General features: G+C 72.5%; 42 protein-coding genes and 2 pseudogenes (2 of these 44 running past the window's edge). 27 read left to right on the forward strand and 17 right to left on the reverse strand.

Going from position 1 to position 57671, the window contains the following annotated elements; all coding sequences use genetic code 11:
* Both ACIQRW_RS13650 and ACIQRW_RS13655 read left to right on the forward strand, forming a co-directional pair.
* Positions 1-277: pseudogene (locus tag ACIQRW_RS13650) on the forward strand (cation diffusion facilitator family transporter) (its annotated part extends 375 nt beyond the left edge of the window); the annotation flags it as partial.
* Positions 278-375: 98 nt separating this feature from the next.
* Positions 376-1185, forward strand: a complete 810-nt coding sequence (locus tag ACIQRW_RS13655) for a VOC family protein (RefSeq protein WP_403758715.1) — start codon at positions 376-378, stop codon at positions 1183-1185.
* A gap of 6 nt (positions 1186-1191) precedes the next feature.
* Here ACIQRW_RS13655 and ACIQRW_RS13660 read toward each other — a convergent pair whose 3' ends face one another.
* Positions 1192-1740: a DUF6328 family protein gene (locus ACIQRW_RS13660; RefSeq protein WP_403758718.1), complete on the reverse strand. Its 549-nt coding sequence runs from the start codon at positions 1738-1740 to the stop codon at positions 1192-1194.
* 202 nt (positions 1741-1942) lie between these two features.
* On the opposite strand from ACIQRW_RS13660, the gene ACIQRW_RS13665 reads away from it, so the two are divergent.
* On the forward strand, positions 1943-2323 hold the full coding sequence (locus tag ACIQRW_RS13665; RefSeq protein WP_403758720.1) for a VOC family protein: 381 nt from the start codon (positions 1943-1945) through the stop codon (positions 2321-2323).
* Positions 2324-2402: 79 nt separating this feature from the next.
* Here ACIQRW_RS13665 and ACIQRW_RS13670 read toward each other — a convergent pair whose 3' ends face one another.
* Together ACIQRW_RS13670 and ACIQRW_RS13675 are read right to left on the reverse strand one after the other, a co-directional pair.
* Positions 2403-2900 (reverse strand): GNAT family N-acetyltransferase, encoded by a 498-nt coding sequence (locus tag ACIQRW_RS13670; RefSeq protein ID WP_403758723.1) that lies wholly within the window; start codon positions 2898-2900, stop codon positions 2403-2405.
* Between the two features lie 31 nt (positions 2901-2931).
* Positions 2932-3336, reverse strand: a complete 405-nt coding sequence (locus ACIQRW_RS13675; protein ID WP_403758726.1) for a DUF1992 domain-containing protein — start codon at positions 3334-3336, stop codon at positions 2932-2934.
* A 220-nt stretch (positions 3337-3556) separates the two neighbouring features.
* Between ACIQRW_RS13675 and ACIQRW_RS13680 the strand changes: the two genes are divergently transcribed.
* Together ACIQRW_RS13680 and ACIQRW_RS13685 are read left to right on the forward strand one after the other, a co-directional pair.
* On the forward strand, positions 3557-4135 hold the full coding sequence (locus ACIQRW_RS13680) for a hypothetical protein (RefSeq protein WP_403758729.1): 579 nt from the start codon (positions 3557-3559) through the stop codon (positions 4133-4135).
* A gap of 86 nt (positions 4136-4221) precedes the next feature.
* On the forward strand, positions 4222-4662 hold the full coding sequence (locus ACIQRW_RS13685; protein WP_403758731.1) for a hypothetical protein: 441 nt from the start codon (positions 4222-4224) through the stop codon (positions 4660-4662).
* A gap of 112 nt (positions 4663-4774) precedes the next feature.
* Here the strand turns inward: ACIQRW_RS13685 and ACIQRW_RS13690 are convergent, their stop codons facing one another.
* Both ACIQRW_RS13690 and ACIQRW_RS13695 read right to left on the reverse strand, forming a co-directional pair.
* On the reverse strand, positions 4775-5572 hold the full coding sequence (locus tag ACIQRW_RS13690; protein ID WP_403758734.1) for a tyrosine-protein phosphatase: 798 nt from the start codon (positions 5570-5572) through the stop codon (positions 4775-4777).
* Positions 5573-5693: 121 nt separating this feature from the next.
* On the reverse strand, positions 5694-6212 hold the full coding sequence (locus ACIQRW_RS13695; protein ID WP_403758737.1) for a DUF6325 family protein: 519 nt from the start codon (positions 6210-6212) through the stop codon (positions 5694-5696).
* A 266-nt stretch (positions 6213-6478) separates the two neighbouring features.
* Between ACIQRW_RS13695 and ACIQRW_RS13700 the strand changes: the two genes are divergently transcribed.
* From ACIQRW_RS13700 to meaB, 3 genes are read left to right on the forward strand one after another with little or no spacing between them, the layout of a single operon-like run.
* Positions 6479-8341 (forward strand): methylmalonyl-CoA mutase family protein, encoded by a 1863-nt coding sequence (locus tag ACIQRW_RS13700; RefSeq protein WP_403758739.1) that lies wholly within the window; start codon positions 6479-6481, stop codon positions 8339-8341.
* Complete coding sequence (gene scpA, locus ACIQRW_RS13705; protein WP_403758741.1) at positions 8341-10566, forward strand: methylmalonyl-CoA mutase; 2226 nt, start codon at positions 8341-8343, stop codon at positions 10564-10566. Before ACIQRW_RS13700 ends, scpA begins: the two co-directional genes overlap by 1 nt.
* 12 nt (positions 10567-10578) lie before the next feature.
* Positions 10579-11616 (forward strand): methylmalonyl Co-A mutase-associated GTPase MeaB, encoded by a 1038-nt coding sequence (gene meaB, locus ACIQRW_RS13710; RefSeq protein WP_403758744.1) that lies wholly within the window; start codon positions 10579-10581, stop codon positions 11614-11616.
* Positions 11617-11740: 124 nt separating this feature from the next.
* Here meaB and ACIQRW_RS13715 read toward each other — a convergent pair whose 3' ends face one another.
* Positions 11741-12400: an MSMEG_1061 family FMN-dependent PPOX-type flavoprotein gene (locus ACIQRW_RS13715; protein ID WP_403758746.1), complete on the reverse strand. Its 660-nt coding sequence runs from the start codon at positions 12398-12400 to the stop codon at positions 11741-11743.
* Between the two features lie 90 nt (positions 12401-12490).
* Here ACIQRW_RS13715 and ACIQRW_RS13720 point away from each other — a divergent pair, with 90 nt between their 5' ends.
* On the forward strand, positions 12491-12979 hold the full coding sequence (locus ACIQRW_RS13720; RefSeq protein ID WP_403758749.1) for a MarR family winged helix-turn-helix transcriptional regulator: 489 nt from the start codon (positions 12491-12493) through the stop codon (positions 12977-12979).
* The gene (locus ACIQRW_RS13725; protein ID WP_403758752.1) at positions 12976-14271 is read left to right on the forward strand and encodes an MFS transporter; all 1296 of its coding nucleotides are present in this window, start codon (positions 12976-12978) and stop codon (positions 14269-14271) included. Before ACIQRW_RS13720 ends, ACIQRW_RS13725 begins: the two co-directional genes overlap by 4 nt.
* A gap of 6 nt (positions 14272-14277) precedes the next feature.
* Here ACIQRW_RS13725 and ACIQRW_RS13730 read toward each other — a convergent pair whose 3' ends face one another.
* Positions 14278-15069 (reverse strand): ABC transporter ATP-binding protein, encoded by a 792-nt coding sequence (locus ACIQRW_RS13730; RefSeq protein ID WP_403758754.1) that lies wholly within the window; start codon positions 15067-15069, stop codon positions 14278-14280.
* Positions 15070-15218: 149 nt separating this feature from the next.
* Between ACIQRW_RS13730 and ACIQRW_RS13735 the strand changes: the two genes are divergently transcribed.
* Positions 15219-16226: an ABC transporter substrate-binding protein gene (locus ACIQRW_RS13735; RefSeq protein ID WP_403758757.1), complete on the forward strand. Its 1008-nt coding sequence runs from the start codon at positions 15219-15221 to the stop codon at positions 16224-16226.
* A gap of 85 nt (positions 16227-16311) precedes the next feature.
* Here ACIQRW_RS13735 and ACIQRW_RS13740 read toward each other — a convergent pair whose 3' ends face one another.
* Entirely contained in the window at positions 16312-17523 is a 1212-nt protein-coding gene (locus ACIQRW_RS13740; RefSeq protein ID WP_403758760.1) for a M20 family metallopeptidase, read from the reverse strand.
* Positions 17524-17660: 137 nt separating this feature from the next.
* Between ACIQRW_RS13740 and ACIQRW_RS13745 the strand changes: the two genes are divergently transcribed.
* The 3 genes from ACIQRW_RS13745 to ACIQRW_RS13755 are packed head-to-tail and all read left to right on the forward strand — an operon-like array spanning position 17661 to position 26736.
* The gene (locus tag ACIQRW_RS13745) at positions 17661-25067 is read left to right on the forward strand and encodes an amino acid adenylation domain-containing protein (RefSeq protein ID WP_403758763.1); all 7407 of its coding nucleotides are present in this window, start codon (positions 17661-17663) and stop codon (positions 25065-25067) included.
* Between the two features lie 5 nt (positions 25068-25072).
* Complete coding sequence (locus tag ACIQRW_RS13750; RefSeq protein ID WP_397924714.1) at positions 25073-25276, forward strand: MbtH family protein; 204 nt, start codon at positions 25073-25075, stop codon at positions 25274-25276.
* Positions 25273-26736 carry a DHA2 family efflux MFS transporter permease subunit gene (locus ACIQRW_RS13755; RefSeq protein WP_403758766.1) on the forward strand — a complete coding sequence of 488 codons (1464 nt, stop codon included), beginning with the start codon at positions 25273-25275 and terminating at the stop codon, positions 26734-26736. Before ACIQRW_RS13750 ends, ACIQRW_RS13755 begins: the two co-directional genes overlap by 4 nt.
* A 78-nt stretch (positions 26737-26814) precedes the next feature.
* Here ACIQRW_RS13755 and ACIQRW_RS13760 read toward each other — a convergent pair whose 3' ends face one another.
* Entirely contained in the window at positions 26815-27591 is a 777-nt protein-coding gene (locus tag ACIQRW_RS13760; RefSeq protein ID WP_403758769.1) for a MerR family transcriptional regulator, read from the reverse strand.
* A 286-nt stretch (positions 27592-27877) separates the two neighbouring features.
* On the opposite strand from ACIQRW_RS13760, the gene ACIQRW_RS13765 reads away from it, so the two are divergent.
* Positions 27878-29104 carry a serine hydrolase domain-containing protein gene (locus ACIQRW_RS13765; RefSeq protein ID WP_403758772.1) on the forward strand — a complete coding sequence of 409 codons (1227 nt, stop codon included), beginning with the start codon at positions 27878-27880 and terminating at the stop codon, positions 29102-29104.
* Here ACIQRW_RS13765 and fes read toward each other — a convergent pair.
* Together fes and fhuB are read right to left on the reverse strand one after the other, a co-directional pair.
* Positions 29086-30417 (reverse strand): enterochelin esterase, encoded by a 1332-nt coding sequence (gene fes, locus ACIQRW_RS13770; RefSeq protein WP_403758775.1) that lies wholly within the window; start codon positions 30415-30417, stop codon positions 29086-29088. The two genes, ACIQRW_RS13765 and fes, sit on opposite strands and share 19 nt — an antisense overlap.
* 14 nt (positions 30418-30431) lie before the next feature.
* Positions 30432-32816 (reverse strand): Fe(3+)-hydroxamate ABC transporter permease FhuB, encoded by a 2385-nt coding sequence (gene fhuB / locus ACIQRW_RS13775; protein WP_403758778.1) that lies wholly within the window; start codon positions 32814-32816, stop codon positions 30432-30434.
* A 98-nt stretch (positions 32817-32914) separates the two neighbouring features.
* On the opposite strand from fhuB, the gene ACIQRW_RS13780 reads away from it, so the two are divergent.
* The 6 genes from ACIQRW_RS13780 (at position 32915) to rho (ending at position 39098) form a co-directional block, all read left to right on the forward strand.
* Positions 32915-33745 (forward strand): 2,3-dihydro-2,3-dihydroxybenzoate dehydrogenase, encoded by an 831-nt coding sequence (locus ACIQRW_RS13780; protein WP_403758781.1) that lies wholly within the window; start codon positions 32915-32917, stop codon positions 33743-33745.
* 85 nt (positions 33746-33830) lie between these two features.
* Positions 33831-35036 (forward strand): isochorismate synthase DhbC, encoded by a 1206-nt coding sequence (dhbC, locus tag ACIQRW_RS13785; RefSeq protein WP_403758784.1) that lies wholly within the window; start codon positions 33831-33833, stop codon positions 35034-35036.
* Entirely contained in the window at positions 35033-36670 is a 1638-nt protein-coding gene (locus ACIQRW_RS13790; RefSeq protein ID WP_403758787.1) for a (2,3-dihydroxybenzoyl)adenylate synthase, read from the forward strand. Before dhbC ends, ACIQRW_RS13790 begins: the two co-directional genes overlap by 4 nt.
* Positions 36671-36698: 28 nt before the next feature.
* On the forward strand, positions 36699-37331 hold the full coding sequence (locus ACIQRW_RS13795; protein ID WP_403758790.1) for an isochorismatase family protein: 633 nt from the start codon (positions 36699-36701) through the stop codon (positions 37329-37331).
* A gap of 5 nt (positions 37332-37336) precedes the next feature.
* A complete protein-coding gene (locus ACIQRW_RS13800) occupies positions 37337-37567 on the forward strand; it encodes a phosphopantetheine-binding protein (protein WP_403758793.1) in 231 nt (76 codons plus the stop codon).
* Between the two features lie 391 nt (positions 37568-37958).
* A complete protein-coding gene (rho, locus tag ACIQRW_RS13805; protein WP_403758796.1) occupies positions 37959-39098 on the forward strand; it encodes a transcription termination factor Rho in 1140 nt (379 codons plus the stop codon).
* 41 nt (positions 39099-39139) lie between these two features.
* Here rho and pgm read toward each other — a convergent pair whose 3' ends face one another.
* Entirely contained in the window at positions 39140-40783 is a 1644-nt protein-coding gene (gene pgm, locus ACIQRW_RS13810; RefSeq protein ID WP_403758798.1) for a phosphoglucomutase (alpha-D-glucose-1,6-bisphosphate-dependent), read from the reverse strand.
* A gap of 216 nt (positions 40784-40999) precedes the next feature.
* Complete coding sequence (locus ACIQRW_RS13815; RefSeq protein WP_403758800.1) at positions 41000-42067, reverse strand: chitinase; 1068 nt, start codon at positions 42065-42067, stop codon at positions 41000-41002.
* A gap of 285 nt (positions 42068-42352) precedes the next feature.
* Here ACIQRW_RS13815 and ACIQRW_RS13820 point away from each other — a divergent pair, with 285 nt between their 5' ends.
* Positions 42353-42901, forward strand: coding sequence for a CchlQ (locus tag ACIQRW_RS13820; protein WP_403758803.1), 549 nt, complete (start codon positions 42353-42355; stop codon positions 42899-42901).
* Between the two features lie 10 nt (positions 42902-42911).
* Here the strand turns inward: ACIQRW_RS13820 and ACIQRW_RS13825 are convergent, their stop codons facing one another.
* Positions 42912-43355, reverse strand: coding sequence for a hypothetical protein (locus ACIQRW_RS13825; protein ID WP_403758806.1), 444 nt, complete (start codon positions 43353-43355; stop codon positions 42912-42914).
* Between the two features lie 312 nt (positions 43356-43667).
* On the opposite strand from ACIQRW_RS13825, the gene ACIQRW_RS13830 reads away from it, so the two are divergent.
* Both ACIQRW_RS13830 and ACIQRW_RS13835 read left to right on the forward strand, forming a co-directional pair.
* Positions 43668-44624 carry a DUF3048 domain-containing protein gene (locus ACIQRW_RS13830; RefSeq protein ID WP_403758809.1) on the forward strand — a complete coding sequence of 319 codons (957 nt, stop codon included), beginning with the start codon at positions 43668-43670 and terminating at the stop codon, positions 44622-44624.
* A 16-nt stretch (positions 44625-44640) separates the two neighbouring features.
* Positions 44641-45726, forward strand: a pseudogene (locus tag ACIQRW_RS13835) (coagulation factor 5/8 type domain-containing protein); the annotation flags it as partial.
* A gap of 168 nt (positions 45727-45894) precedes the next feature.
* On the opposite strand, the gene eno reads toward ACIQRW_RS13835, so the two are convergent.
* Complete coding sequence (gene eno, locus ACIQRW_RS13840) at positions 45895-47199, reverse strand: phosphopyruvate hydratase (protein ID WP_403758812.1); 1305 nt, start codon at positions 47197-47199, stop codon at positions 45895-45897.
* Between the two features lie 225 nt (positions 47200-47424).
* Between eno and ACIQRW_RS13845 the strand changes: the two genes are divergently transcribed.
* The 3 genes from ACIQRW_RS13845 (at position 47425) to ACIQRW_RS13855 (ending at position 49695) form a co-directional block, all read left to right on the forward strand.
* Positions 47425-47847: a MarR family winged helix-turn-helix transcriptional regulator gene (locus ACIQRW_RS13845; RefSeq protein ID WP_403758815.1), complete on the forward strand. Its 423-nt coding sequence runs from the start codon at positions 47425-47427 to the stop codon at positions 47845-47847.
* A 98-nt stretch (positions 47848-47945) separates the two neighbouring features.
* A complete protein-coding gene (locus ACIQRW_RS13850) occupies positions 47946-48473 on the forward strand; it encodes a DinB family protein (protein ID WP_403758818.1) in 528 nt (175 codons plus the stop codon).
* 112 nt (positions 48474-48585) lie between these two features.
* Entirely contained in the window at positions 48586-49695 is a 1110-nt protein-coding gene (locus ACIQRW_RS13855; RefSeq protein WP_403758820.1) for an alpha/beta hydrolase-fold protein, read from the forward strand.
* 48 nt (positions 49696-49743) lie between these two features.
* Here ACIQRW_RS13855 and ACIQRW_RS13860 read toward each other — a convergent pair whose 3' ends face one another.
* Together ACIQRW_RS13860 and ACIQRW_RS13865 are read right to left on the reverse strand one after the other, a co-directional pair.
* The gene (locus ACIQRW_RS13860; protein ID WP_403758823.1) at positions 49744-51444 is read right to left on the reverse strand and encodes an ABC transporter transmembrane domain-containing protein; all 1701 of its coding nucleotides are present in this window, start codon (positions 51442-51444) and stop codon (positions 49744-49746) included.
* Between the two features lie 5 nt (positions 51445-51449).
* Positions 51450-57671 carry the 3' portion of an amino acid adenylation domain-containing protein gene (locus ACIQRW_RS13865; protein WP_403758825.1) on the reverse strand. Its footprint extends 4704 nt past the window's final position, so the window shows 6222 of its 10926 coding nt (coding positions 4705-10926); the start codon falls outside the window, past its right edge — the gene reads right to left on this strand; the stop codon is at positions 51450-51452.

Below are 57671 nucleotides of genomic sequence, written 5' to 3' on the forward strand. Positions count from 1 at the left end.
CACCGGGAGTGTGGTCTGGGAGGCGGCGGCCTCGCTGGGTATCGGGCTGCTGCTGGTCTACGTGGCCTTCCGGCTCGGACGCGACGCCCGCGACCAGTTGATCGGCGAGGCCGTCGATCCCCTGGTCGCCGCCCGTATCGACCTCGCCCCCGGCATCGACAGCGAGCGGGTGGAGGAGGTCTCGATGCGCATCAGGGAGGCGATGGCCGACCGGTGGCCGCAGGCCGACCAGGTCTTCCTCGACATCACGAATGCCCCGCCGCGCGCCGGACGGTGACCCGGGCCCGCGTTGCGGGACCGGGCGGGCCGGTCGAGGCTGGTTGCTGGACCGCAGCGGCAGGGCAGGACGCCGCTCCCCGACGAAGGCAGTGGACCATGACCGGAAGCGATCCCCGTACGGCCTCGGCAGCACCACTCACGGGGCCGGCCGCACCGTGCTGGGTCACCCTCATGACCCGGAACCTGGAGACCGCCGAGCGGTTCTACGCGCAGGTGCTGGGCTGGTCGTTCCGCCCCGGGCGGCTCGGGGCCGACTACTCCGTGGCCTACCGCGGCGAGGTGCCGGTGGCCGGCGTCTTCGCCGTCTCCTCGGCGTACCGGGTCGCGGTGGCCTGGACGCCGTACTTCGCGGTGGAGGACGCGGACGTGGCCGCCGCCCGGGTCCGCGAACGCAGCGGGACCGTGGCGGTGGGACCGCTGACGCTCGGCAAGGGGCGCGGGGTGCTGGCGTCGGACCGGGACGGAGCGTCCTTCGGCCTCTGGGAGCGCACCGAGGACTCCGCCTCGCCGCCGGCCCCGGCCGACCACGCGCACGCCTGGCTGCGGCTGCGGACCCGTGATGCCTTCGACGCGGCGATCTTCTACGGCGAGGTGCTCGACTGGGCGAGCGGGCGGCCCGGGTGCTGCGATGTCGCCTACGAGGGCGACGAGGTCATCGTGCGGTGCGCGGGGCATCCGCTGGCCCGGATCAGCTCCGGGGCCGTGGAGTCGGACGTCGACCCGATGGTGCGCCCGCACTGGCAGGTCCAGTTCCCGGTGGCGGACCTCGCGGCGACGGTCTCCGCGGCCGAGCGGCACGGCGGCGCCCTCGTCGAGGAGCGCACCGGCTTCGGGGGCACCGAGGTCACCCTGCGGGATACGGACGGCGCGCTGTTCGCGGTGACCGATGTGCGCAGCCCGGCCTGACCCGCCTCAGGTGGCGTGGCTCCCCCGGTCGGACGACTCGTCCACGCCCCCGTCCCTCTCCTCGTCATCGGTATCCCGTCCGCCGGAGCGCCCCCGGGCCAGGGCCCACACCGGGAAGACGAACCAGCAGGCGACGAACCAGAGGGCCATCGCTCCGACGAGCCACAGGGCCAGCTGGTTGTGCAGGGCGACGCGCAGGATCAGCAGGAGCACCGAGCACATCGTGCAGAACAGCAGCACCAGGCCGAGCACGGTCATCCGGGAGGCCCAGATGACCGTCTCGGGCTTCATCCGACGGCCGGTGAGGAGCCGGTGGTACGACACGGGGCCGATGAGCGCCGCCGCGGTCGCCGAGCCGAGCATCACCGTGACGACGTAGATGTTCCGGTCGGTGTCGCCCAGGTCCTCGAACCGCGACTGGAAGACCACCGCGAGCAGGAAACCGAAAAGGATCTGCACCCCGGTCTGGGCGACGCGCAGCTCCTGGAGCAGTTCGGACCACTGCCGGTCCGCCCGCTCCTCCTGGGTCTCCTGACGGCCTCTGCTGGATGTCACGTGGCCTCCCTTTCTCCTCGACAGCCTCGGCGGGAACGGCGTGCCGATGGCCGGATCTCACAGGTTCCCCGCAGGCAGGGGCGTAATCCCGTGGACCGGTGTGCGCGGCCCGCCTATGGTCACGGCAGGGCATCGCGCGTCGGTCACCGGCCGGGTGAGGCGTGGAGGTAGCCCGTGAGATGCCCGTTGGAGGCATTCCACCGTGTCAGTCGAGTTGAACCACACCATCGTTCATTGCCGGGACAACCGCGAGTCCGCCGAATTCCTGGCGGATCTGCTGGGCCTGACGGTCGGAGAAGAGTGGGGACCGTTCATTCCGGTCGTTCTCGCGAACAGCGTCACGCTGGATTTCGCGACGATTCCCGCCGCTTCGATCACCCCGCAGCACTACGCCTTCCTCATTTCGGAGGCGGAGTTCGACACCGCGTTCGCGAGGATCCAGGCTCTGGGGATCGACTTCTTCGCCGATCCCCATCAGAAGATTCCCGGCGAGATCAACCACAACGACGGCGGACGGGGCGTGTACTTCCCCGATCCGAGCGGTCATGGAATGGAGTTGATCACCCGCCCGTACGGCGGCTGAATCAGCTTCTGAAGCACCCCGTCCCGGAGCCCGGCCGCGCACTGCGGCCGGGCTGCGGTCGTTCCCGGCAGGGCGCGCCTCAGCCGATGCGGAGCAGGAGTTCGGGGCGGTCCCACATGACCGCCGGCGGGTCGGCCCGCACCGTGCCGACGGATTCGGCGCCGATGCTCCGGTAGAAGCCCTCGGCGGGCGGGTGGGAGACGATCCGGACGCCCGTGAGTCCGGCGCTCCGGGCCTCCTCGCGCAGATGGGCGGCGAGCTGTCGGCCGACGCCGAGTCCCTGGGCGGAGTCGGCGACGAACATCAGGTCCAGTTCCGGCGGGTCGAGGAGCAGCGCGTAGAAGCCGAGGATCCGGCCCGTACCGCGGTCCGCGGCGACGAAGACCCGGTGCGCCTCGATGTAGTCCGGCCCGACTCGGTAGCCCTCCACCATCGGGGCGTACGGGCCCTCGTAGGCGCCTGATGTGCGGACGAGCCGGGTCAGCCGGCCGGCGTCGCCCGCCGAGGCCCGGCGGACCGTCACGTCGGCACGCTGTGGGGCGCGCCCGCGCCGCCGCCCTGCCCTGCCCGATTCCATACGGCGAGTATGCGGCACCGTGGTGGCGGCTTCAGGCCGGGTGGCGTTCCTCGCGCCAGCGGCGGACGGTCCCGTCCACGTCGAAGGGGACCAGCCGCAGCGGCGGGCCCTCGGGAGGCATGCGGATCGCCCGCTCGATCTTCTCGTTCACCTCGGTCAGGATGCGCCGCACCTCGGCCTCGGTGCGGGCCGCGGACACCGCGCGGGGTACGTCCTCCGCCTCTTTGCGCAGGGCCAGCGCGGGCGGCAGCATCGACACGCCCTCCTTCTGCATCTTCTGCTTGATCCACCAGGCCTCGTCGTACGGGCGTTCCAGGCCGGCGATCGGCTTGCCGAAGCCCGGGAGCGCGGAGAAGTCGCCGCGTTGTTCCGCCTCGTGGATCTGCCGGTCGACCCAGGACTCGAAACTGACTCCCGGTGGTTTGCGCTCCGTCATCGCGTGTCCCTCCGACCTGCCGCCGATCCGACGTTTTCACCCTACACAGAGCGTTCCGCTGAGCCCTCCGGCGGAGGGCCGCTGCCTCGAACGGGGATCCGGGGGTACACGAACCTTTGCACCTCGCCCGGCGGTTGCCGCCGGGCTCGGACCGAAAGGGGTTGACCACTGTGCGACAGCAGAGCTACGTACCGGCCGATGAACGTCGGGGGCGGTAGCCATGACGACAGCGATCATCATCATCGCCGTGGTGGCCGTGGCGGCCATCGCCGCGTTCTTCCTTCTCCGTGGACGTCCGGCCGGCGGCAGGGGGCTGCGTGGCCGCTTCGGGCCGGAGTACGACCGTGTGGTCGCCCGGCACGGCGGGGACACCGCGGCGGCCGAGCAGGAGCTCGGTGACCGCGTGAAGCGGCACGGGCACCTCGACGAGCGCCCGCTGACCGAGGAGGCGCGCGCCCGGTACGCCGCCCGCTGGGCGAGCGCCCAGGAGCTGTTCGTGGAATCGCCGGAGCGGTCGCTCACCGAAGCCGACGCGCTGCTGGCCGATCTGTCGCGCGAGCGCGGCTTCCCGGACGGTGAGGACTTCGAGGACCGTACGGACGCGCTCTCCGTCCACCACGCCGCGCACGTCGACGGCTACCGCCGGGTGCACGCGGCTCGTCGCGGGGATGTGAGCACCGAGGAGATGCGTGAGGCCCTGATCGAGGCCCGCGGGCTCTTCGACGGCCTGCTCGCGGGCGGTCCGTCGGGGCGTGAGCACGGCAACAGGCATCTGGTGAAGGGACGCGGTACATCATGACGCGGACACCGAACGGAAAGACTGGTCTGCCCGAGGGCGCAGGCCCCATCGACACGGGTACACCCGTGAGGGGCCCGGGCACGCCCGTGACGGCTCCGAGGACGGTCACGGGCGAGGAGCCGGCCGGCCGTATCGGGGCGGACCCCCGTACCGCCCCCGGCCCCACGGTCTCCGAAACCCCGGTTCACACGGTCGCCCAAGCCGGACCGGACGCCGCCCGGGGGACGGCCGAGGGCGGCCCGCACCCCGGCAGGCCGCTGTTCGCCCCCGAGGAGCAGGAGGCGTTCGCCGCCCGGATCCAGCAGGCGGTGACCGGCTTCGTGGAGGACCCGCACCGGGCGGTGCGGGAGGCCGACGCCACCTTCGACGAGGTCGTCGCGAGCCTCGGAGCCGCCCTGGAGGAGCGCGGGCGGCGCCTGCGCGCGGGGAAGGACGGGAGCGACCCTGCCACCGGGGCGGAGACCGAGGATCTGCGGATCGCCCTCCAGCACTACCGCGACCTGACGGAACGCCTCGTACGCCTGTAGCCGGGGCCGCTCCAGCACGTCGAAAGGTGGCCGGTCCGGCCGGGAATCTCCCGGCCGGACCGGCCACCTTTCCGCGTCCCCGCCCTTGCGTCGGCGCCGGACTCCGGCCGGTTCAGCCCCGGATCACCAGGCCGTGGCGCAGCCGCTCCAGTACGGCGTCGGGTACGCGCAGCCCGTTGCGCACGTAGCCGTCGAGGCCGCCCCAGCGTTCGTCCATGGCGTCGAGCGCCACATCCAGGTAGCGGGGGCGGACCTCGATGATCGCCGCGGCGACGGCGGGATCGCCGCCACCGTCCAGGAACTTCGCCACGTACGGGGCGAAGGCGGCCCGTACGGCGGGATTGACCGCGAGGAAGTCCGACCGCACCGTCGCGCGGGCCGCCCCCAGGAGCATCAGCAGGACGGCTGCCGCCCAGCCGGTACGGTCCTTGCCCGCCGTGCAGTGGAAGAGCACCGGGCGCGCACCGGGGTCGGCGGCCGTCTCCAGAAAGGCCCGGTAGGCGGCTGCGGCACCCGGTGAGAGGACCATCTTCCGGTAGGTCTCGGCGAACAGTTCCTCGGCCCGGCCGCCCCCCAGCGTCCGTTCCGCCTCGACCGGGTCGGCGAGCAGGGACCGCAGCCGGGCGGGCGCCACCCCCGGGTGGTCGCCCAGTACATCGGCGACGAAGAGCCTGGCCCGGTCCGGCAGCCGGTCCGGGGCCCACTGGCGTTCGTCGGCGGTGCGCAGGTCCACGACGGTGCGGATGCCGAGCGCGGACACCGCCCGGTCGCTCGCCGGGTCGAGTTCGCTCAGCTGACCCGAGCGGAACAGGACGCCCTGCCGCACCCGGCGGTCACGGCCCAGAGCGATGCCGCCCAGGTCGCGCAGATTGACAACGGTGGCGGCCGGAACGGTCCGGGCGGTCTGCACGATGAACTGCCTCTTTCCCCGATGAATTCCAGGAATTCCACATATCAGGATCAATGTCGTATGCAGTAAGGAAAGCATCACCGGAGAACGCCGGGCGGCACCCCGGGGCGTCGGCCGGACATCAGTCCGACAGGAGCTTCGTCTTCTGCTCCACGAACTCGGCGTCGGTGAGGACGTCCCGCCTCCACAGTTCGGCGAGCCGCTCCAGCCGGGTGATGATGTCGTCCCCCGCGACCTCCTGGTCACCGGAATCACCGGCCCCGAGGCGCTCGTGCGCGACGAACGTGCCGCCGACCTCGCGGGCCGCGCGGGCGAGCCGCGTGGTCCACAGGTCCTCCCGGACGACGATCGCCACGACATCGCCCGCGGGCACTCCCCGGTCGAGCCTTTCGACGTCCTCCGCGCCCAGGACCGCCGCCGCCCCGCCCTCCGCCGCATCGGCGGGAACCACTCCCTCGGGGTCCAGCTCCCGCAGTTCCACCGGGGTCAGCGCGCCACCCTCGACCCTGCGTACGAAGGCCAGGTCGCCCGCCCGTACGGCTCCGGACGACACGGCGTCGGCGAGCGCGGGGGCGACCGCCCCGGTGAAACGACTGCCGGGGAAGGCGATGACGAGGTACTCCACAGGTCCGACGGCCACGGTCGCGTCCTCTCCGTATCCCGGCGGCCACAGGGGCGCAGGGATGGATACGGCATTCCAGGGATGACATAAAAATCAGGAAACTTCGCACATAATATGTATCACTGTCCCGATTCATCCCGATGTCGAGAACCGTCGTGTTGCCGCTGCCCGCCCGCCACGCCGACTATGCGACCGTATGTAACGGATCATGTACCCGATCGAGAGGGCAAGGTCACAGCATGTGCCCCTGCTGCTGGTTCGGCGCACTGCCCTAGCATCTGACCATGACGGTCCAGCCTGCTGACGGGCTCTCTCCCACCGCCGCGTTCCCCGACCCTTCCCACGACCAGTGGCAGACCCTCGTAGAGGGCGTACTGCGCAAGTCGGGCAAGGAAGTCTCGGGCTCGGCCGCCGAGGAAGCGCTGTCCACCACACTGGAGGACGGGCTCATCACCCGCCCCCTCTACACCGCGCAAGACGAGACGCCGGACACCGGCTTTCCCGGCTTCGCCCCGTTCACCCGGGGCAGCAGGGCCGAGGGGAACGCGGCAGGCGGGTGGGATGTGCGCCAACGCCACACCCTGACCGACCCCGTCCGGCTCAACGAGGCCGTGCTCGGCGATCTGGAGAACGGCGTCACCTCCCTCTGGCTCACCGTGGGAGGCCCGGTGGGCGTCCCCGTCGACGGGCTCGCCCGGGCGCTGGAAGGCGTGTACCTCGACCTCGCGCCCATCGCCCTCGACGCCCCGGCCGACCTGGACGCCGCGGCGACGGAGCTGCTGCGGCTGTACGAGGAACGCGGCGTCGCGAAGAGCGAGGCACGCGGCACGCTGGGGGCCGACCCGCTCGGCCACGAGGCCCGGACGGGCGTCGAGGCGGACCTCACCGCCGCCGTGCGCTGGGCGCGGGTGTGCGACGCGGAGCACCCGGGAATCCGGGCCATCGCCGTGGACGCGCTCCCCTACCACGAGGCCGGCGGTTCGGCCGGCGAGGAGCTGGGGCTCTCCCTGGCCGCCGGCGTCGCGTATCTGCGGGCCCTGACCGGTGCCGGGATGAGCGTGGAAGCGGCCTGCGGGCAGCTGGAGTTCCGCTACGCGGCCACCGCCGACCAGTTCCTGACCATCGCCAAGCTGCGCGCGGCACGCCGGCTGTGGGCGCGGGTCGCCGAGGCCTCCGGAGCCCCCGCCGCCGGATCCCAGCGGCAGCACGCCGTCAGCTCGCCGGTGATGATGACGCGCCGCGACCCGTGGGTGAACATGCTGCGCACCACGTTGGCCACGCTGGGCGCGGGGGTGGGCGGCGCGGACTCGGTGACCGTGCTGCCGTTCGATCACGCACTGGGCCTGCCCGACGCGTTCGCGCGGCGGATCGCCCGTAACACCTCGACGATCCTCATGGAGGAGTCGCACCTGGCACGGGTCATCGACCCGGCGGGCGGCTCCTGGTACGTGGAGCGACTGACCGACGAACTCGCCTCGGCCGCCTGGGCGTTCTTCCAGGAGACCGAGCGGGCGGGCGGTCTGCCCGCCGCCCTGCGCTCCGGGATGGTCGCGGAGCGGCTCGCCGCCACCTGGGCCGCGCGCAGTGCGAAGCTGGCCCGTCGCAAGGAGCCGATCACCGGGGTGAGCGAGTTCCCGCAGCCGGGCGAGCGCCCGGTGGAGCGCGAGCCCGCGCCCGACGCGTACGCGGATGCTCCGGGCGGGTTGCCCCGGGTCCGGCGCGACGAGGCGTTCGAGGCGCTGCGCGCCCGCTCCGACGCACACCTCGCGGCGACCGGGAGCCGCCCGAAGGTGTTCGTCGCCGCGCTCGGTCCGGCCGCCGCGCACACCGCGCGGGTCTCCTTCGCCGTCAACCTCTTCGGGGCGGGCGGGATCGAGGCGGTCCACGATCCGGTGTCGGTGGAAGCGGACACCGCCGCCGGCGCGCTGACCGCCTCCGGGGCGACGGTCGCCGTTCTGTGCTCGTCGGACGCGCTCTACGCCGAGCAGGCGGAGCAGGTGGCCGGTGTGCTGAAGTCGGCAGGAGCGGCGCGGGTGTTCCTCGCGGGACGCCCCGGCGAATATGCCGATGTCGACGCCTATGTCTTCGCCGGCTGCGACGCGGTCGCCGTTCTCACCTCCGTACTCGACCGCATGGGAGTGGCGTGATGCCGACATCGCCCACGGATCAGAAATCCTCCGTTCCCGACTTCTCCGACGTGCCGCTCACGGCGGCCGCGCCGCCCGCCGGTTCCGCCGAGGAGTGGCAGGCGGCCGTGACGAAGGCCGCCGACGGCTCCGAGGCCCCGCTCTGGGAGACGCCCGAGGGCATCACGGTCAAGCCGCTCTACACCGGTGAGGATCTGGAGGGCCTGGACGCGCTGCACTCGTATCCGGGGATCGCCCCGTATCTGCGTGGGCCCTACCCGACGATGTACGTCAACCAGCCCTGGACGATCCGTCAGTACGCCGGTTTCTCCACGGCCGAGGAGTCCAACGCCTTCTACCGGCGCAACCTCGCGGCCGGCCAGAAGGGTCTGTCGGTCGCCTTCGACCTGCCCACCCACCGGGGCTACGACAGCGACCACCCGCGGGTCACCGGCGACGTCGGCATGGCGGGGGTGGCGATCGACTCGATCTACGACATGCGCCAGTTGTTCGACGGCATTCCGCTGGACCGGATGTCGGTGTCGATGACGATGAACGGCGCGGTGCTCCCCGTGCTGGCGCTGTACATCGTGGCCGCCGAGGAACAGGGCGTACCGCCCGAGAAGCTGGCCGGAACCATTCAGAACGACATTCTGAAGGAGTTCATGGTCCGCAACACCTACATCTACCCGCCGTCGCCCTCGATGCGGATCATCTCCGACATCTTCGCGTTCACCTCGAGGAAGATGCCGCGCTACAACTCCATCTCGATCTCCGGCTACCACATCCAGGAGGCCGGCGCCACGGCCGACCTGGAGCTGGCGTACACGCTGGCCGACGGGGTGGAGTATCTGCGCGCCGGACGTGAGGCCGGGCTGGACGTCGACGCGTTCGCACCGCGACTCTCGTTCTTCTGGGCGATCGGCATGAACTTCTTCATGGAGGTCGCGAAGTTGCGGGCGGCCCGGCTCCTGTGGGCGCGTCTGGTGCGGGAGTTCGACCCGAAGAACCCCAAGTCCCTCTCCCTGCGCACCCATTCGCAGACATCCGGCTGGTCGCTGACCGCACAGGACGTGTTCAACAACGTGACGCGTACGTGCGTGGAGGCGATGGCCGCGACGCAGGGGCACACCCAGTCGCTGCACACCAACGCGCTGGACGAGGCGTTGGCGCTGCCCACCGACTTCTCCGCCCGCATCGCCCGTAACACGCAGCTCCTGCTCCAGCAGGAGTCCGGCACCTGCCGGGTCATCGACCCGTGGGGCGGCAGCGCGTACGTGGAGAAGCTGACGCGGGACCTGGCGGACCGGGCCTGGCAGCACATCGAGGAGGTCGAGGCGGCCGGCGGCATGGCGAAGGCCATCGACGCGGGCATCCCCAAGCTCCGGGTGGAGGAGGCCGCCGCGCGCACGCAGGCGCGGATCGACTCCGGGCGACAGCCGGTGATCGGGGTGAACAAGTACCGGGTGGAGACCGACGAGAAGATCGACGTCCTCAAGGTCGACAACTCCTCGGTGCGCACCCAGCAGATCGAGAAGCTGCGCCGGCTGCGCGAGGAGCGCGACGAGGTGGCGTGCCAGGAGGCGCTGCGCGCGCTGACGGCCGCCGCCGAGCGTGACCCGGGCCCTGGCCTGGAGGGCAACCTGCTGGCGCTCGCCGTCGACGCGGCGCGGGCGATGGCCACGGTCGGGGAGATCTCGGACGCGCTGGAGAAGGTGTACGGGCGGCACGCCGGGCAGATCCGTACGATCTCCGGTGTGTACCGCAAAGAGGCAGGAGAGTCCCCTTCGGTGGACCGCACCCGCGCACTGGTCGAGGCCTTCGAGGAGGCGGAGGGCCGCCGTCCGCGCATCCTCGTCGCCAAGATGGGGCAGGACGGGCACGACCGGGGCCAGAAGGTGATCGCCACGGCCTTCGCCGACCTGGGCTTCGACGTGGACGTCGGCCCGCTGTTCCAGACGCCCGGTGAGGTGGCGCGGCAGGCCGTCGAGGCCGACGTGCACATCGTGGGCGTCTCCTCGCTGGCGGCCGGACACCTCACGCTCGTGCCCGCGCTGCGCGAGGAGCTGGCCGCCGAGGGGCGTGAGGACATCATGATCGTGGTGGGCGGGGTGATTCCGCCGCAGGACATCGATGTGCTGCACGAGGCGGGCGCCGCCTCGGTCTTCCCGCCGGGGACGGTGATCCCGGACGCGGCCCACGACCTGGTGACGCGGCTCGGCGCCGCGCTCGGCCACGAGCTGTGAGCCGCTGACCGGATGGCTGTGAAGATCGACATCGACGGTTATGTGCGGGGAGTGCTCGACGGGAAGCGGGCGTTCGTGGCGCGCGCGATCACGCTCGTCGAGTCGACGCGCGCCGAACACCGGGTGCTGGCCCAGCAGTTGCTGAGCCGGCTGCTGCCGCACGCGGGGGCGGCCCGGCGGATCGGGATCAGTGGGGTGCCGGGCGTGGGCAAGTCCACGTTCATCGACGCGCTCGGCACGATGCTCACGGGGCTCGGGCACCGGGTGGCGGTGCTGGCGGTCGACCCGTCCTCCAGCCGTACGGGCGGCTCCATCCTGGGCGACAAGACCCGGATGGAACGCCTCGCGGTGGACCCGGCCGCCTTCGTCCGCCCCTCCCCCACGGCGGGCACGCTGGGCGGGGTGGCCAAGGCGACCCGGGAGTCCATCGTGGTGATGGAGGCGGCGGGTTACGACGTGGTGCTGGTGGAGACGGTGGGCGTCGGGCAGTCGGAGACGGCGGTGGCCAACATGGTCGACACCTTCCTGCTGCTGACGCTGGCCCGTACCGGCGACCAGTTGCAGGGCATCAAAAAGGGCGTCCTGGAGCTGGCGGACGCCATCGCGGTCAACAAGGCCGACGGCCCGCACGAGCGTGACGCCCGCTCGGCCGCGCGCGAACTGGCGGGCGCGCTACGGCTGATGCATCCGGCGGACGCGGCCTGGACGCCCCCGGTGCTCACGTGCAGCGCGCGCGAGTCGAGCGGTCTCGACACCCTGTGGGAGCGGCTGGAGCAGCACCGGACGCTTCTGGAGTCGACCGGCCGGCTGGCGGCCAAGCGCCGCGACCAGCAGGTGGACTGGGCGTGGACGATGGTCCGCGACGAGTTGCTGGACAGTCTGCACAGCCACCCGGCGGTGCGGAAGCTCACGCCGGAGCTCGAACAGCGAGTCCGGGAGGGCACGTTGACGGCGACGCTGGCCGCCGAGGAGATCCTCGCGGTGTTCCGCGGGGGCGAGTTCCGTGAGGCCGGAGCGCGCCGCGAGGGCGGCGCGGAGGAGTCCGGCTGAGGGCGTCGCCGTCGCCCGCCGGGGCGGGTGCGCGCCGAGGGCCCTGTGGCGGACGCCAGGGGGCCCTCGGCGTTTCGGATGCCGGCGGGCGAGGGGCCCGGCACCGCTGCGGCCGGCCGGTCTCCTACTCGTACCGGTACTTCAGCGACTCCGCCTCGTTCTGCTCGATGTCGGCGATCGTCAGCTGCGGCATCCGCAGTTGGGCCAGCGTCACCTCGGCCGAGGTCGGCTGGGCGTCCGCCGGCAGCCACTGTTCCGGTTTCCAGGCCCCGCTGCGCATCAGCGACTTGGGGCAGTGCGGGTAGACCTCCTCGATGCCCACCACCAGCGCGCTGACCGGCGGTTTTCCCACGGCGGTCAGCTGGGACAGGAGCTCCGGGCGGGTGGAGACGCAGGCCCGGCCGTTCACCCTGAGCGTCGTCGTCCGCCCCGGGATGAGGAACAGCAGCCCGGCCCGTCCGGTGGCGATGACGTTCTGCAGGGTGTCCAGGCGCTTGTTGCCGGTCGCGTCCGGAATCGCCACCGTCCGGGAGTCCAGGACGCTGACGAATCCGGTGGGGCCGCCGCGCGGGGAGACGTCGCAGTTTCCCTCTCCATCCGCGCTGGAGATCAGGACCAGTGACGAGCAGCCGATCAACCGCCGGGCCTGATCGGTGAGTTCGGTCATCTGCTTGCGTATGGCCGCGTCGCTGGGGAGCGCGTACGCCCGGCGCAACGCCTCCTGGTCCGAAACCGCGTCGGAGCGGAGCGAGTCGAAGGCGCTGCCGGCCGGTGATGTCGTCATACCCCCGACCCTAGCGACCCGGCCCGCGGTCGCTACCGGCCGGTGGACAGGAGGGCACGAACATTGTCGCAGCGCTGTTATATTAGCGCTGTGACACATTCCGATCCCACCGCGCGCCCCGACCCCTGGCACTCCCTCCACGAACTTCTGGCAGCTATGGACGCCGAGATCGAGCAGGTCTACATCGAGCGGGGCATCGAGGGCGTACGGCCCCGCTTCACCTATCCGTTGATCCGGCTCGCACACACCGGACCGCTGACCATCCGCGAGCTCGCGGAGTCCCTGGGGCGCTCGCACTCCGCGATCAGCCAGACCGTCGCCGCCATGCGCAACGCGGGGCTCGTCACCTCCGAGCCCGGGCCCGACGCCCGCACCCGGCGCGTCGACCTCACCGACCGCGGCCGATCGCTGGTGCCGTTCCTGGAGGCGGAGTGGCGCGCCACCCACAGCACGGTCGCCGAGCTGGACAGCGAGATCCCTTACGCGATGACCGCCGTCGTCGAGGAGGTGCGGCGGGCCCTGGAGCGCAGGTCGATGCGGCAGCGGATTCTCCACCACCTGACCGAGCCACCCCGATGAAACGGCGTGTCGGCGGCCCGTTCCTCGACATCCGCCCACTCCGGGGCAATCAGCCGTTCCGCGACCTGTGGATCGGCACCTCCGCCTCCCAACTCGGCGGCCAGACAGCCAACGTGGCGGTGCTGGCCCAGGTCTGGGAGTTGACCGGCAGCCCGGTGGGAACGGGTGCCATCGGGCTCGCCACCGGTCTGCCGATGGTGCTGTTCGGCCTGCTCGGCGGGTCCCTGGCCGACGCCTACGACCGCCGTACGGTGGTACGGGCCACCACCGCGGGACAGGTACTGGCCGCGGCGGGGCTGTGCGCCCAGGCCCTGGCGGACAACCGCAGCGTACTGCTGCTGCTCGCCCTGGTTGCCGTGGGAACGAGTTGCGGCGCTCTCGGAGCACCCGCCCGGCGCACCTTCCCGGTCCGGCTCCTGCCGGGCGACCAGGTGGCGGCCGGGCTCGCGCTGACCAACGTCTCCTTCCAGACGGCGATGCTGGCCGGTCCCGCGCTGGCGGGGCTGATCATCGCCGGCTGGGGCTTCCCCGCCGCGTACGCGGCCCAGGCCGTGGCCGTGACGGTCGCACTGTTCGCGGTGGTCCGCCTGCCCGCCATGCGCCCCGAAGGCACCGGCGCGGCAGGCGGCGGGCCTCGGACGGAGCGTGGCGGCTGGCTGATCGTGCTGCGCCGCCCGACGCTGTGGGGCTCGATGGCCACCGACCTGTCCGCGACACTGCTGGCCATGCCCATCGCGCTCTTTCCCCTGGTCAACGAGATCCGCTTCGGCGGAGACCCGCGGACCCTCGGCCTGTTCCTCTCCGCCGTCGCGGTCGGAGGAATCACGGCCGGCCTGCTCTCCGGCACGGTGACGCGCCGGCGCCGCGCCGGTCTCGTGCAGCTGTACGCGGCAGGGATCTGGGGTCTGGCACTGGCCTGTTTCGGCCTGGCGGGGCCTTTGTGGCTGGCGCTCGGCTGTCTGGCGGTGGCGGGCGCCGCCGACACCGTTTCCGTCGTCACCCGCAGTGCGCTGATCCAGCTTGAGACCCCGGACGCCTGTCGGGGGCGGGTCTCCTCGGTGGAGCACGTCATCGGCGTCGCGGGCCCCGAACTCGGCAACTTCCGCGGCGGCCTGGTGGCGTCGGCCACCTCGGCCTCCTTCTCGCTGATCTCCGGAGGGCTGTCCGCCGTCCTGGCGATCGCCGCCGTGTACGCGACCAACGCGCCCCTGCGCGCCTACCGCACGCCGACCGCCCCCGAGAAGCCGTCCGCCCCCAAGGTCCTCGCCCCGGCGGAAGCGACAAGCGATTAGGCCGGCTCAGACGCCGACCGCCGGCACGCGGACCGCCGGTACGACGACGGGCGCCCCGTCGGAGGTCGCGGTGAGGATTTCCGCCTCGATGCCGTACAGCTCCTGGACCAGTGCGGTGTCCACGGTCTCGCGGGGCGGCCCCGAGGCGACGATCCGCCCGTCGCGCATGGCGACCAGGGTGTCGGCGTACCGTGCGGCGGCGGCGAGGTCGTGGAGCACCATGACGATGGTGCGGCCCTGCGCGGCGACTTCGCGGACCAGGTCCAGGACCTCCACGGCGTGGCCGATGTCGAGGGCGCTGGTGGGCTCGTCGAGCAGGACGACGGGCGTCTCCTGGGCGAGGGACATGGCGAGCCAGCAGCGCTGACGCTGGCCGCCGGAGAGCTGGTCGAGCCGCCGGCCGGCCAGGGCGGCCGTACCGGTGGCCTCCAGGGCACGCGCGACCGCGCTCTCGTCCTCCTGCGACCACTGGCGGAACAGCCCCTGGTGCGGGTGGCGTCCGTACCGTACGAGTCCGGCGACGGTGACCGCCTCCGGTGCCTGCGGTGCCTGGGGAAGCAGGGCGATGCGGTGGGCGGCGTCGCGCTGGCGCAGCTGCCAGACGTCGGCGTCGCCGACGAACACCCGGCCGGAGCGGGGCTGGTGAAGGCGGGCCATGGAGCGCAGGAGGGTCGATTTGCCACAGCCGTTGGGGCCGACGATCGCCACGACCTGCCCGGAGGGAACCGTCAGGTCGACCTGGTCCACGGCGGTATGACCGGCGTATCCAGCGATGAGCTGTTCGACACGGATGTCCACGAGGACCGGCCTTTCCGAAGGACAGGGGCATCACCTTGCCCGATGCCGATAAAGTAAGGCTAACCTTAGCTCGCTCACGAGCCGACGGCCGCATCCACGTGACCGTGCGGCCGTCACCGCTTCATGTCCCGTTGAACCCGGAGCCCTTGATGATCCTGCACCACCGCCCCACCCGCACCGCCGCCCGAAGAGCGGCGCGCGCCGTCGCCACGCTCGGCGCCGCCGCCCTGCTCCTGACGGCCTGTGGAACGGACTCCGACTCGGGCACGTCCTCCGGGGACAAGGCCGGCAAGGCGGACACCGCTTCCTCCGCGACCCGCACGGTCAAGGACGCCACCGGCAAGGCGGTGGAGATACCGGCGGAGCCGAAGCGCATCGTCACCCTGACCCAGGAAGACCTGGACGCGGTGCTGGCGTTGGACATCAAGCCGGTCGGCATCACCAATGGGCAGGGCCTCGACAAGCCGCCGGCCTACCTCGCCGACAAGGTCGAGGGCATCGACGTCGTGGGCAACCTGCTCCAGCCGGTCATGGACAAGGTCGTCGCCGCCAAGCCCGACCTGATCCTCGCCGGTGACATGCAGGACGAACAGGTGCTCAAGCAGCTGCGGGAGATCACCCCGGCCACGCTCGTGACGATGGCGCCGACCGACGACTGGAAACTGTTCTTCCGGGGTGTCGGCAACGCCGTCAACAAGCTGGACGACGCCAACAAGTTCATCACCGGCCACGAGACCGCCGCCAAGGCCGCCGGGGACAAGCTCGGGGCGAACAAGGGCGCCGAGGTCTCGATCGTCCGCTGGAACCCGGACGGGCCGAGCTGGATGGAGAGCAAGCAGTTCGCCAGCGGCGTCGCCCTGGAGATGGGGCTGAAGCGGCCCGCGTCCCAGAACAAGGACGGCAACGCGCACACGCCGTCGCTGAGCCTGGAGAAGATCAACGAGATCGACGGCGACTGGCTGTTCCTGTCGACGCTCACCTCGGACGGCGCGAAGGCGCTGAAGGACGTCCAGTCCAAGCCTGCCTACAAGGAGTTGGGCGCCGTCAGAGACGGCCACGCGGTGACCGTCGACGGCTCGGTGTGGTCCACCCGGGGTGGCCCGCTCGCGGCGGACGTCGTCCTCGACGACTACGTCAAGGCGCTCTCGGCCAAGTGACCTCCGGGTGACTTCCACGCCGTGCGGCCCGGACCGGGAACTGCCGGTCCGGGCCGCACGCCTGCCGGGGCCCCGGCCCGCCTCGTCAGGCGGACGGCCGGCCCGCGACCCTGGAGGCCGCGAAGTCGGCGGCGGTCCATGCCATGCCCACCGCCCCGTCGAGCAGGGCCTGTTCGGCCGCCGGGGAGACCGCCGCCTCGGCGAACGCCGCCTCGTGCGGGCCGCAGACTCCCCCGCTGATGTCGAGCACCGGGTGGATGGACGGCACCACGTGCGAGACGTTGCCCATGTCGGTGCAGGCGAACGGCGGGCGCTCGACCGGTTCGGCGCGGCCCAGCTCGCGGGCGTTGGCGGTCCAGAGCCGGATCAGCTCCGGGTCGCCCCGGAAGTCGAGATAGTCGGGCTCGGGCCGCTCCAGGGTCACTTCGCAGCCGGTGGCGAGCGCCCCGGCACGGAAGCAGTCCTCGACCCGCTGCCGCAGTTCGCGCAGGTCCTCGGCGGCCAGCGCCCGTATCTCGTACGTGGCGGTGGCCCGGTCGGGTATCGCGTTGGGCGCGGTTCCGGCCGCGGTGGTGATGCCGTGCACCCGCCACTGCGGGGGCAGTTGCTGGCGCAGGAGGCCCAGGGCGACCTGGGCGACGGTCAACGCGTCGGCGGCGTTGCGGCCCTCGTGCGGATTGAGGCTGGGGTGTGCGGCGCGGCCGGTGTAGACGACGTCGAGGGTGCCGAGCGCGAAGGAGCGGAAGTCGGCCATCTCGAAGGGGCAGGGGTGCACCATCATCGCGGCGTCGACCCCGTCGAACGCGCCGGCCTCCAGCAGCAGCGCCTTGCCCGCGCCCCGCTCCTCGGCGGGAGTGCCGATGACCCGGACGGTCAGGCCGAGTTCGTCCGCGTACGGAGCGAGGCCGAGGGCCGCGCCGACCCCGGCCGCGGCGATGAGGTTGTGCCCGCAGGCGTGTCCCAGCCCCGGCAGGGCGTCGTACTCGCAGGCGATGGCCACGGTGACGGGACCGGAGCCGATCGTGGCGCGGAACGCCGTGTCCAGACCGTGGGCGGGTGCGGTGACCTCGAAGCCGTGCGCGGCGAGGAGTTCATGGCAGAGCACGGCGGCCTTGTGCTCCTCGAACGCGGTCTCGGGTTCGGCGTGCAGACGCCGGCTCAGGTCGAGCAGGGCCGGGGCGCTGCCGCCGACCGTCTCCCGCACGGCGGTCCTGAGAGCACGGATCCGCTCCTCGGCCGTCTCGTCGGCCCGTGTCCCGGGGCGCGTCTCGGGGCGTGGGGCTGCGGGGACGGTCATGGGCTCTCCTTGCGTTCCGGACCGCCGCGGGGCGGTCGCCTGCACTGTCGGAAATAGGTTAACTTAGCCTTACCTAAGTGTGCGCCGAGAGCCCGTTGGCCCGGTGTCCGTTGTCCTTCAGGGGAGTCGTCACACACATGCATGAGCGTCCGAACCGCCCGACCAGCTCTTCGGCAGCGCACTCCGGCGGCGCGCCCTCCCCCGGACTCCCCCTCCTGACCGCCCAGTCGGGCATCTACTACGCGCACCGGCTGGCCCCTCGCGGCACCGAGCTGAACACGGCGGACTGTGTGGAGATCGACGGGCCGCTGGACGCGGACCTGTTCGTGGAGGCGCTGGGACGGACGGTGGGTGAGGCGGAGACCCTGGCCCTGCGCGTGTCCGAGGCCGACGGCGTACCGGTGCAGCGGATCGCACCCGCCGCCCGACCCGTGGTGCACCGACTGGAGTTGACGGAGGACCGGGCCGAGGCGTGGATGCGGGAGGACCTGGCCCGGCCGGTGGACCTCGCCGCCGACGGCGCGCTGATGACGCAGGCCCTGATCCGGGTCGGCGAGGGGCGCCACCGGTGGTACCAGCGCGTGCACCACATAGCCGTCGACGCCTACGCGCTGTCCCTCATCGGGCAGCGCGTCGCCGAGCTCTACCGGGCTCTGGTGGCCGGACAGCCGCTGCCCGAGGGCCGGTTCGCGCCGCTGAGCGAGCTGACCGAGCAGGAGGCCGCCTATCTGGCCGGGGAGGAGTACGCGGCGGACCGGGCCTTCTGGGCCGCGCGCACGGCGGGCTCCTCCGTCACCGCACCCCACCGCTCCCCCACCCCCTCGGACACACCGGGTGACGGCCCGCTCCATCGGACCACCGACCTCCCCGCCGAGACCCTTCAGCGGCTGTCCGGGGCGGCGCGCGTGGCGAAGGCGACCTGGGCCGAGCTGGTGGTGGCCGCGACCGCCGGTCATCTGCACCGGCTCACCGGCGCCGAGGACGTCGTGCTGGGCCTGCCGTTGACCAACCGGCGGGGGCCCTCGGCGCTGCGGACCCCGGCCATGACCGTGAACGTGCTGCCGCTGCGGATCGGCGTGCGCCCGGGCGACACCGGAGCCGAACTGCTGCGCCGCGTGGTGCTGGAGATCCGCGAGGTCCGCCGCCACCAGCGCTATCCGCAGGCCGACCTGCGCCGCGACCTGGCCCTGGAGTCGGCCGACGTCCCGCTGACCGGCCCGATGGTCAACGTCAGGCCGTTCGACGGCGAGCTGGACTTCGGCGGGGCCACGGGCACCGTGCGCAATCTCGCCGCCGGACCGGTGGAAGGCCTCGCGGTCGGCGCGGCCCCCAACCCGGGCGGCGGCCTGCGGCTCACCCTGGACGCCGACCCCGCGGCGTACGGACCGGAGGACCTCGCCGCCCACGAGGACACCTGGCTGCACTATCTGGACGGCCTGACCGAACTGCTGCTGACCGACCCGGAACGCCCGATCGGCACCCTGGACCTGCTCACCGGCGACCAGGTGCGCGAGGCCGTGACGTACGGCCGCTCCGAGCCCGCCACCCCGCTCACCCTTCCCCGGTCGTTCACCACGCGGGCGGCCCGGACACCGGACGCCGTCGCCGTGCGCTCCACGGTGGCGGGCACCTTCCGGGGGGCGACGTCCGATACGGACACACCTGCGGGCACGGATGCGGCCGCCGCCGAGCCCGGGGCCCGGCTCACCTTCGCCGAGCTGGACGCCGCCTCCGACCGACTGGCCCACCTGCTGGCCGGCGTCGGCGCTCCCGCCGCGCGCGAAGGCAGCCGCGGCACGGTGGCGCTGGCGCTGCCCCGGACCGCCGACATGGTCGTCGCGCTGCTGGCCGTCCTCAAGGCGGGCCTGGTCTGCCAGCCGCTGGACCTCGGCCACCCAGCCGCCCGGACCCTGGCCGTCCTGGAGGACGCGCGGCCGCTGTGCGTGATCGGCACGGCCGCGACGCTGGCCTCGCTGCCCGGCCACGGGTTGCCCGACGTCGCGCTCGACGCTCCCGCCACGGCCGACGCCCTCGCCTCCTGCCCCGACGGACCGCTGCCCACCGGGCCGTCGCTCGCGGACCCCGCCTACCTCATCCACACCTCCGGTTCCACGGGCCGCCCCAAGGGCGTCCTGGTCGGTCACGCCTCGCTCGCCAACCTCTGCGCCGGGCACGGCACGGACCACATCGCCCCGGCCGTCGCCCGGACGGGCCGGGAACGCCTCCGGGTCGCGCACAGCGCCTCGTTCGCCTTCGACGCGTCCTGGGATCCGCTGCTGTGGATGGTCCACGGGCACGAGCTGCACCTGCTGGACGACGCCGCCTACCGGGACCCCGCGGCGCTCACCGCCTACGTCGGCACCCACCTGGTCGACTATCTCGACGTCACCCCCTCCTACGCCGAAGCGCTCATCGCCGAGGGCCTGCTGGACGAGGGGCGCCACCACCCGGCCCATCTGGTGGTCGGCGGGGAGGCCGTACCCGCGCCCCTGTGGGAGCGGCTGACCGAGGCCACAGCCGTGCACCCGGTCAACCTCTACGGGCCGACCGAGACCACGGTCGACGCCTACTACTGGGTGCCCGGGGCCTCGGCCGCCCGGCCCGACGGACGCCCCGTGCGCGGCTCACGCGTCTACGTCCTGGACTCCTCCCTCCGTCCCGTGCCCGCCGGTGTGACGGGTGAGCTGTACGTCGCGGGGGCCTGCCTGGCCCTGGGCTATCCGGGCCGCCCCGACCTGACGGCCGAGCGGTTCGTCGCGGACCCGTTCGGCGCGCCGAACGGCGCTCCCGGGGGCCGGATGTACCGCACCGGGGACCTGGTGCGCCGCCGCGAGGACCACACCCTGGAGTTCCTCGGGCGCAGCGACGACCAGGTCAAGATCCGGGGCTTCCGGATCGAACTGGGCGAGATCCAGGCCCTGCTGGCCGCCCACCCGCGGGTCGCGGCGGCCGCGGTCATCGCTCGCGACACCGGTCACGGCAAGCGGCTGCTGGCCTACGCGGTCCCGGTGAAGGAGGGGAACGTCCTTCCGGTGCGGTCCGAGGGCGCCGCCCGGCCCGCCGACACCGCGCCGCCCACCCCCGCCGAACTCCGCGACCACCTGGCCGCCGCCCTGCCCGAGCACATGGTCCCGGCGACCGTGACGCTCCTGGAGGCGCTGCCCCGTACCGCCAACGACAAGCTCGACCACCGCGCCCTGCCCGACCCCGAACCGCTCTCCATCGCCGGAGTCGGCCCGGACAGCGCCGCCGGCGGGCCGCACACCGAGATCGTGCGCGGGCTCTTCGCCGACGTGCTCGGTATCGCCGAACCCCCGGCCGCCGACGCGGGCTTCCTCGACGTCGGCGGGCATTCCCTGCTCGCGGCCCGGCTGGCCGCCCGGATCCGGGAACACTTCGGCGTGCCGATGGGCATCGCCGACGTCTTCCGCCACACCACGCCCGCCGCCCTGGCGGCACTGGTCCGCACCCGCGGCGGCTCGGCCATCGCGTCCGTCCCGCTCTCCCCCGTACCGCGCACCGGTCCCCTCCCCCTGTCCCCGGCCCAGCAGCGGCTGTGGTTCCTCCACCGCCTCGAAGGCCCCAGCCCCACCTACAACATCCCGCTCGTCCTGAACATCAACGGCCCGGTCGACCGCGACGCGCTCCAGCTCGCCCTGTACGACCTGGCGGAGCGTCACGAGACACTACGGACGGTATACCCGCCCACTGACAACGCCCCCGACGGCACCGCCCACGGCGAGGGCGCGGGCGCCTCGGACGACCTCCCCCACCAGCGGATCCTCGCCCCCGACGACCCGGCCGCCCGCCCGGTGCTGCACCTGGCGGAGCCGGGCAGCGATCTCACCGAGGCCGTGCGCCACTGCTTCGACCTCGCCACCGAACCCCCGCTGCGCACGGTCCTGTTCAGCGAGTCGCCCGACCACCACACCCTGCTTCTCCTGCTGCACCACATAGCGGGCGACGGGGCCTCCACCACTCCCCTCGCGCAGGACCTGGCCACCGCCTACACCGCCCGCACCGAGGGCCGCGCACCGGACTTCACCCCGCTGAGCGGCCAGTACGTGGACCACGCGGCCCGGCTCCAGCGGCTCCTCGGCACCCCCTCCGAGCCGACCCCGCTCGCCGAGGCCCAGCTCGCGCACTGGCGCGACACGCTCGCCGGGCTGCCGGACCAGCTGGAGCTGCCCGCCGACCGGCCCCGGCCGCCCGTGGCCACCTCGGCGGGCGACACCGTGCCGTTCGCCCTGGACGCCACCGCGCACGAGGCGCTGCGCCGGCTCGCACGGGCGCACGGGGCGACCGTGTTCATGACCGTGCAGGCCGGACTCGCGGCCCTGCTGACCCGGCACGGCTGTGGCACGGACATCCCCATCGGCACCCCCGTGGCGGGCCGCGATGACGATGCCACGGCCGGGCTGGTCGGCTTCTTCACCAACACCGTCGTGCTGCGCACCGACACCTCCGGCGACCCCGCCTTCGGTGATCTGCTGGACCGGGTGCGGGCGGCCACGCTCGCCGCGTACGAGCACGACGCGCTGCCCTTCGACCACCTCGTCGAGGCGCTGAACCCGCCGCGTTCACTGGCCCGGCATCCGCTGTTCCAAACCATGCTGGCCTGGCAGTCCCTCGCGGACGGGCCCGTCTCCCTCGGCCCCGACACCACCGCGCGGCTGACCGCCGTCCCGTCCGGCACCGCGAAGTTCGACCTGACCCTGAACGCGGGCGAACTTCCCGGCGGCGGGATCGGGGGCTTTCTGGAGTTCCGCACCGACCTCTTCGACCGGTCGACCGCCCAGGCCCTCGCGGACCGGCTGTCCCGGCTCCTCACCGCGGCGGCCGAGCGGCCCGGGACCCCGGTCGGCCTGCTGCCGGTCCTCGGCGAGGCCGAGGTCCACCGTGCCGTGGTCGAGGCCAACGGCGTCGACCACGACCGGCCGGTGCCGCTCACGCTCGCGGAGGTCTACGAGGTGGCGGCGCGCCGCCACCCGGACCGAACGGCGGTGAGCTGCGGGAAGGCGTCGCTGACGTACGCCGAACTGTCCTCCCGGGCCCGGGCCCTGGCACGGCTGCTGGCCGGCCGGGGGATCGGTCCCGGTTCGATCGTGGCGCTCGCGCTGCCGCGCTCCACGGACCTGGTGGCCGGGCTGCTCGCGGTGTCGCTGGCGGGGGCCGCGTATCTGCCGATGGACCCGGACTACCCGGCGGACCGGCTCGCGTACATGCTGGACGACGCCCGTCCGGCGGCGCTGATCACCGACGCCTCGACGGCCGGGCTGCTGCCCGCGCACGGCCTGCCGCTGATCACGGTCGACGAGGCCGCCGGTCTCCCGGACGGGCCCCTCGGCCAGGCGGACCGCACCCGGCCGCTGAGCCCCGGGGACCCGGCGTACGTCATCTACACCTCGGGGTCCACCGGCCGCCCGAAGGGGGTCGTGGTCACCCAGCACAACGTGACCCGGTTGCTGACGGCGACCGAGCACTGGTTCTCGTTCGGGCCGGACGACGTGTGGACGCTGTTCCACTCCTACGCGTTCGACTTCTCGGTGTGGGAGCTGTGGGGCGCGCTGCTGTACGGCGGCCGGGTCGTCGTCGTGCCGTACGCGACCAGCCGTGACCCGCACGCGTTCCTGCGGCTGCTGGCGGACGAGCGGGTGACCGTCCTCAACCAGACGCCGTCCGCCTTCTACCAGCTGGCCGCCGCCGACCGGGAGGCTCCGGGACACGATCTGGCGTTGCGGTACGTGGTGTTCGGCGGCGAGGCGCTGGAGCTGGGGCGGCTCGCGGACTGGTACACGCGCCACCCGGAGAACGCGCCGACGCTGGTCAACATGTACGGCATCACCGAGACGACGGTCCATGTCTCGTATCTGGCGCTGGACCGGGCGACGGCCGCCTCCGCGATCTCCAGCACCATCGGCGTGAACATTCCCGACCTGCGCGTCTATGTGCTGGACGACCGGCTGCAACCAGTGCCGCCGGGTGTGACCGGCGAGATGTACGTCGCCGGTGAGGGGGTGGCGCTCGGCTATCTGGGCCGCCCGGACCTGACGGCGGGGCGCTTCGTCGCCGACCCGTTCGCGCGTCTCTTCGGGGAGAGCGGCAGGCGGATGTACCGGTCGGGCGACCTTGCCCGGCGGCGCGTGGACGGCACGCTGGAGTACTTCGGCCGGGGCGACCAACAGGTCAAGATCCGCGGATTCCGGATCGAACTCGGCGAGATCGAGGCGGTGTTGGCCGCGCATCCGGAGGTAGCGGATGTGGCGGTCGTGGTCCGCGAGGACATGCCCGGCGACAAGCGGCTGGTCGGCTACGTCGTCCCCGCGCCCGGCGCCGACCCGGCCCCGGTGGCCCTGCGCGAGCACGCAGCCGCCACGCTGCCGGTGCACATGGTGCCCGCGGCGGTGGTGGTGCTGGAGCGGCTGCCGCTGACCGGCAACGGCAAGCTGGACCGCAAGGTGCTGCCCGCGCCGGGCGCTCCGGTGAGCGCCGGTGGACGCGCGCCGCGCACGGTCCGCGAGGAGCAGCTCTGCGCGGTCTTCGCGGAGGTGCTGGGGCTGCCGTCCGCCGGTGTGGAGGACAACTTCTTCGACCTGGGCGGCCATTCGCTGCTCGCGGTGCGCCTCGCCGGGCGGATCAGGTCGGCGTTCGGCATCGAGGTGTCGATCGGCACGGTGTTCCAGGCCCCGACGCCCGCCGCGCTGGACGCGGCGCTGGACGTCTCGCGCGAGGAGGACCCGCTCGATGTGCTGCTGCCGCTGCGGCCCGCCCGTCCCGGCGACCGCGCCCCGGTCCACTGTGTGCACCCGGCGGGCGGTCTGAGCTGGTGCTACGCCGGTTTGATCCGCCACCTGCCGGCCGATGTGCCGATCTACGGGCTCCAGGCCCAGGGTGTCGGCGGGGCGACGGCGGACGAGCCGCTGCCGACCACGCTGGAGGAGCTGGCCGCGCACTACGCCTCCCGGATCCGCGAGGTGCAGCCGGAGGGTCCCTACCGGCTGCTCGGCTGGTCGACCGGCGGCATCATCGCGCACGCGATCGCGGCGGTCCTCCAAGAAGCGGGCCAGGAGGTGGAGTTGCTGGCGATCCTGGACGCGTACCCCGCCGAGGGCTTCCGCGGCCTGCCGGTTCCCGACCGGGCCGAGGCGCTCGAATCACTGCTCACCATGGGCGGTTACGGCCCCGAGAGCCTCGGCGACAAGGAGCTGAACACGGCGAACGTCGTGGAGGTGCTGCGCCGCGAGGGCTCCCCGCTGGCCACGCTGTCCGCAGCGAGGATCGAGGCGCTCGGCGAGGTGTACCTCAACACCAACGACCTCGTACGGGCCTACGACCACCGGGTGTTCCGGGGCGATGTGCTGTTCTTCCGGGCCACGGTGGACACCATCGACGACACCCTGACGCCGGACACCTGGGCCCCGTACGTGAGCGGGCGCATCGACAACACGAACGTCGCCTGCTCGCACAAGGACATGACCCTGCCCGAGCCGATCGCGCACATCGCGCGCGTGGTGGCCGACCGACTGACCGAGCTGGAGAAGTGACACCGATGAGCGACGCATCCGCCAACCCCTTCGACGCGGACGGGGAGTTCCTCGTCCTCACCAACGCGGAGGGGCAGCACTCCCTGTGGCCGCTGTTCGCCGCGGTGCCGGAGGGCTGGTCGACGGCTCACGGCCCGTGCGCCCGCCAGGACGCGCTGGACTGGATCACCGCGCACTGGGCCGGTCCCGTCCCCGTCTCCGCCCGGTGAGCGGGCTGCTGATCCGGCCCCGGATACGTCCCCGGGTCGCGGTCGTCCTCGTCTACACGGCCGCGATGTGCATGAACGGCCTGGACTCGACGATCGTGAACCCGGCGCTCTACACGATCGCGGGCGACTTCGGGCGTCCGCTGTCGGCGGCGAACACCGTGGAGACGGCCTTCCTGGTCGCGCTCGCGGTGGGGCTGCCGGTGGCGGGGTGGCTGGGCGACCGGTTCGGGACGAAGCGGGTGTTCCTCGGCGCGCTGACCGCGTTCACGATCGCTTCGGCCGTCTGCGGTCTGGCCCCCGATCTGACGACGCTGGTGGTGGCGCGGGCCGTACAGGGCCTGGCGGGCGGGTTGTTGACGCCGGTCGGGATGACGCTACTGTTCCGGGCGTTCCCGCCGCACGAGCGGATGAAGCTGGCCAAGGTGCTGATCGTGCCGACGGCTCTGATGCCGGCGCTCGGTCCGCCACTGGGCGGCCTCCTCACCGAACACCTCTCCTGGCACTGGCTGTTCTTCGTGAACGTGCCGGTCGGGGCGGCCGCCGTACTGCTGGGCGTCTTCGGTCTGCGTGAACATGTGGAGGGCCCGGACGGTGCGTTCGACACGGTGGGCTTCTGGCTGGCCACTCCGGCACTGGGGCTGCTGACGTACGCGCTCGGCTTTGGCCCCTCGCAGGGCTGGGCCCGGCCGGCCGTCGCCGTGAGCGCGGCCCTGGGGTCCGTCCTGTTGGTGGCCGCCGTCCTGCACCAGGTGCGTGCGGGCACGCCGTTGCTGAGACTGCGGCTGCTCGCCGACCGCGTGTACGGGTCGGCCTCCGCGCTGGCCGGGGTGACGGCCGCCGGGCTGATGGGCGTGCTGTTCGTCTTCCCGCTGCTCTACCAGGCGAGCCTGGGGGCGTCGGCGCTGGACGCCGGGCTGAGCGTGTTCCCGGAGGCCGTCGGGCTGATGCTCGCCTCGCAGGTGGTGGACCGGCTGCTGCCGCGGTTCGGCCCCCGGCTGCTGACCGTGCCGGCGCTGCTGGTCGCCGCCGCGGTCTTCGCGACCCTCGCCGTGCCCGGCGTGGCGGAGAACGCGTGGAGCGTGCGCGGGCTGATGTTCCTGATCGGCCTGGTGCTCGGCACGGCGGTGCTGACCGTGCAGATCTCCGGGTTCGAGTCGATCGCGCCGTCCGACATGGGTCAGGCGATGGGCTTGTTCCAGATCGTCCGCACGCTGGGCGGCGCGGTGGGCATCGCCGCCTGTGCGGCGGTGATCGGCGGCGGTCATACGGCGGAGGCCGCCGATCCCGGACCGTACCGCACGGCGGTCTGGGTGACGGCGGCGCTCGTCGCGGCCGGGGCGCTGATCGCTCTGCGGCTGCCGCGCGAGGCCCCGCAGCCGCCGCCGTTCGACGACGAGGACGGGCCGCCCGCCCCCGGCGGGGTCCTGGCGGCGGACGAGGCTCCGGCCGTCAAGGGCTGAGCGCGCGAAGGAGGGGCGGGGCCCGGTGCGCGCGGGCCGCTGACTGCGGCTGAGGCGGAGGACCGGTACGGGCGGCCGTCACTGATGCGGTACGGCGATGCCGGCCGCGCGCAGGTTCGCCTCGATCAGCCTGTTCAGCCGGGCGATGGACGGTGACTGGTCCTCCCGGTGGTGGTTGACCATTCCGTACCGGGAGGCGGCGTCGGACCGGCTCCGGAACCCGCTCGGCATCTCCAGCAGCGCGCGGTCGGTCAGCAGCCTGTCGGTCAGTGCCGACGCCAGTTCCTCGATCCGCGGGTCGTCCGGGTCCCAGGCCCTCGCATCCCAACCGCGCTTGGTCAGCTCGACGGACTCGGGATCACCGAGCGAATGTTCGAGCCGGGTGAGGAAGGTGTCGAAGATCTCCGGAACCAATGCCCGGGCCAGCACCAGAGCCTCCCGCTGACCGATCACGTAATCCGGATCGAATCCGAGTTCGGCGAGTCGGTCCAGGATCGCGCAGGCCCGGTCCGGCAGCAGGGCCCGGTCGCCGTGGTCGAGACGGTGCAGCCTGTCGCGGCGCGCGATCAGGTCTTCGATCCGTTCGGTGAGCTGGTCATGGACGTTGTCCAGGGTGGCGGCGAACGTCCGGCGATCGGCGTCGAGCAGATCGCCGATCTCGGCGAGCGGCACGCCGGCCGCGGCCAGAGTCCGGACCTGGACCAGCCGGAACAGCTCACCCGATCGGTAACGGCGGTAGCCGGAACCGTCGCGATCCGGCTCGGCGACCAGGCCGAGCCGGTGATAGTGCCGCACGGTCTTGATCGTGACACCGACGAACGCCGCCGCCTGACCGATCGTGAGCCCGTCTGCCATCGGCTCGGCGCACCTCCGGATCCTGGATGGCCGCGGTCTCGCGAACCGCGTCGGCCGGGAAGTCCGGACGGTCACAGAGGCGAGGATAGCGCGCACCGCTCCAGCCCCTCCCCCTGCCGCCGGAGGGACCGGGACACCTGCGATCGGCGCCTGTCACCCCGTGATCGCGACCAGGGGTTGACCTTGACCTTGGGTCAAGGGCGAAGGCTCTCCCCATGGCCGCTCGAAGGGCCGGGCGGCCACCAGGGCCGCTGTGGGAACCGACGACGTGAACGGGAGAATCATCATGGGAACAAGCGACAGCGGCTTCTCCGCCGCAGGGCTGCGCCGACTGCGCGAGGTGCTGGCCGGGCACGTCGAGTCCAAGAAGATCCCCGGCCTGGTCGCCCTGGTCAGCCGCAACGGCCGGACGCACGTCGAAGCGATCGGGACGATGCGTCATGACGGCGGCTCGCCGATGCGCCGGGACACGATCTTCCGGATGGCGTCCGCGTCCAAACCGGTCACGATGGCGGCGGCGATGATCCTGCTCGACGAGTGTCGGCTGCGGCTGGACGACCCGGTGGATCAGTGGCTGCCCGAACTCGCTGACCGGCAGGTGCTGAAGCGGCCCGACGGACCGCTGGACGACACCGTGCCGGCACAGCGGCCGATCACCGTAAGGGACCTGCTGACCTCCACGTTCGGGCTCGGGGTGGACTTCGAGTCGATGGCTTCCCCGATCAGGGCCGCGACCTTCGAGCGTCTCGACTACAGCGTGGCATCCGGGCCGGCGCCCGAGCCGGACGAGTGGATGCGCCGCCTGGGCGAGCTGCCGTTGCAGTACCAGCCCGGAGTGCGGTGGCAGTACGACCTCAGCAACGAGGTGGTCGGGGTGCTTGTCTCCAGGGTCACGGGTCAGTCGTTGGAGAATTTCCTGCGGACACGCGTCCTCGATCCACTGGGGATGAAGGACACCGCCTTCCACGTGCCCGCGGACAGGATCGACCGGCTCCCGCCCCTGTACGGGCCCGACCCGCGGACCGGTGAGTTCGCCGTGTGGGACGAGGCGGCAGGGGGGAGGTCGAGCCGGCCTCCCGCGTTTCAGGGCGCCGGCGGCGGGCTGGTCTCCACCGCCGCCGACTACCACGCCTACTTCCAGATGCTGCTGAACCACGGAATGCACGGGAGTGAACGGATCCTGTCGCGGGCCGCCGTCGAGCTGATGACCACCAACCGTCTCTCGCCCGGGCAACTGGTCGCCCGGGACACCATGTTCGGCAACGTCGCCCACCTGTCGTCCGGCCAGGGGATGAACGGCGGCTGGGGCTTCGGGATGGCGGTGCGCACCTATCGCGGGGACTACGCGCCCATCGGCCAGTTCGGCTGGTTCGGCGGCACCGGCACCACCGCCTACGCGGACAGGACCAACCAGCTCACCGGAGTCCTGCTCACGCAGGTCGGACTGTCCACCCCGGACTCGCCGCGTGCCATGAACGACTTCTGGACCACGCTCTACCAGGCCATCGACTGACAACGAGCCCTGCCGCTGCTTCGCGGCCGAGGTCGTCCGCCGAGCAGTTCCGCCAGGCCGTCGGCGAGGCCGCCGCGCCAGCAGGCGTAGTCGTGGCCGCCGTTGAACTCCCGGTAGCGGACGTCGTATCCGCGGGCGCGCAGCACATTGCGGAGTCTGCGGTTCTCCGCGAGGAGCATCCATTCCTGGAGGCCGACCTCCAGGTGGAGCGTCACCGGCCTGCGTTCCGCCCGGGCGTACTCCCCGGTGAGCCATTCGCTGCCGCGTTCGTCGTCGGGCCACCAGAAGGAACCGGACTGGGAGAGGGCGAGGCCGAAGCGGTCGGGTCGCCGGAAGGCGGCGAAAGCGGCGGTGAGGCCGCCCGCGCTCTGTCCGGCGACGACGGTCCGTGCGGCGTCGGCCCCGGCCCCGTACTCCCGTCCGGCCCAGGGCAGCAGGGTGTCGGCCAGCCAGTCGACGAACGGCGCGCTGCAGGCCAGGTCCTCCATGCGCCGGCCCATGGTGTCGACCAGGACCGCCACGGTGGGGGGCAGGTCCCCGTCGGCGTGCAGGTTGTCGAGGATGTCGCCGACGCCGAGGACCGGGCCCCACATCTCGCCGTCGAGGAGCACGGCGAGCGCGTACGGGCCGCCGTCCGGGCGGTGGCCGGGCGGAAGGTGGACCGTGATCCGGCGGTCGTCCACCTCGGCGTCGAGCGTCCGCCCCCGGTCCACTTCGTCGCGCCGCCGGGTACGTGACTGGGCCGGGGCTTCGGGGAGTTCGAGTACGGAGGCGGGGTTGCGGCCGTCCCGGGAGGGCAGTGGTGGGCGGTCGTTGAGCGGGTCGGGCTCGGCGTGGTCGAGGACCTGGAGCCAGGCGGCCCGGTCGGCGCGCAGGGCGTTCTCGCGGGTTCCGTCGGTGGCGTGGAACTGGTACGAGGCACGGTGGTCGGCCCGCAGCCGGTGGCTGATCGCCCAGACGCCGGTGCCGTCGACGCGTTCCATCAGGTGCGGGGCGAGGTCGCCCGCGTGCCGGTCCTTGTCGGTGACCGTGTGGACGAGGGCCAGGACGTGGGTGGCGGGGCGCTCGGGGTCCTCACGGCGGACGAAGGTGACGAGCCGGTGGCCGGGGTCGCCCTCGGGGTCGGGCTCGACGAGCGGGGCCCCGGTGGCACTCACGTACCGCCAGAACGCCTCCTCGGCGTCGGGGCTGCCCACGGTCATGTTCTCGATGAGCGTGCGCAGGAGGGGGCTTCGCACGGTGTGCGCCTCGGTTCCGGTCGGTCCCGCGGGTGCGGGAGGGGCGGGCGGGTTGCGGTGCTGTGAGCTGGTCATGTGCGGGCCGGCTTTCAGACGCGGGTGGCGGCGGAGCGGCCGAGCAGCACCCACAGCAGGAACGGGCCACCCAGGACGGTGGTGACGATGCCGACGGGGAGTTCGACGCCGTCGAGTGCGATGCGGCCGAGGGTGTCGGCGGCGACCACGAGGACGGCTCCGGTGAGCATCGAGCCGACGAGCGGTACGCGCAGGGGGCCGGCGAGCCGGGAGGCGATGACCGGGGAGGCCAGCGCCACGAAGCCGACGGGGCCGCAGATACCGACGGCGAGGCCCGCGAGGGCGACGGCCAGGAGCAGGGAGAGGGCCCGGACCCGGCCGGGGGCGGAGCCGAGCGAGGAGGCGGTCGCGTCGTCGAAGCGCAGGACACCCAGGTGGCGGGCGACGACGAGGGCGACCGGGACCAGGAGCGCGAGGCCGATGAGGACGGGGACGGCGACGGAGTAGCTGCGTCCGTTGAGGCTGCCGGAGGTCCATACGTACAGCGAACTCGCCGAGGAGAGGGACCTGCGGGACAGGACGACCTGGGTGATCGCGGAGGCCAGCGCGGACATGGCGAGGCCGACGACGAGGACGCGGTAGCCGCGTTGGCCGAGTCCGCCGGAGACGGTGGTGACGACGATGACGGCGGCGAGCGCGCCGAGCGGTCCGGCCCACCAGGCGCCGAAGGAGCCGGTGGCGCTGAGGGTGACGGAGAGCAGGACGGCGGCGGTGGCCCCGTCGTTGACGCCGAGGAGTTCGGGGGTGGCCAGGCGGTTGCGGGCCAGGGTCTGGGTGAGGCAGCCCGCGAGGCCCAGGGCGGCGCCCGCGGTGAGTCCGGCGAGGATGCGGCCGAGCCGGAATTTCTGCACGAGCAGGACGTCGAAGCGGTCGCCCTGGCCGAGCACCGCGCGGAAGGTGCGGCCGACGCCCATGTCGCTCTGGCCCGCGTACGCGGAGAGGACGACGGCGAGCAGGAGGGCCCCGGTGAGGGCGAGGGCGGCGAGCGCGGCGCGCCGGGTGACGAGCAGGGAGAGCGGGCCGCGCCGCAGGACGAGGGTGTCGGCCGGGCGGACCCGGAGCGTCTTGGTCTTCGGCGTGCGGCGGGAGGGGCGGGGCAGGGTGATCCGGAAACGGCGGGGGCGGTCGGGGGCGCGCTCCTCGGTGGCCGGTTCCGTCATGCCCATCGAGGCCAGTTGCTCGGAGCGGACGATGGCGATGAGGACGGGGGCTCCGATGAGGGCGACGATGACGGAGACGGGCGCCTCGAAGGGCCGGGAGACCACGCGGGCGGCGATGTCGGAGACCGTGAGGACGCAGGCGCCGATGAGCCCGGCGAGCAGCAGCCGGGCCGCGAGCCGGGTGCCGGCCAGGGCGCGGGCGAGGAATCCGGCGAGCAGGCCGAGGAAGGAGATGGGACCGGCGAGCGCCACGGCGGCGGCGGTCAGGAGGGTGACGCCGACGGCGACGACCGTACGGATCACGGGTGGCCGGTGGCCGAGGCTGCGGGCCAGGTCGTCGCCGAGGGCGAGGGCGGAGAGCGGGCGGGCGACCAGGAGGGCGATGAGGAAGCCGAGGGCGAGCACCGGGGCGAGGCGGCCGAGTTCGCCGAAGCCCTCGACCCCGGCGAGGGAGCCGAGGACCCAGAAGCGGAATCTGTCGTAGGTCTCCGCGGAGTTGACGACGATGACGCTGGTGAGCCCGCCGAAGGTAGCGCCGAGGGCCGCTCCGGCGAGGACCAGACGCATGGGAGAGCCGCCACCGCGTCTTCCGGAGATGAGGAGGACGAGGCCGCTGGCGACCACCGCGCCGACGAACGCGCAGACGAGGTAGGCGTAACCGGAATCGAAGCCGAGGAGTGCGATGCCGGCGACGACCCCGAGTGAGGCGCCCGCGTTGACGCCGAGCAGTCCGGTCTCGGCCAGCGGGTTGCGGGTGACCGCCTGGAGGAGGCACCCGGCGACTCCGAGGGCGGCTCCGACGAGCAGCGCGGTGAAGGTGCGCGGGAGGCGCAGGTCGCCGACGACGAGGGAGAGCCGGGCGTTGTCGCGCGCGCCGTCCCGGCCCAGCAGGTAGTCCAGGACGCCGCCGGGGCCGACCTCGCCCGCGCCGATCGAGAGGGAGAGGGCCGTCAACAGTAGGACGGCGAGGGCCAGTCCGGCGAGGGCCGCCGCCACGGTCCGTCCTCGCGGGTCGGCTGTGGAGCGGGGATCCCCGGTCACGGCGGTGGGCTGTCCGGTTTCCGGAGTTGTTCCGTTCTGGCTCTCCGAGGTTGTTCCGCTCTCGGTTCCCCGGGATGCTTCCTCGCCTCCGGCGGGCACGGTCTCCACCGTCCGGCCGACTTCGCCTCCATCCAACTGAACGGTCGAGGAGTCATGTTCGGGAGCCGAGGCCGTGGTCCCCGTGTGCGGCGTTTGCATAAGGTGAGGCTAGCCTAAGTAGATATCGACGGCCCGACACCTTCCGGGCGGTCGACTTATTTAGGTTACCCTTACCTAACACCCGGAGGAGGTTGCTCATGCCTGAGCACATACCGGGCAGAAGCGGCGAGTTCATCGGCCGCGCTGCTCTGGTCACCGGTGCCGCACAAGGCATCGGCGCGGCAGTCGCCGACCTGCTCGCCACCCTGGGCGCCCGCGTGGCCGCCACCGATCGCGCCCGGCCGGGCGTCGAGGCGCTGGCCGCCGAGTGGGCCCTGACGCAGGAGGGACTGCCCGACGGCGAACGCTCGGGAGGCAGCCTGACCCCGTACGTGATGGACGTCACCGACCGCCGTTCGGTGGAGAGCACCGTGGCCCGGGTCGAGCGCCAACTCGGCCCGGTCGACGTCCTGGTGAACGTGGCGGGCATCCTGCGTACCGGCCCGGCGGCGGTGCTCTCCGCGCAGGACTGGGCGGAGACGTTCGCGGTGAACGCCACCGGCGTCTTCCACGTCTCCCAGGCCGTCGCCCCGCTCATGGCGGCCCGCGGATCCGGCGCGGTCGTCACCGTCGGCTCCAACGCCGCCGGCATCCCCCGCACCGGCATGGCCGCCTACGCCGCTTCCAAGGCGGCCGCCGCCATGTTCACCAAGTGCCTGGGGCTCGAACTCGCCCGCAGCGGCGTTCGCTGCAACGTCGTCGCACCCGGCTCCACCGACACGCCGATGCAACGCGCGCTGTGGACCGGTCCGGGCGCCGAACAGCGCGTCATCGACGGGGACCCCTCGACCTACCGCACCGGCATCCCGCTCGGCCGGATCGCCGACCCCGGGGACATCGCGGAGACGGTGGCGTTCCTCGCCTCGGACCGTGCCCGCCACATCACCATGCAGGAGCTGTACGTCGACGGCGGCGCGACCCTGCGCTGACCGGCCCGACCGCACCTCCCCCTTTCCCTCACCTCCCATCCAGCCCCCCGCACCCGCTGACGAGACCATCGAGAATGGAGTCACCGTGTCGACGGCATCCCAGGTCGCCACGCACACCGCCCCGGCCGATCCGGCCCACCCGGCCGTAGGAGCGGCCACTTCGCTGCTGGACGCCTACACACCGGGCGACCACTTTCTCGCCACCCCCGGACGCACGCTGCTCGCACGGGGCCCGGGACTCCATGTCCCGCATGACGAGAGACCGTTGACCGCGCGGGTGGGCGCCACGCTCGCCGCAGCGGTCGCCGCAGGCCAGGAGTCGCCGGTGGTCATGGGCGCCATCCCCTTCGACCACACCGCCCCGGCCGCCCTGAGCGTCCCGGACGCGGTGCGCTGCGCGCCGCCGCTCGCCTCCGACCCGCTCATCGCGCTGCCCGCGAGCGCGCCCTCCGCGGGGAGCTGGCAGATACGCCCGGTGCCCGAACCCGACATCTACGGCAAGGGCGTCGCATCCGCCGTGGCGCGCATGTGGCGCGGCGAGTTCAGCAAGGTCGTGCTGGCCCGCACCCTCGAACTCACCTCCGAGGTCCCGCTCGACCTGCCCGCGATGCTCCAGCGCCTCGCCCGCCGCGACCCCTCCGGCTACACCTTCGCGCTGCCGACCGGCCCCGGGCGCACCCTCATCGGCGCCAGCCCCGAACTGCTCGTCTCCCGCCACGGGAAGCAGGTCGTCGCCAATCCGCTCGCCGGGTCGACCCCCCGCAGCGCCGACCTCGCCGAGGACGTGCGCCGGGCGGCCACCCTGCTGGAATCCGTCAAGGACCTCCACGAGCACGCCGTCGTCGTCGACGCCGTCCACCAGGCGCTCGCGCCGTACTGCACGGACCTGACCGTCCCGGCCCGTCCGACGCTCATCCGCACCGCCACCATGTGGCACCTGTCCACCACGGTCACCGGCACCCTCGCCTCCCCCGACGCCTCGGCGCTGGAGCTGGCCTGCGCGCTGCACCCGACGCCCGCCGTGTGCGGCACACCGGCGTCGACGGCTCGTCAGGTCATCGCGGAGACCGAGCCGTTCGACCGCGGGTTCTTCACCGGCGTGGTCGGCTGGGGCAACGCCGAGGGCGACGGCGAATGGGTCGTCACGATCCGCTGCGCCGACGCCGAGGAGCGCACGCTGCGCCTGTACGCGGGAGCGGGCATCGTCGCCGCCTCCGAGCCCGAGGCGGAGACCGCCGAGACCGCGGCCAAGTTCCGCACCTTCCTGAGCGCCGTGGGAGCCGAGCTGTGAGTACGGACGTGGCGCCCACCTGGCCCGCCGAGTTCGCGGAGAAGTACCGGGCGGCCGGCTGGTGGCGCGGGGAGACCTTCGGGGAGATGCTGCGGCAGCGCGCCGAGGACCACCCGGACCGGGTCGCCATCGTCGATCCGGTGGCGGGAAGCCGGTGGACGTACGCCGATCTCGACCGGCGCGCCGACCGGCTGGCGGCGGGGTTCCTCGCCCGCGACATCGCCAAGGGCGACAAGGTGGTGGTGCAACTCCCCAACATCGCCGAGTTCTTCGAGGTGATCTTCGCGCTGTTCCGGATCGGCGCGCTGCCCGTCTTCGCGCTGCCCGCGCACCGCGAGAGCGAGATCACCTACTTCTGCGAGTTCACCGGGGCGGTGGCGTTCGTCATCGCGGCCGAGCACGGCGGCTACGACTACCGTGAACTGGCGTCGAAGACCCGCGCCAACGTGGGCACCCTGCGCCATGTGTTCGTCGCCCAGGGGGATCCCGGCGAGTTCGAGGCGCTGGCCGAGGTCGCCGAGGAGCCGGTCGGCTACGGCGGCCCGCGCCCGGACGACCTGGCCTTCCTTCAGCTCTCCGGCGGCAGCACCGGCGTACCGAAGCTGATCCCGCGCACCCACGACGACTACATCTACTCGCTGTGGGGATCCAACGAGATCTGCGCCGTCGACGAGAGGAGCGTGTACTTGTGCGTCCTGCCGGCGGCCCACAACTTCCCGCTCTCCTCCCCCGGTTCGCTCGGCACGCTGTACGCCGGCGGCCGTGTGGTGCTGTGCCCGGCGCCCTCGCCCGAGGTGGCGTTCCCGCTGATCGAGCGTGAGGGCGTCACCATCACCGGGCTCGTGCCGCCGCTGGCCCTGCTGTGGACGGAGGCCGCGCCGGGCACCGCGCACGACATCGGCAGCCTGGACGTCCTGCTCGTGGGGGGTGCCAAGTTCAGCGAGGAGGCGGCCCGCCGGGTCCGTCCCGCTCTCGGCTGCACGCTCCAGCAGGTCTTCGGCATGGCCGAGGGGCTGGTCAACTACACCCGGCTGGACGACCCCGTAGAGACCATCGTCACCACGCAGGGGCGGCCCATCTCGCCCGACGACGAGATCCTGGTCGTCGACGACGACGGCCAGGAGGTGGCCCCGGGCGGGACCGGCCATCTGCTGACCCGGGGCCCGTACACCATCCGCGGCTACTGGAACGCCCCCGAGCACAACGCCCGTTCCTTCACCGAGGACGGCTTCTACCGCACCGGCGACATCGTGCGGGTCACCGACACCGGGCACATCGTCGTCGAGGGGCGCGCCAAGGACCAGATCAACCGGGGCGGCGAGAAGATCGCCGCCGAGGAGGTCGAGAACCACATCCTCGCCCACCCGGCCGTGCACGACGCCAACGTGGTGGCCGAGCCAGACCCGTATCTGGGCGAACGCGTCTGCGCCTACGTGATCCTGCGCTCGGGCGCGGGTCCGCTCAAGGCGGTGGCCGTCAAGCGGTTCGTACGCGAACGGGGCCTGGCCGCCTACAAGGTGCCGGACCGGGTCGAGTTCGTCGACGCCTTTCCGCAGACCGGCGTGGGCAAGGTCTCCAAGAAGGACCTGCGCAACGCCGCGGCCCGCACCACTTCTCCCTCCCCGTCCCGCTGAACGACTCCCGAACGGAACCCTCTCCACCATGGCTCTGCCCGCCATCGCCCCCTACCCCATGCCGGCCGCCGGTGAGCTGCCCGCCAACCGGGTCGACTGGACCGTCGACCCAGCGCGTGCGGTGCTCCTGGTCCACGACCTGCAGAACCACTTCCTGTCGGCGTACGACCGCCGGGCCGAACCGGTGCCCGAACTCCTGGCCCGTGTGGCCGAGTTGAAGAAGGACGCGACACGGCTCGGCGTGCCGGTCCTCTACACCGCGCAGCCCGGCGGCCAGAGCGCGGAGGAGCGCGGTCTCCAGCAGGACTTCTGGGGCCCCGGACTCCCGGCCGACGAGCACCTGGCGGCCATCGCGGACGAGGTCGCACCCGACGCGGGCGACACCGTGCTCACCAAGTGGAAGTACAGCGGGTTCGTCCGCACCGATCTGCTGGAGCGCCTGCGCGAGCAGGGGCGCGACCAGATCGTCATCACCGGCGTCTACGCCCACATCGGTGTGCTCATGACCGCGTGCGACGCCTGGATGCAGGACATCCAGGCGTTCGTGGTGGCCGACGCGGTGGCGGACTTCTCGGCCGAGGACCATGCGATGGCGCTGCGCTGGGCCGCGGGCAAGTGCGCCGTCGTCACGACCGCCCGGACCGTCTTCGAAGGGAAGTGACCGCTGTGGCGCTCACGCTCGAACAGCTCCGTGCCGATGTCGCCGACGTCCTGGGCGAGGACCCGGAGGAGATCCCCCTCGACGAGAACCTCGTCGACTACGGCCTCGACTCCGTCCGCCTGATGTCGCTGGCCGCCGCCTGGCGCCGCGACCACGGCATCGAGGTGGCCTTCGCCGACCTCGCCGAGCAGCCCGCGCTGGAGTCCTGGGCCCCGCTGCTGGGTGTGACCGGCTGACGCTGCGGCCCTGCCGCTGCCACCGAGGGTGGTGGGAACTCGAACATCGGAGCTCCCACCGCCCTCGACGCGTGTCGGGCGCTTGCAGGACACGCGTCCGACGGACGTTCCGACGGACGTTCCGATGTACCGACCGATGTTCCGTTGCGCTCCCGGCGCACAGTGGTACAGTGCGATGAGCACGTGTGTATGCCCCTTCTCATCGGGCACCGGTGCTGATTCCTCTCCACCGCTGTCGCGCCCGTCCTTTCCGACCGGCGATCCAGCTTCTTCCCAGCGTTTTCGCTGTCTCTCCGGCTCAGGGCTTCCGTGCCCCGGTGCGTGGCGTGATTTCCACCGCCCCTCCGTACGCCGGTCCCCTCATTCGCCTGTCCGCGAAAGGACCCCTTCCATGACCACCACACTCGAACGCCCCGTGACCGGGAAGCAGCGCCCCGTCCGGGTCGCCGGCCTCCTCGACACCGCCGACGACGGCCACGGCATGCTCCGTGTCCGCGGCGGCCACCCCTCCCCCTACGACATCCAGGTGTCGTCCGCCCTGATCCGCCGCCTCGGGCTGCGCACGGGCGACGCCGTCGAGGGCGGCTGCGACCGGCCCCGCGTCCTGTCCTCGGTCGACCGTGTGAACGGACTCGCCCCGGAAGACCTGCGGGGCCGTGCCCGCTTCCGCGACCTGACGCCGGTCCACCCCCGCGAGCGGCTGCGCCTGGAAACGCCGCACGGCGGGCCCGCACCGCGCATCGTCGATCTCGTCTCCCCCGTCGGCAAGGGCCAGCGCGGCCTCATCGTCGCACCGCCCCGGACGGGGAAGACCGTGCTGCTGCAGCAGTTGGCCGCCGCCGTCGCCACCAACCACCCCGAGGCGCACCTGATGGTGGTGCTGCTCGACGAACGGCCCGAGGAGGTCACGGACATGCTCCGCTCCGTACGCGGCGAGGTGTACGCGTCGACCTTCGACCGGCCCGCCCGGGAGCACATCGCCCTGGCCGAACTCGCCGTCGAGCGCGGCCGGCGCCTCGTCGAGCAGGGCCGGGACGTGGTGATCCTGCTGGACTCCCTCACCCGGCTGTGCCGGGCCCACAACAACGCGGCCCGCGCGGGCGGCCGGACGCTCAGCGGTGGCATCGACGCGGCGGCCCTGTCCGGCCCCAAGAAGCTGTTCGGCGCGGCCCGTTGCGCCGAGGAGGGCGGTTCGCTGACCATCCTGGCGACGGCCCTCGTGGAGACGGGTTCGCGGGCCGACGACTTCTTCTTCGAGGAGCTGAAGGGCACCGGCAACATGGAGCTGCGCCTGGACCGCTCCGCCGCCGAGGCGCGGATCTTCCCGGCCGTCGACGTCACCCGCTCCGGCACCCGTCGCGAGGAACTCCTATTCGGTCAGGGCGAGTTGACGGCCGTGAGGGCCCTGCGCCGTGCCCTGGGCACGCGGGACGGCCAGGGCGCCCTTCAGGTGCTGCTCGACAAGGTCCGGCGCACCCCGGACAACGCGGCCTTCCTGCGGCAGGTGCGGCCGACGGTGCCGGGCGCCTGAGCGCCGGCACCGGTCGGCGTGCCGGATGCCGACGACAGGACTCAGGCGTCGCCGAGTGCTTCGGAGACCAGCGCCCGGGCCTCCTCCTGGACCCGGGCGAGGTGGCCGGGGCCCTGGAAGCTCTCCGCGTACACCTTGTAGACGTCCTCGGTGCCCGAGGGACGGGCGGCGAACCAGGCGCTGTCGGTGCAGACCTTGAGGCCGCCGATCGGCGCTCCGTTGCCCGGGGCCTCGGTGAGGACGGCGGTGACGGGCTCTCCGGCCAGGGTGTCGGCCTTGACCTGCTGCGGGGAGAGCCGGGCCAGGACGGCCTTCTCCTCGCGGGTGGCGGGTGCGTCGACGCGGGCGTACGCCGGGTCGCCGAAGCGGCCGGTGAGCCGCGCGTAGTGCTGGGAGGGGGTGGAGCCGGTGACGGCGGTGATCTCGGAGGCGAGGAGGGCCAGCAGGATGCCGTCCTTGTCCGTGGTCCAGACCCGGCCGTCGCGGCGCAGGAACGAGGCCCCCGCAGACTCCTCGCCGCCGAAGCCGAGGCTGCCGTCGTAGAGGCCGTCGACGAACCACTTGAAGCCGACCGGGACCTCCACCAGGGTGCGGCCGAGGTCGTGGGCGACCCGGTCGATCATGGACGACGAGACCAGGGTCTTGCCGATGCCGGTCCCGGCGGCCCAGCCGTCGCGGTGGGTGTAGAGGTAGTCGATGGCGACGGCCAGGTAGTGGTTGGGGTTCATCAGGCCGCCGTCGGGGGTGACGATGCCGTGCCGGTCGGCGTCGGCGTCGTTCCCGGTGGCGATGGCGTACGCGTCGCGCTGGGCGATCAGCGAGGCCATGGCGTGCGGGGACGAGCAGTCCATGCGGATCCTGCCGTCCCAGTCCAGCGTCATGAACCGCCAGGTGGGGTCGGCGAGCGGGTTGACGACGGTGAGGTCGATCCGGTGGCGTTCCGCGATCCGCCCCCAGTAGGCGACGGACGCGCCGCCGAGGGGGTCGGCTCCGATGCGGATTCCCGCGTCCCGTACGGCGTCGAGGTCGAGGGCGGAGGGCAGGTCGTCGACGTACGCGGTCAGGAAGTCGTACCGGTGGGTGGTGTCGGCGGCCAGGGCCTGGGCGTACGGCATCCGGCGGACCACTCCGAGTCCGGCCTCGATCAGGGCGTTGGCCCGGTCCTGGATCCACGATGTGGCGTCGGAGGCGGCAGGCCCCCCGTTCGGCGGGTTGTACTTGAAGCCGCCGTCGGCGGGCGGGTTGTGCGAGGGGGTGACCACGATGCCGTCGGCCAGGTGCTCGGTGCGGCCCTGGTTGTACGTGAGGATGGCGTGCGAGACGGCGGGGGTCGGGGTGTAGCCGTCCTCGCTGTCGATGAGGACGGTGGCCCCGTTGGCGGCGAGCACCTCCAGGGCGGTGACCCGGGCGGGTTCGGACAGCGCGTGGGTGTCCGCGCCGAGGAACAGGGGTCCGTCGGTGCCCTGGCGGGATCGGTAGTCGCAGATCGCCTGGGTGGTCGCGGCGATGTGGTCCTCGTTGAACGCGGCGGCGAACGCGGAGCCGCGGTGGCCGGAGGTGCCGAAGGCCACCCGCTGGGCGGGCTCGGCGGGATCGGGGTGGAGGGCGTAATAGGCCGTCACCAGCCGTGCCACGTCGACCAGGTCTGCGGACTGCGCCGGGTGACCGGCCCGTTCGTGCACCATCGGGGCTCCTCGTACGTCTTCGTCGTCGGCCGGCCCGTGGGGAGACGGGCCCGGCGCACCGGGGAAACGATCACCCCGGTCCGTACCCGATTCTGCTCTCCCGGCCGCCCCGGTGCGCGACCGGTTCACGCCTTCCTCGTGTCGCTCCCCGGCCGGAGCAGCGCCGCGCCCCCGGTCCGGAGCGGACCGGGGGCGCGGAAACGTACGGGCGGGGGCTCAACGGCCCTGGAGGGAACTCACGTTGTCGCCGAAGGTCCAGCCCCTGGAGCCGTCCCAGTTCAGGGACCAGGTCATCAGCCCCTTGAGGGAGCCGTTGTAGTGGTTCCAGGCCTGCGAGACGAGGCCGGTGGACATGTGGCCGCCGCCGGCGCCGGGCTGGGCGGGGAGGCCGGGGACCTGCTTGTCGTAGGGCACCTTGATGGTGGTGCCCTGGATGACCAGCCCCTTGTTCAGGCAGTCGGTCTGGGCGGTGAAGCCCGCGACGGTGCCGGCGGAGTAGGAGTCGCCGGAGCAGCCGTACATGCTGCCGTTGTAGTACTGCATGTTCAGCCACCACAGGCGGCCGTTGTCGGCGTACTTCTTGATGATGGGGAGGTACGAGCCCCAGATCGAGCCGTAGACGACACTGCCGCCGGTGACGTACGCCGTCTCGGGGGCCATGGTGAGACCGAAGTTCGGCGGCATCGCGGCGAGGACGCCGTCGATGATGCGGATGAGGTTGGACTGCGACGCGGACAGCTGGTTGATGTTGCCGCTGCCGACGAGGCCGGTCTCGATGTCGATGTCGATGCCGTCGAAGTTGTACTTCTTCAGGATCGGGACGATCGTCTGGACGAACCGGTCGGCCACCGCGCTGGAGCTGAGGTCGATCCCCGCCGCGGCTCCGCCGATCGACATGAGGGTGGTGAGGCCGGAGGCCTTGGCCTGACACATCTCGGCGGGAGTGGCGACCTTGACGGTGTTGTCCATGCCGTCCTCCCAGAGGACGGTGCCGTCGGAGCGGATGACGGGGAAGGCCGCGTTGATGACGTTGTAGCCGTGCTGGGTGATGCGGGAGTCGGTGATCGGGATCCAGCCGAGCGGCGGGTGCACGCCGTTGGCCGCCCCGTCCCAGTTCTCCCAGTACCCCTGGAGCACTTTGCCCGTGGGCTTCGACTTGACCGCGCAGGTCTCGGCGGCCGCGATGTTCGTCTCCGCGGACTTCGGCGGCGCGGCTCCGACCAGCATCGGTACGACGAGTGCCGCGGCCAGGCCGAGGCCCAGCAGTCGTGATGTACGCCCCATGATCCGTATGTCCTTCCAGCCCGGGTCCGCCGCCGGCGGGACGAAAGGTTCGACCCGCCCCGCCCTGTGTCGTGACCCTGCCAAACCGTAGAATGGTCCAGACCTTCGGTCAAGAGCGCCCGCCGGGGCGAACGCGCTCGTCGCGGCGGCCAGGGCGTCGCCGAGGGTGGTGGTCGTGCGGTCGGGGTGTCCGCCGGCCTCGCTTCCCGGAAACCCGGTGGCCAGGCTCCGGCGGGGATAGATTCGGGGCCGTAGGGACCGTGATCGTTTCCGGGGGGAAGAACCATGGACTGGGGCACGCTCGTCGCGACGGTGAGCGGCGGTTTCATCGCCATATCGGGCACCGTGCTGGCCGACCGCCTACGCCAACGCCATGAGAAGGACCGCGGGGCGGAGGAGCGGCGGCGCGCGGTCTACATCGAGTTCATCGCCGCCGTCGGGAGATGCCACACCCGGCTGCGCGGCATAGCCCAGGCGCAGGATCCGGCGGTCGACCCGGACCTGGCCGCCCGAGCGGCACTCGACGAAGCGGCCGTCCACGAGGTCCGCGAGCGGTTCTTCATCGACGCCTCCGCCGACGTGGCCGGCGCCGGACAGGCGATGTTCCAGCAGCTGCGCGCCGTCCAGCGCGTCGTGGGCACGGGCGCCACGCACACCTCGTCGGACTTCCACGACGCCTACCACCCCTACCTCGACATGGTGTGGGCCTACCGGGTGGCGGTGCGCGGCGAACTGAAGGACCGGACGTTCTCGCCCGCGTCCTTCGGCTGGGACGCCTGGGACGGCAAGGAGCGGTGCCCGGTGTGCCGGGGGGAGCTCACTACGGGAGCGTGACCCGCTGCCGTCACCTGGCACCCGGTTCCTGGCGGGGCACCGTGCGCACACCGTCGTGGATCGAATGGGCCATGATCACGGGTCCGTTGTAGGTGCCGTCGTTGATGGTGTTGTGGTTGATCGACACGGTGGTACCGGCGGGCCGCCGGGGCACCAGCTCGTCGAGCAGGCCGCGCAGCTCCTCCGCGGCCCCGGGGTTGTCGCGCAGGGCCCGGCGGAGCCTGATCCGCCACTCGGCGGCGACGTCCGCGGCACCGTCCTCGTCGCCGTTCCGGTGTGCCGCGATCAGTTCCTCGCGGGACTCCTCCAGCTCCGCGTCGATCACGTCGACGTCCTCGCCACGCGCCAGGAACCGGGCCACCCGCCCGCGCGCCTGCGTCCAGGCCTCCGTCACCATCAGCCCCACGAAGGCCGTCGCCCCCGATGCCGCCAGTGCCGTCAACTCCGCTTCCACCGGACCCCCCTCTGCCTCACCTGTCGTGCCGTTCCGGGCGTACTGCCCGTCGCTGCTGCAACCGTAGAGAGCGAACCGCCCCCGCGGAAGCGGAATCAGGGGCGCGGCACGGGGCATTTCCGGCCGGGTCGGCCGGTCCCTGCGGGGGCGCGTATGCGCTGCGCCGTCGTTCGGGGCCGTTCGGGGCGGTTTCCGCTCGGGACCGGCGGCGCGCAACCATGCCGACGCCGGATGCGTGATGATGGATGAGGGGCCGCGACACGACGGCGTTGCGCCGACACCGCCGGCCGACGCCCCGGAAGGGCGGTCGCCATGTCCGCAGCCGGAATCAGGACCTCGGCCGCAGTACCGTTCACCGCGCTCGTGCTGGCCGTCACGGCCGCGTGCACGGGCGGGGACGGTTCCTCACCCTCGCCCCGCAGCAGCTCTCCGTCCGGGGCGGGCCGGGCCGCAGTACTCGCCGTGAAGATCGACAATGTGGCGCCCGCACGCCCCCACACCGGTCTGGAGCGGGCCGACATCGTCTACGTCGAGCAGGTGGAGGCCGGCCTGAGCCGGATCCTCGCCGTGTACTCCTCCGCCCTGCCGCCGGTCATCGGCCCGGTGCGCAGCGCGCGGGAGACCGATCTTGAGCTGCTGCGGCAGTTCGACCGGCCGGCGCTGGCCTTCTCGGGGGCCCAGAGCAGGCTGCTGCCGGTCATCGACCGAGCGCCGCTGGACCCCGTGCCGCCCTCGAAGGCGCCGGGTGCGTACTTCCGGGGTCCGGACCGGCCCGCGCCGCACAATCTCTATCTGCGGCCGCAGCGGATCCCGTTCGAGGCCTCCGGGGTGAACGCCGTCGGGGAACTGGGGCTGGAGGTCGGCGCGCCGCCCCCCGGCGGGGAGCGGGAGGACAGCCGCACGGTTCGCTATCCGTCCGCGTCCGTGACGTTCACCTGGTCCGCCGAACGCGAGCGGTGGCTCGTCTCCCTGGACGGCTCCCCCGCCCGCACCACCGAGGACGACCGGCTCGGAGCCGGGACGGTCGTCGTCCAGGACGTGACGGTGCGGCCCTCGGACTTCCGCGACCGGTCCGGGAACACCAGCCCGTTCACCGAGACCGTGGGCTCGGGAGACGCGGTCGTCCTGCGGGACGGCCGGGCGTACGAAGCCCGGTGGACGCGGAGCGCCGCCGACGCGGACACCGTGTACACCACCCCCGACGGACAGCGCGTCGATCTCGCCGAAGGGCCGCTGTGGATCCTGTACGCGCCGCGCGGGGGCGCCTGATCGACGGCTCGCCGAAGCGCCCGCAGGGCACCCGAACCCGCCGTACACCACCCTGGACACCACGCCCATCTCCCGCGAGAAGCCGTTCCTCTACCTCGACGGCAACGACTACAAGGTCTTCGTCCCCGCGAAGCGCGTCAACGCGCGCGGCGTCTCGTGGGACGGCGGCGCCCAACAGGGCGAGTCCATTCCGCTGAACCGCTTCTACGTCGTCAAGCAGGGCGCCACGGCCGCGACGATCAACGCCGCGCTCGCCCAGGGGCTGAACCTGCTGTTCACGCCCGGCGTCTACCACATCGACCAGACCATCAACGTGAACCGGGCCGACACGGTCGTGCTCGGCCTCGGGCTGGCCACGATCATCCCGGACAACGGCGTCACCGCGATGAAGGTCGCCGACGTCGACGGGGTGAAGCTCGCGGGCTTCCTCATCGACGCGGGCCCCGTCAACTCGCCGACGCTGCTGGAGGTCGGGCCGCAGGGCGCGTCCGCCGATCACTCGGCGAACCCGACCTCGCTGCAGGACGTGTTCGTGCGGATCGGCGGGGCGGGCCCCGGCAAGGCGACCACGAGCATCGTCGTGAACAGCGACGACACGATCATCGACCACACCTGGGTCTGGCGTGCCGACCACGGTGAGGGCTGGGGCTGGGAGACCAACCGGGCCGACTACGGCGTCCGCGTCAACGGCGACGACGTCCTGGCCACCGGCCTGTTCGTCGAGCACTTCAACAAGTACGACGTGGAATGGTACGGCGAGCGCGGCCGCACGATCTTCTTCCAGAACGAGAAGGCGTACGACGCCCCGAACCAGGAGGCGATCCAGAACGGCGACACGAAGGGCTACGCCGCCTACCGCGTCGACGACTCGGTCGAACAGTACGAGGGCTGGGGCATGGGCAGCTACTGCTACTACAACGTCGACCCGACGATCATCCAGGAACACGGTTTCAAGGCGCCGGTGAAACCCGGCGTGAAGTTCCACAACCTGCTCGTCGTCTCACTCGGCGGCAACGGCCAGTACGAGCACGTGATCAACAACGTCGGTTCCCCCACCTCGGGAACGTCGACGGTCCCTTCGACCGTCGTCAACTTCCCCTGACCCGGGCCTCTTCGGCCCGGCCCCGGTGACCCGGGAGCGGGGGGCGGCCCGGTGTCCGGCGGCCCGGACCGGACCCCCGCGAACGGAGGGCGGCCCCGGTGGACGCAACTGTCCGCCGGGGCCGCCCGTTCCGTGCGGGGACGGCCGTGCCGGGGTCTCCCCACCCGGCTATCGGGAGCGGGACAGCAGCGCCCCGCCCGCGTACTGCGCAGACTGCCCCAACTCCTCCTCGATCCTGATGAGTTGGTTGTACTTGGCCGTGCGGTCGGAGCGGGACAGCGAGCCGGTCTTGATCTGGCCACAGCCGGTCGCGACCGCCAGGTCCGCGATCGTGGTGTCCTCCGTCTCGCCGGAGCGGTGGGACATCACGGCGCTCCAGCCCGCACGGCGGGCGGTGGCGACCGTGGCGAGGGCTTCGGTCAGGGTGCCGATCTGGTTGACCTTCACCAGCACCGAGTTGCCGACGCCGGTCCGGATTCCCTCGCGTACCTGCGCCTCGTCGGTGCAGAACACGTCGTCGCCGGTGAGCTGGCAGCGGTCGCCGACGCGGGTGGTCAGCTCGCGCCAGCCGTCCATGTCGTCCTCGGCCATCGGGTCCTCGATGGAGACGATCGGGTACGCGTCGATCAGCTCGACCAGGTAGTCGACCTGTTCGGAGGGGGCGCGGCGCACGCCCTCGCCCGCGTACACGTACGCGCCGTCGCGGAAGAACTCCGACGAGGCCGGGTCCATGATCAGGCCGATGTCCGCGCCGGGACGGTAGCCGGTGCGCTCGACGGCGCTCATCACGAAGTCGAGCGCCTCCTCCGCCGTGCGCAGTGCGGGCGCGAAGCCGCCTTCGTCGCCGACGCCGGTGGCATGTCCGGCGGCGAGCAGGTCGCGTCGCAGGGTGTGGAAGATCTCGGAGCCCATACGGACGGCTTCCGCGAAGGTCTGCGCGCCCACCGGCGCGATCATGAACTCCTGGAAGTCCAGCGGATTGTCGGCGTGCGCGCCGCCGTTGATGATGTTCATCATCGGCAGCGGGAGAAGACGGGCGTCGGCGCCGCCGAGGTAGCGGTAGAGCGGCTGACGGTGGGAGGCCGCGGCGGCCTTCGCGGCGGCGAGGGAGACCCCGAGGATCGCGTTCGCTCCGAGCCGGGACTTGTCGGGTGTGCCGTCGAGCGCGACGAGGGCGGCGTCCAGGCCGGCCTGGTCGTCCGCGTCGCGGCCCACGACCGCGGCGGCGATCTCCTCGTTGACGTGGGCGACCGCACGGTCGACGCCCTTGCCGTGCCACTGCCCGGCATCGCCGTCGCGCAGTTCCACGGCCTCCCGCGCGCCGGTGGAAGCGCCGGACGGGACCGCGGCGCGGCCGAGGGACCCGTCGGCGAGGCGGACGTCGGCCTCGACGGTGGGGTTGCCCCGGCTGTCGATGATCCGGCGGGCGGTGACGGACTGGATGACGGTGGGCTCAACTGCCTTGGGGGCCATGCGAGGTCCTTCCGAAGTCACACGCCGCGGCACTCTTGCGACAACACCGGCGCGAGCCGCGACGACGCAACTCTACAGCAAGCCTGTTCAGATGTGCTGTTCAGATGTGCTGTGCAGCTCTGCTGCCCAGGTTGGCTGTTTAGTTTTGCTGTTCCGTTGTGCTGGCCGTTCCGCTCCGCAGGCCACCCGCGGGGATCCGCTGCCGATCACGGGTTAAAGTGCCCTATGCCGACCCCGGAACCCGCCACCGTCGCCGCCGATCTGCGCGTCGCCATGGGCAAACTCGCGCGGCGCGTGAAGCAGGAGGACCGGATCCCGCACGGTCAGGTCGCCGTTCTGGGCGTCCTCGACCGGGACGGGGCCATGACCACCAGCGACCTCGCGGCGGACCAGCGCGTGCGCCCCCAGTCGATGGCCCGCGCCGTCGGACTCCTCATGGAGCAGGGCCTCGTCGTCCGCCGGGCGCACCCGACGGACGGTCGCAAGTTCCTCGTCGACCTCTCCGACGTGGGGCGGGCGGCGCTGGAGGCGGAGCGCGACCGCCGTGCCGACTGGCTCGCCCGGGCCATCGACCTCGAACTCGACGAGGACGAGCAGGAGGCGCTCGCTCGCGGCGCCGCCCTGATGGAACGGCTCGCCGCGTACTAGAAGCAGGTCTCGCCGCCCGCCGTCCTGGCCCGGACGGCGGGCCCGGACGGCGGGAAAAGCGCGTTGCCGGGGGCGTACGGGTATGTCAGGGTCGCCCGGTGAACGCTTCGCGATGTGACCTTCTGCGCCGCCAGTTCGATCTGACCTGGTCACTGTTCGAGTACCACCTGGAGCGGCTCGACACCGAGGACTTCCTCTGGCAGCCGACGCCGTTGTGCTGGACGGTGCACCAGCGGGCCGACGGCCGGTGGATGCCGGACTGGGCGGAGACGGAGCCCGACCCCGTTCCGGTGCCGACGATCGGCTGGCTCAGCTGGCACATCGGCTGGTGGTGGAGCACGACGATCGAGCACTCCCTGGGCCGCGAGCCACGGGACCGCGAGGACGTCGCGTGGCCGGGCGACGCCGAGGGGGCGATCGGCTGGCTGCGTGAGCTCCGGGAGGCATGGCTGGGGGTGCTGGACTCCCTTGACGACGCGGCTCTCGACGCCGCCGCCCCGTCTCCCTGGGGGCAGGGACCGGCCCACACGGTCGCCCACACGGCCGCGTGGGTGAACGCCGAGCTGATGAAGAACGTGGCGGAGATCGGGCAGCTCCGGATGTTGCGCGCGGCCTCCTCGGTCTGACCGACAGCCTTCGGGGGTCGGATCGCCAACACCCCTTCGGGACCGCTAGGTTAGGCTCGCCTAATACGGGGGAGCCCAGCCTCGCCTCTTCCTCTCTCACAAGGGAACGCTCATGCGTCCGGTGATCGACGAGAATCCGTTCGCCGCCTTCGGTCTCCCGGGCCGCCCCGGCAGCGACGCGTTCTGGGCGTCGGCTCGTGCGCCCGCGTCGATACCCGCCGACGGCGGGTGGCGGACCCTCTTCCTGTGGCGTGGTTCCGAGGCGGTGCGCGGCAACGAGCCCGTGCTCGACTTCGAAAGCTGGTCGCCGCCCGTCCCGTTGCGCCGCTGGGGCGGTACGGATTGCTGGTACGCCGAAGTGCGGATGCCCGCGCGGCTACGGGTGACCTACCGCGTCATCGCCGGGGACGCGGCCCACGCCGACCCGTTCAACCCGGTCGGCGCCGGGGTGGACCGTTCCGTCGCCGCGACTCCGGACGCCCCCGCCCAGCCGCACTGGCCCGCTCTCGGCGCGGACGACGTGCTCCCCCTCCCCCGCACCCGGATCCGCTGGAGCAGCGACCGGCTCGGCGGACGGCGGACCGTGCGTGTCCACCCGGCGGGCGGAGGCGGTCCGGTGGTGCTGCTGCTCGACGGGGACGACTGGCTGTATCTGCACCCGGCCGTGACCGCCTTCGACGCGGCCGTCGCCGCCGGTGACATGCCTCCGGTGACCCTGGTGTTCCTGCCGGCCAGGGACCGCGAGGCCGAGTTCGCCTGCCGCCCCGAGCTGTGGGAGGCGGTCCGGGACGAACTGCTGCCGCTGGTCGCCGAGTCCGACGTGCCGGCCCGCCTGGACCGGCTGGTGGTCGCCGGGCAGAGCCTGGGCGGTCTGAGCGCCCTGTACGCGGCTCTGGAGTTCCCGGAGCTGGTCTCACGGGTCGCCTGCCAGTCAGGGTCCTTCTGGTGGGCCCCCGGCACGGAGGCGTTGCCGGATCCGCTGGGCGGGGCCCTCGGCGGAGCCGTCGCCGAACGACTGCGCCGGGGGGCTGACCTGTCGGGGCTGCGGTGCGCGTTCGACGTGGGCGAGCACGAGCACCCGATGCTGCCGCACTGTGAGCTGACCGAGAAGCTGACCGAGCGGGCCGGCGCCACGGTCCGGGTGTCCCGTTCGGCGTCCGGGCACGACCGGGCGGGCTGGCGGCACGCCCTGCTCAGGGACGTCGCCTGGGCTCTCGGCTGAGCGGTTCCCGGAGCGTGCGCGGGCGCACCCCGGGAGCCGCCCTGCGGTTCACCTGGCCACGGCCCGGCAGTAGGCCTCGTCGCCGGCGAGGAGATTGCGGTGGGTGTCCTCGGCGGTGATGACGCCCTTGTCGAGGACGAGCACCCGGTCCGCGGCGTCCAGGAGCGCCGGACTGCTGGTGAGGACGAGCGTGGTCCGGCCCCTGCGCAGCTTCGCGACGTTGCGCGCGATGAGCTGTTCCGTCACCGCGTCGACGGCCGTCGTCGGATCGTGCAGGACCAGTACGTCGGTGTCGGCGGCCAACGCGCGGGCCAGGGCGAGCCGTTGCCGCTGGCCTCCGGAGAGGTTCGCGCCCCGGTCGCGGATCGCGTAGTCGAGCCCCTCGCGGTGGAGGGCGACGACATCGGTGAGCATGGAGGCTTCGACGGCCGCCTCGATCGTCCGACCGGTGCCCGACGGGTCGATGTTCGTGCGGAGCGTGCCGGCGAAGATCTCTCCGTCGTAGGGATTCACCAGCAGGTGCTCGCGGACCGCCTCGATCGACAGGTCCGCGATCTCCCGGCCGCCGACCCGCACCACTCCCCCGTACGCGTGGGGGGCGACGTTCACCGCGAGGACGGCGGCCAGGTCGGCCGCCGCGCGCGGCTGGTACGCCGCGATCGCCACGAACTCTCCTGCCGAGACGGTGAATTCGACCCCCTGGAGGGTGCCGTGGTGCAGGCCGTCGACCTCCAGGTCTCCGCCGGGCTCCGGGCGCTCGGGGCCCGGTGTCGTCACGGGTGGCGCGGTCAGCACCAGAGCCATGCGCTCGGCCGAAGCACGGGCGATCATCACGTACTTGGGCATCTCGGAGAACATCTTGAGCGGTTCCATGATGAACTGCGCGAGGCCCACGGCCATGACGAGTTCTCCAATGGTGATCCGGCCCTCGAAGGCCAGCCAGCCCGCCGTCAGCGAGACGGCCGCGGCGAGGACCGCGTTGAGCGCGAGCGCGGTGCCGGCGTAGACGCCGTTCACCCGGGCGACGGTGATCGCCTGGCGCTTCGCGTCCGTGCTGACCCTGCGGTAGGAGCCGAAGGCGGCGTGGTTGCCGCCGAAGCCGTGGAGCGGGCGCAGCCCGATGATGAGGTCGGCGACCTTGGCGCCCGCCCGGGCCACCCGGGCCTGCTGTTCCTGCGTACTGGCTCCAATCCGCTTGGACATCACGGCGAGGACCGACAGGATGGCGACGGTCCCCACGATCACCAGCAGCCCCAGCCGGAGATCCGCCAGGCTCAGGGCGACCGCCGCGACCGCGACGGCGACCAGGGAGCTGATCAGCAGGGGCACCACCTCGATGATGTCGGCGGTCTGGTCGGCGTCCTCGGTGGCGATGGTCAGGATCTCGCCGGATTTGAGGTCCACGTCCCTGGCCACCGGCTGGAGTCCGCTGGCGGCCACCCGCACCCGCCAGCGGTGTGCCTCGGTGGTGTTGGCCTTCTGCAGCACGCGCATGCCGAACCGCCACGACAGGGACACCGTCGTGATGATCACGGCCAGCGAGCCGATCGAGACGCCGAGCGAGCCGAGGCTGCGGTCCTGCATCGTGTGTTCGACGATCAGTCCGAGAGCGATGGGGAACGCGGTCTCGGCGGCCTGGTACAGGCCCATGAGGACGGTGCCCGCGACCATGGCGCCGATGTTGCGGCGCAGCGCCGTCCGCAGGATGGCGGCCCCCGGGCGGGGGCTCTCGGTGTCAGGAGTTTTCATCAGGTTCAGGAGTTCTCATCGAGGTGGCGGGCGATCGCTTCCGGGGTTCGCAGCGTGAACAGGTCGCGGATGGTGATGACAGGACCGTACTCGCGGCGGAGGAGCCCGATCAGCCGCACCGCGAGCATGGAGTGCCCGCCGAGGGAGACGAAGTCGCTGACCGCGCTGACCTCGTCGTCGTCGAGGTCGAGCGCCTCGGCGAAGAACTCGCAGACGGTGCTCTCCGTCCCGGTCTCCGGGCCGCGCTCCCCCGCCGTGGTCAGCGCGCCCAGCGGCCTGGCCTCCGGCAGCGCCTTGGTGTCGGCCTTCCCGTTCACCGTCAGCGGGATGCTGTCCACCTGGGCGAAGTGCGTGGGGCGCAGGAAGTCCGGCAGCCCGGCACCGACCTCGGCGGCGACCTGCGCCAGGTCCGCGGAGTCGGCGAGGACCAGATAGGCGGCCAGTCGGTGGGCGCCGTCCACCCCCGGGTCGGGCTGGGCGACCGCCGCGACGAACCGGACCGCCGGGTGGGCCGCGAACACGGCTTCGACCTCGCCGAGTTCGACCCGGTGGCCGCGGATCTTGACCTGCTGGTCGGTGCGGCCCAGGTAGGAGATGTTTCCGTCGGGCCGGCGGATCACCAGGTCCCCGGTGCGGTACATGCGCTCCCCGGGGCGGCCGAAGGGGCAGGCGACGAAACGGTGTGCGGTCTGGGCGCTCTGACCCAGGTAGCCGCGGGCGATGCCGATGCCCGCCACGTACAGCTCGCCGGGCACTCCGGCGGGCAGCGGACGCAGCCATGGGTCAAGGACGTACACGTCGGTGTTGTCGATGGCCACGCCGACCACCGGGTCCTGGCATTCGAAGGTGCCGACGCCAAGGGTGTTGATGGTGTATTCGGTGGGCCCGTACAAGTTGTAGCCGACCGTGCCCTCGGTCTCGGCGAGCCGTCGCCACAGCGTCGGGGTGACGGCCTCGCCGCCCAGCAGCACCAGTGCGGGCCGCCTCTCCGGGTCCTCCAGCAGCCCCTCGGCGACCAACTGCTGGGCGTAGGTGGGCGTCACGTTGACGACGTCGATGCCGTGCTCGACGCAGTACGCGACCAGCCGGGGCGCGTCACGACGCAACTCCTCGTCACAGATGTGGACTTCATGACCGTCGGCGAGCCACAGCAGCTCCTCCCACGACATGTCGAACGCGAAGGACACGGTGTGCGCGATCCGGAAGACCCGGTGATCGTGTTCGGCGAGGACGGGCTCGAAGATCCGGCGCTGATGGTTGATCAGCATGTTGGTGAGGCCGGCGTATTCGGTCACGACGCCCTTGGGCTTCCCGGTCGAGCCGGAGGTGTAGATCGTGTACGCGGGGTGGCGCAGGCGGTCCGGGTCGTCCGGCGCGAACGTCGTGTACGGCTCGGCCTCCGGCAACGGGCGATCCAGTTCGATCAGTTCGCCGTTCAGCCGGGGGGCCACCGCGCTCACGGTGAGGATCACCTCGGGGCGGGCGTCGTCCACGATGGCCGCGATCCGCTCGTCCGGGTGGTCCAGCTCCAGCGGCACGTACGCGGCCCCGACGCGCAGCACCGCGAACAGTGCCGCGATCCAGTCGAGGGAGCGCGGGATCGCCAGGCCCACGGTCGTCTCGGGTCCGATGCCGCGCCGGGCGAGGACGCCCGCCACGGCCCGGCTGCGCTCCCGGAGTTCGGCGAAGGTCATCGTGGCGCCGTCGGCGACGAGCGCGATGCGCTCCGGATCGCGCTCGGCCGCCAGGTCGAAGCGGTCGACGACGGTGTCCGTGCCGATCTCGGTGCGCCCGGCGGGTTCGGGGGCCGGGCCCGGGCCGCGCAGCGCGCCCATCGGTCCGGTGGCCCGCGCGACGTCCTCCAGGACGCGCAGGTAGTCCGCCAGGAGTCGGCGGGCGCTGTCGGGGTCTCCGTGGCGGTGCTCCAGCTTGACCGTGAGCCGGTCACCGGGCGTGACGACCCAGGTGTACGGGTAGTGCGTGGAGTCGTCGGCCCGGACGGAGGTGATGCCGTGACGGGCGTTCATCTGCGCGAAGGCGTCCGGGTCCAGGAAGTTCTGGAGCACGAACAGGTTGTCGAACAGGGTGTCGTGCCCGCCTGCCCGCTGGATCTCGCCGAGCCCCAGGTGTTCGTGGTCCATCGCCGCCACGCGCGCCGCCTGCACGGACGAGAGGTACGCGTCGATCGAATCGTCGGGCCGGGCCCGGGTCCACAGAGGGACGGTGTTGAGCAGGACGCCGACGATGTCGCCGTGTCCCTCGCCCTCGCGGCCCGAGACGGTCACGCCGAAGACCGCGTCGCCGCGGCCCGTACGGGCTCCGAGGAAGAGGCCGAAGGCGCCGGTCAGCACCGAGTTCAGTGTGACGCCCCGGGTCCGTGCCGTTTCGCGCAGCAGCTGCGACAGCTCGGCGGACAGGGTGTGCACGAGCGGTCGCGGCAGCTCCTCGATGAGGTCCGGGGCCGGTCCGGCGAGCAGCGTCGGTCCCGGCAGTCCCGCGAGGTGTTCGGCCCAGAAGCGCTCGGAGACGGCCGGGTCCTTCGCGGCGAGCGTCCGGGCGTACTCCTCGAAGCCCGGCACGGCCGGCGTCGCGTCCCACGGCCGGCCCGCCACGACGGCCTCGTACGCGTCGAACAGGTCGCGCAGCAGGATCTCGCGGGACCAGCCGTCCCAGAGCAGCAGGTGGTAGCTGAGCAGCAGGCCGTCGCGGCCGTCGGGCATCCGTACGACGGTCATCCGGACGAGCGGCGGCTCCCCCGGGTCGAAGCCCTGCTCGCGGTCCCGGGTGCGCAGGGCCTCGACCTCGGCCTCCGTCGTCAGGGAGAGGGTGCGGACGGTGACCCGCCGGCCGGACTTGAGGACCTGCACCGGACTTCCGTCGTCGTCGGTGGTGAAACCGGCGCCGACGACGGGGTGGCGCGCGATCACGAACGCCATCGCCTCGGCCAGCGCGTCGGTGTCCAGGCGCCGGTCGAAGGCGAAGTAGCTCTGTGCGACGTAGTGCCCCGCCGCGCCCGCCAACTGGGCCTGGAAGAACAGGCCCCGCTGGAGCGGGGTGACCGGTGCGGTGCGCTCGGCCGTCTCGGAGGCGTTCCCGATCTGTTCCAGCGCGGCGAGCCAGTGCTCGGTGATCGCGTCGGGTATGCCCTCGGCGAGGGTGAAGACCGCGTGGAGGCAGCCGGTGGCCTCATCGGTCCAGGCGTTGACCTCGACGGCGTACGGGCTGTTCCGGTCGCCCGTGGTGATCGGCAGAGCGTCCGACTCGCCGCCCCGGCCGAGGTAGTTGAACAGGACCTGCGGCTGCGCGGTGAGCAGGGGGGCCGTCTGCGGATTGAGGTACCTGAGGCGGCCGTAGGCGACGTGCCCGTCCTCGTCCGGCTGGCGTTCGGCGATCTCGTGCGCCGAGGCGACGGGGTCGGTGTGGGCGGTGAGGCGTACGGGGGCGATGGAGGTGAACCAGCCGACCGTACGGGAGTAGTCGTGGTGCTCCGCGGCCGGGACCCGGCCGTGCCGCTCCAGCTCGACGGCGAGGTCGGTGGGCGCGGTCTGGATCCGGGTCAGCGCGGTGCGCAGGGCTCCGCCCAGCAGCTCGGTGAGTCCGAGCCCGAGCGCGCCGGGGGCACCGCGGGTCACCCGGTCGCTCGCTGCGGGCGGGAGGACGGCCGTCCTCTCGCGATGGCCCTGGACCGTGCGCAGCAGGGCCGGGGCCCGGAGGGTGGTGATCCAGTGGCCGAGGTCGTCGGTCTGCTCGGCGGTCCGTACGGCGAGCGCTTCGGCGTAGGCGGCGTAGGAGGTGGTCGGCTCCGGCAGGGCCGCCCCGGTCAGGGCGGTGGCCAGGTCGTCGAGGAGGATCAGCCAGGACACCGTGTCCACGGCGATGTGGTGGACGGTGACGACCAGGGTTCGGCTCGCCGCGAGCCACGAGAACGCGACGACGTCCCCGGTCTCCGGGTCGAGCCGGCCGGCGGCCTCGTTCGCCGCGGTGGTGGCGTCGGGAGCGTCCGGGGTGTCGACACCGACCTCGCGGTCGGATTCGGTGCGCAGGGCCCACACGCCGTGCTCGACGCGCAGGCGCAGGCGCAGGGCCGGGTGTGCGGCCACGAGGGCGTTCGCCGCGCGCCGGATGTCGTCAGGACGGGTGCCTTCGGGGACGGTCACCGACCGGGCCTGGGCGAAGCCGGAGAGCGACGCGGCCAGCTCCCGCCGGCGCAGGATGATCGGCGTGAGCGGAAGCGGTCCGTCCGCGCGGCGGGACGTCGGCGCGGGCACGGCCCGCGGGGTGCGCTCGGCCAGGTGGCCGGCGAGGGCGCGGGGCGTCCTGAAGAGGAAGACGTCACGGGGTGCGATCGACAGGCCGAGCGCCCGGGCCCGGTTGATCACGGTGATGGCGACGATGCTGTCGCCGCCCGCACCGAAGAAGTCGGTGTCGGCCTCCACGGTGGCACCGGGGAGCGTTTCGGCGAAGATGCCGGTCAGGGTGGTGAGAGCGGAGTCGCCGGTGGGCCGCGGGATCTCCTGCGGCAGGTCGGTGTGGTGTGCGGCCCGCTCGGTCAGCGCCTTGCGGTCCAGCTTGCCGTTGACGGTCAGTGGCAACGCGTCCACCGGTAGCACCCGGCCCGGCACCATGTGCGCGGGCAGTTTGGCGGCGAGCAGGCCGGCGAGGTCCGCGGGCGGCTCGCCGACGACATGGGCGACCAGGTGGTCGCCGCCGTCCGCCACGGTGACGGCCACGTCGACGACGCCGTCGAGCTCCCGGACCGCGCTCTCCACTTCGCCCGGTTCGATCCGGAATCCCTTCAACTGCACCTGGTCGTCGGCGCGTCCGGCGAACTCCAGCTCGCCGTCGAGCGTCCGGCGGGCCAGGTCGCCCGTGCGGTACATGCGGCGGCCGTCGGAGGCGAACGGGTCGGCCACGAACCGCTCCGCGGTGAGTCCGGGGCGCCCCAGATAGCCGAGGGACAGCTGGTCGCCCGCGACGTAGATGGCACCCACCCGGCCCGGCGGCACCGGCCGCAGCCGGTCGTCGAGGAGATGGGTGGTCAGTCCGGGGATCGGCGCGCCGATGGGGCTGACGTCGGCGCCCCGGGCGAAGTCCTCGTCCGTCAGCACCCGGTGGGTGACGTGGACGGTGGTCTCGGTGATGCCGTACATGTTGACCAGTTCGGGGGAGCCCGTACCGTGCCGCTCCACCCATCCGCGCAGCCGCCCGAGGTCGAGCGCCTCGCCGCCGAAGATGACGCGGCGCAGCGCCGTGACCGGCTCCTCCGCGTGCAGGTCCGCCTCGATGAACCGGTGGAAGGCGGACGGGGTCTGGTTGAGCACGGTCACGCCGCGTTCCCGGACCAGCCGGTGGAAGTCGACCGGCGAGCGGGTCAGCGCGTACTCCGGGACCAGCAGTTCGCCTCCGTGCACGAGGGTGCCCCACAACTCCCAGACGGCGAAGTCGAAGGAGAAGGAGTGGAACTGGACCCCTGTGTCGTCCGGTCCGAAGCCCACGTCCGTACGCGTGTTGGCGAGGAGCGTCGTCACCGCGGAGTGCGGGACGACCACTCCCTTGGGCCGCCCGGTCGAGCCGGAGGTGTAGATGACATAGGCGGGGTCCCGGGGAGCGACGGCCGGGAGGTCGGTGTCCAGGGGGTGTTCGTCGCCCTGGACGAGCACCCGGGCCCGCACGCCCGCCCTGTCCAGCAACCCGGTGAAGCGGCCCTGCTGCTCCCGGTCCACGAGGACGACCTGCGGGGCGGCGTCGGCGAGGATGTACTCCAGCCGCTCGTCCGGATAGGCCAGGTCCAGCGGTACGTAGGCGCCTCCGGCGGTGACGACGGCGACCAGGGCGACGACCTGTTCCAGCGATCGCGGGACGGCGACGGCGACCCGGTGCCCCGGACCGACCCCGGCCGCGCACAGTGCGGCGGCCAACTCGTGTTTGGCGTGCGCGAGTTCGCCGTAGGTGAGGGAGCGGGCGGTGCCGTCCAGCGCGCACTGGGTGACGGCGGTGGCCGCCGGATTGCCGAGCGCGGCGGCGTCGAACAGCTCGACCAGGGTCGTCGACGCCTCGCGTGCCGGGGCGCTGCCGGGCGTGGCGATCAGCAGGTCGACCGGTTCGTCCGGGCGTCCGAGCAGTCCGGTGAGGTTTCGGGTGAACGTGTCGAGGATCGCCGCGGCGCCTTCGGGGCGCAGGAGGTCGCCGTCGTAGATCAGGTTGAAGCGCGGGCGGCCGTCCTGTGC

The sequence above is a fragment of the Streptomyces sp. NPDC091287 genome (genome assembly GCF_044768525.1).
Classification (GTDB): domain Bacteria; phylum Actinomycetota; class Actinomycetes; order Streptomycetales; family Streptomycetaceae; genus Streptomyces.

What these genes read in the sequence shown, in the direction of transcription:
- ACIQRW_RS13715 (WP_403758746.1), bottom strand. Translation starts at nt 12,400, where the DNA reads ATGACGACATCACCGGCCGGCAGCGCCTTCGACTCGCTCCGCTCCGAC.
- ACIQRW_RS13820 (WP_403758803.1), top strand. Translation starts at nt 42,353, where the DNA reads ATGGACTGGGGCACGCTCGTCGCGACGGTGAGCGGCGGTTTCATCGCC.
- ACIQRW_RS13765 (WP_403758772.1), top strand. Translation starts at nt 27,878, where the DNA reads ATGGGAACAAGCGACAGCGGCTTCTCCGCCGCAGGGCTGCGCCGACTG.
- ACIQRW_RS13725 (WP_403758752.1), top strand. Translation starts at nt 12,976, where the DNA reads ATGAAACGGCGTGTCGGCGGCCCGTTCCTCGACATCCGCCCACTCCGG.
- ACIQRW_RS13750 (WP_397924714.1), top strand. Translation starts at nt 25,073, where the DNA reads ATGAGCGACGCATCCGCCAACCCCTTCGACGCGGACGGGGAGTTCCTC.
- ACIQRW_RS13680 (WP_403758729.1), top strand. Translation starts at nt 3,557, where the DNA reads ATGACGACAGCGATCATCATCATCGCCGTGGTGGCCGTGGCGGCCATC.
- ACIQRW_RS13745 (WP_403758763.1), top strand. Translation starts at nt 17,661, where the DNA reads ATGCATGAGCGTCCGAACCGCCCGACCAGCTCTTCGGCAGCGCACTCC.
- ACIQRW_RS13830 (WP_403758809.1), top strand. Translation starts at nt 43,668, where the DNA reads ATGTCCGCAGCCGGAATCAGGACCTCGGCCGCAGTACCGTTCACCGCG.
- ACIQRW_RS13670 (WP_403758723.1), bottom strand. Translation starts at nt 2,900, where the DNA reads ATGGAATCGGGCAGGGCAGGGCGGCGGCGCGGGCGCGCCCCACAGCGT.
- ACIQRW_RS13655 (WP_403758715.1), top strand. Translation starts at nt 376, where the DNA reads ATGACCGGAAGCGATCCCCGTACGGCCTCGGCAGCACCACTCACGGGG.
- ACIQRW_RS13675 (WP_403758726.1), bottom strand. Translation starts at nt 3,336, where the DNA reads ATGACGGAGCGCAAACCACCGGGAGTCAGTTTCGAGTCCTGGGTCGAC.
- ACIQRW_RS13860 (WP_403758823.1), bottom strand. Translation starts at nt 51,444, where the DNA reads ATGAAAACTCCTGACACCGAGAGCCCCCGCCCGGGGGCCGCCATCCTG.
- pgm (WP_403758798.1), bottom strand. Translation starts at nt 40,783, where the DNA reads ATGGTGCACGAACGGGCCGGTCACCCGGCGCAGTCCGCAGACCTGGTC.
- ACIQRW_RS13855 (WP_403758820.1), top strand. Translation starts at nt 48,586, where the DNA reads ATGCGTCCGGTGATCGACGAGAATCCGTTCGCCGCCTTCGGTCTCCCG.
- ACIQRW_RS13815 (WP_403758800.1), bottom strand. Translation starts at nt 42,067, where the DNA reads ATGGGGCGTACATCACGACTGCTGGGCCTCGGCCTGGCCGCGGCACTC.
- ACIQRW_RS13795 (WP_403758790.1), top strand. Translation starts at nt 36,699, where the DNA reads ATGGCTCTGCCCGCCATCGCCCCCTACCCCATGCCGGCCGCCGGTGAG.
- ACIQRW_RS13700 (WP_403758739.1), top strand. Translation starts at nt 6,479, where the DNA reads ATGACGGTCCAGCCTGCTGACGGGCTCTCTCCCACCGCCGCGTTCCCC.
- ACIQRW_RS13760 (WP_403758769.1), bottom strand. Translation starts at nt 27,591, where the DNA reads ATGGCAGACGGGCTCACGATCGGTCAGGCGGCGGCGTTCGTCGGTGTC.
- ACIQRW_RS13740 (WP_403758760.1), bottom strand. Translation starts at nt 17,523, where the DNA reads ATGACCGTCCCCGCAGCCCCACGCCCCGAGACGCGCCCCGGGACACGG.
- meaB (WP_403758744.1), top strand. Translation starts at nt 10,579, where the DNA reads ATGGCTGTGAAGATCGACATCGACGGTTATGTGCGGGGAGTGCTCGAC.
- fhuB (WP_403758778.1), bottom strand. Translation starts at nt 32,816, where the DNA reads ATGCAAACGCCGCACACGGGGACCACGGCCTCGGCTCCCGAACATGAC.
- fes (WP_403758775.1), bottom strand. Translation starts at nt 30,417, where the DNA reads ATGACCAGCTCACAGCACCGCAACCCGCCCGCCCCTCCCGCACCCGCG.
- rho (WP_403758796.1), top strand. Translation starts at nt 37,959, where the DNA reads ATGACCACCACACTCGAACGCCCCGTGACCGGGAAGCAGCGCCCCGTC.
- scpA (WP_403758741.1), top strand. Translation starts at nt 8,341, where the DNA reads ATGCCGACATCGCCCACGGATCAGAAATCCTCCGTTCCCGACTTCTCC.
- ACIQRW_RS13780 (WP_403758781.1), top strand. Translation starts at nt 32,915, where the DNA reads ATGCCTGAGCACATACCGGGCAGAAGCGGCGAGTTCATCGGCCGCGCT.
- ACIQRW_RS13845 (WP_403758815.1), top strand. Translation starts at nt 47,425, where the DNA reads ATGCCGACCCCGGAACCCGCCACCGTCGCCGCCGATCTGCGCGTCGCC.
- ACIQRW_RS13735 (WP_403758757.1), top strand. Translation starts at nt 15,219, where the DNA reads ATGATCCTGCACCACCGCCCCACCCGCACCGCCGCCCGAAGAGCGGCG.
- eno (WP_403758812.1), bottom strand. Translation starts at nt 47,199, where the DNA reads ATGGCCCCCAAGGCAGTTGAGCCCACCGTCATCCAGTCCGTCACCGCC.